The following is a 46,328-nucleotide window of genomic DNA, read 5'->3' as shown; positions in this document are numbered from 1 at the left end:
TTGCCCGTGTGAAAGTAGGTAATCGTCAGGCTCCCCCTCAGCTGAAAACATCAACCCCGCCCGCACAGGCGGGGTTGATGCGTTTACAGCCCGGCTAAAATTCAGCGAAGCGCCAGAAGCGAACTGAATTGAATTGAATTGAACTGAACTAATCATTCAACCTCACAGCCAGCGTAACGCGTCAAACTAACAAAGCATCACGCTTCACGCGCCAGAAACCGCTGCGCCAACCGCACCCAATACGTCGACCCCACCGGCAGCAACTCATCGTTGAAGTCATAGCTCGCGTTGTGCAGCATGCACGGCCCATCGCCGTGGCCCATCTCGCGATGTTCGCCATCGCCATTGCCGAGGAACGCGTAGCATCCCGGCTTCGCTTCCAGCATGAACGAGAAGTCTTCAGCGGTCATCGTCGGCTCGATCGGATCGACGACGTTTTCTGCCCCGACGATTTCCTTCATCACCATTGCCGCAAACCTCGTCTCTTCGCGAGTATTGACCGTCGGCGGATAATTGCGCCGAAACGTCAGCTTGGCCGAACACTCATACGCTTCGGCAATGCTCCCGACGATCTTCTGCATCCGCGACTCGATCATATCCAGCGTTTGCGTCGTGAATGTGCGCACGGTTCCGGCGAGCCACGCTTCGTTCGGCACCACGTTGACCGCATCTCCGGCATGAATCTGGGTGATCGACAGAACCCCCGTATCGATCGGCTTCTTGTTGCGCGTGATGATGCCCTGCAGGCCATTCGCAATCTGCACCGCGGTGAAGACGGGGTCGCGTCCGTTATGCGGCAAAGCCGCGTGCGCTCCGATCCCCTTCACCTCGATCCGGAATTCGTTGCTCGACGCCATGATCGGCCCCTCGGTCACGCCGAAGTGTCCGGCACCCAAGCCCGGCCAGTTGTGGATGCCGAACACCGCATCGACAGGAAATCGCGTGAAGAGCCCATCGTCGATCATTGCCTTCGCGCCCGCGCCGCCTTCTTCGGCCGGCTGAAAGATAAACACGATCGTGCCGTCGAAGTCGCCATGCTTTGCGAGGTAGCGCGCGGCGCCGAGCAGCATCGCCGTGTGCCCGTCGTGTCCACAGGCGTGCATTTTTCCGTCGTTGCGGGAACGGTGATCGAATGTATTGAGCTCGAGAATCGGCAACGCGTCCATATCGGCACGCAAGCCAATGGAGCGCGTGCCATTGCCGCGCTTCAACACGCCTACGACCCCGGTTTTACCGAGGCCACGATGGACTTCGATTCCCCAACCCGACAACGTCTTCGCCACGAGATCGGAGGTATGGGTCTCTTCATAGCGCAGTTCGGGATTGGCATGAATCGTTCGTCGAAGTGACTGAATTTCGCCATGCGCGGACTGGATTTCAGGGATAAGTTTCATGATGAAAGGTGCGCTAGCTGCCGGAAGTGATCTGAGCGAGCGGCGACGGTGCATCATCGGCGCCCGATAATGATTGGATTCTACGCCGATCGATATTCCCGACAGCGCGGCCGCCGACGACGCGAACCCGGCGGCCGACCTCGCGCGGACCCCTGTATCGCAGGCGGACATAATAAAATCGACCTTTCAGGCGCGTAGTACCGGCGCAACGTGCGAAAGCAAATGCATCAGCACGCGGGACCCGCATCCCGCACCACGAATCCCACGCATTCGAAAGAGAAGGCCCCCAATTCCATGAGCGCTCCTGCCGAATTCGCCCGCGCGGTCTGCCCGCACGATTGCCCGGATACCTGCGCCATGCGCGTGACCGTCGAAAACGGACGTGCGATCAAGGTAACCGGAGATCCCGACCATCCGCCGACGCAGGGCGTGCTGTGCACCAAGGTCAGCCGCTATGCGGACCGGGTCCACCATGCGAGCCGCCTGACCACGCCGATGAAGCGGGTCGGCAAAAAGGGCGAAGGGCGCTTCGAGCCGATCACATGGGACGAAGCATTTGCACTGGCAGCCGCGAAGCTGTCCGACATCGCGGCGCGCGCACCGGAGGCGATCGTTCCGTACAGCTATGCGGGCACGATGGGCCTCGTGCAGGGCGACAGCATTGCGCAACGGTTCTTCCACAAGCTCGGCGCGTCGCAGCTCGATCGCACGATTTGCGCGTCCGCAGGGTCCGCGGGTCTCAAATATACATACGGTGCAGGACTGGGCATGCTCACCGAGTTCTTCTCCGAAAGCGAACTGATCCTGATCTGGGGCTCCAATCCGATCGCGTCGAACCTGCATTTCTGGACACGCGCGCAAGAGGCCAAGCGCAACGGCGCGCGCCTGATCGCGATCGACCCGTACCGGTCGCTCACGGCTGAAAAATGCCATCAGCACATTGCGCTGAAGCCCGGCACCGACGGCGCACTCGCGCTCGGCATGATGCACGTGCTGATCACCGAAGATCTGCTCGACCACGCCTACATTGCCGATCACACGTTCGGCTTCGAGCAGTTGAAGGCCCGCGCGCTGACCTACACGCCCGAACGCGTCGCGCAGATTTGCGGCCTGGAAAAAACGGAGATCATCGAACTGGCACGCGTTTACGGCAACACTCGCAAAGCCGCGATCCGACTCAACTACGGCGTGCAACGTGTGCGCGGCGGCGGCAACGCGGTGCGCGCGATTGCGTGTCTGCCATCGCTGACCGGCGCATGGCGCGAGCGCGCGGGCGGCGCGCTGTTGTCGTCCTCGGGATGGGCGCCGGTCGATTCGTTCGCGCTGGCCCGGCCCGATCTGATGCCGGGCTGGCCGTCGGCGCCGTCGCGCGTCATCAATATGAATGCAATCGGTGACGCGTTGCTGCATCCGGGCGACGACAGCAACGCCGGCAAAACCAGCAAACCCGGCAACGCCCACGGCATTCCGCCATTCGGCGCGAAAGTGGAAGCAATCGTCGTCTACAACTCGAATCCGGTCGCGGTCGCGCCCGATTCGGAGCGCGTGGCCGCCGGTTTCGCACGCGAAGATCTCTTCACGATCGTCCTCGAGCATTTCCAGACCGACACCGCCGACTACGCCGACCTGCTGCTCCCCGCTACGACGCAGCTCGAGCATCTCGACGTTCACAAGTCGTACGGCCACACGCACGTGATGGCGAACCTGCCGGCGATTGCGCCGGTCGGCGACGCGAAGCCGAATACCGAGATTTTCCGCGGCATCGCGCGGGCCATGGGTCTTACCGAGCCGGCGCTCTTCGAAACCGATGAAGAAGTGGCCGCCGCGGCCTTTCACTGGAACGATGCCGCGCTCGCCGGAGTCGACTGGCCGACGCTCAAGCGCGCCGGCTGGGCGAAACTGCAGGTGCCGGACGCGCCGTTCGCGGCAGGCGGCTTTCGCACGCCGTCGGGCAAATGCGAGTTTTACAGCGAACGGCTCGCGCAACAGGGCCTCGATCCGCTGCCCGACTACTTGCCGCCGTACGAGTCCGCGGAAAACGCGCCTGACCTCGCGTCCCGCTTCCCGCTCGCGATGATTTCGCCGCCGGCGCGCAACTTCCTGAACAGCACTTTCGTCAACGTCGAAAGCCTGCGGTCGACCGAAGGCGAACCGCATCTCGACATCCATCCCGCCGACGCGAGGCGCCGCGGCATCGACGAAGGCGCGCGGGTGCGCATCTTCAACGATCGCGGCTCGATGCAGGCGCGCGCCCGCGTGACCGACAAGGCGCGCGAAGGACTCGTCGTCGGCCTGTCGATCTGGTGGAAGAAACTCGCGCCGGACGGCCGCAACGCGAATCAGGTAACGAGCCAGGCGCTGACAGACCTCGGCGGCTCGGCGACCTTCTACGACTGTCTGGTCGAGGTCGAACGCGCATAACGCATCGATCCGGGCGGCATCCGGACAACCTGCGCTGCGCCGGAAGCGATGAGGTCCGGCCCAGCGCATCAAACGCGCATGAGGCATACGGAACTGCCGCCCATCCGCCGTTCCTGTGCCTATATATATGCGTGCGCTCACGATCCTCACGGAATGACAGCCCGGGGCAGCGTGTTCTTCCGTTTCGAGGACATCGTCTAAACCGGTGGTTACCCGAAATAAAGTGCGGAAAAGCGCGTGCTACGATGCGCTGCCCTTCACACGATCAGTCAAAAAAAGCAGCAAAATCAAACCATTGCGCATGGGACCGGAGAAACACCGTATGCAGAAGATCTGGCTGAAATCGTATCCACCCGGAGTGCCGGCGGAAATTGATCCGACGCAGTATCAATCGGTGGCCGATCTTCTCGAGGAAAGCTTCCGCCTGTATCGCGACAAGCCCGCATTCGCGTGCATGGGCAAAGCGATCACCTACGGCGAACTCGATGAACTGTCGCGGCGCCTCGGTGCGTGGTTTCAGTCGAAGGGGCTCGAGCGCGGCGCGCGCATCGCGATCATGATGCCGAATGTGCTGCAGTATCCGATTGCGCTGGCCGGCATTCTGCGTGCGGGCTATGTCGTCGTGAACGTCAATCCGCTCTATACGCCGCGCGAGCTCGAATATCAGATGAAGGACAGCGGCGCGCAGGCGATCATCGTGCTCGAAAATTTCGCGGCGACCGTGCAGGCGGTGGTCCGCAACACGTCGATCAAGCACGTGATCGTTGCGGCGATGGGCGATCTGCTGGGCCCGAAAGGACACATCGTCAATTTCGTCGTGCGGCGCGTGAAGAAGCTGGTGCCGGCGTGGAGCCTGCCTGGCCATGTGCGCTTCAACGACGCGATCGCACAAGGCGCGCGCGCGACGTTCAAACCTGTTCAGCAAGGCCAGCACGACATCGCGTTTCTGCAATATACGGGCGGCACGACCGGCGTATCGAAGGGCGCGACGCTCACGCATCGCAATCTCATCGCGAACGTGCTGCAGTCCGCGGCCTGGCACGAGCCGGCCCGCGCCGCGCGGCCCGACGTCACGCAAACGGTCACGGTGGCCGCGCTGCCGCTTTACCACGTGTTCGCGCTGACGGTCTGCGGGCTCATGCCGATCCGTCAGGGCGGCCTTGTCGTGCTGATTCCGAACCCGCGCGATATCGGCGGCATGATCAAGTCCCTGCAGGGCTACCGCATCACGACACTGCCGGCCGTCAACACGCTCTACAACGCAATGCTCAATCATCCGGATTTCGACAAGCTCGACTTCTCGAACCTGATGGTCGCGAATGCGGGCGGCATGGCCGTGCAGAAAGCCGTCGCCGAACGCTGGTTCGAGCGGACGAAGACGCCGATCATCGAGGGCTACGGCTTGTCGGAGACATCGCCGACGGTGAGCTGCAACCCGGTGACGGCGACCGAATACAACGGCACGATCGGCTTGCCGGTGTCATCGACGGAAATCGCGATTCGCGACGACGACGGCAACGACGTCCCGCTCGGTCAGCCGGGCGAAGTCTGCATTCGCGGCCCGCAGGTGATGGCCGGCTACTGGAACCGTCCCGACGAAACCGCGAAGGTGATGACCGCGGACGGTTTTCTGCGCTCGGGCGACATCGGGCTCATGGACGAGCGCGGCTTCGTGAAGATCGTCGACCGCAAAAAGGACATGATTCTCGTGTCGGGCTTCAACGTCTATCCGAACGAAGTCGAGGATGTGGTCGCGAAGCATCCGGGCGTATTCGAAGTGGCGGCGGTCGGCGTGCCCGACGTGCAGTGCGGCGAAGCCGTGAAGCTCTTTGTCGTGAAGAAGGACGAAAAGCTCACCGATGCCGACATCATCGCGTTCTGCAAGGACCAGCTCACGCCTTATAAGCGGCCGCGCATCGTCGAGTTCCGCAAGGAATTGCCGAAGAGCAATGTCGGCAAGATCCTGCGGCGCGAACTGCGCGACGGTCGCGCCTAGGACGCCCGCGCGACCCGGCCGAACGAGGAGGCGCATTCGGAACAGGCGCCTCTTTCTGTTTCGCGGCGATCTCCAGGGAATGCGAAAGTTTTATACGCAAAGAAAAATCGCGGCACACACGAACCCGTTTGCACCGCTTCGCGCCGCGTGCGGCGGATTCCCGCGCTGTTTGCTGCTGTTTCCTTTAAGCAACATGGTCTAAAATCAGCACCTGGCTACCAAAACCCCTTGTTTTAAGGGCTCGAATGCACCGATCGCGGCGGCATTCGGGCGATCGGCTGACTGGAGGAGCAGGATGGTGCTTGACGACTGGATTACCGAGTTCGATCGCGGTCTGCGATCGATGACAGGCGTGTCGCGAATGAGCCGCCCGATGCCGCTGCCGGCTCGGCCGGCTGAGCCCGCCGAGGCAGCTGGCACGGCCGATTCCGCCGAACGCGTCGAGATGACCGCGCAGGAGCGCGCGCACGCGGCCGGGCTCATGCGCGTCAATCATGTCGGCGAAGTCTGCGCGCAGGCGCTGTATCAGGCGCAAAAGCTCGCAACGCGTTCGCCCGCGTTGAAGCAGGCTTTCGAAAACGCGGCGCGCGAAGAGGAAGATCACCTCGCGTGGACCTCGAAGCGCCTCGAAGCGCTCGATTCGCGCCCGAGTCTGCTGAACCCGCTGTGGTACGCAGGGGCGCTTGCGATCGGCTTTGCCGCAGGCCGTTTCGGCGATCGCGTGAGCCTCGGCTTCATGGCCGAGACCGAGCGTCAGGTCGAGCAACATCTGAACGGCCACATGGAAGCGCTGCCCGCCGCGGACCACGAATCGCGGGCCGTCGTCGAGCAGATGCGCGCCGACGAAGCGGCGCATGGTAAAGCCGCGATGGACGCAGGCGGTGTCGAACTGCCGTTTCCGGCACGCGCGCTGATGCGTGCGGCGTCGAAAATCATGACGACAACCGCATACCGCATTTAGTCTTTGCCTCTTCACCTTGAAATCGCCGTGAGGACGGCGTCTACCACGCCGTCCTTTCACGTTGCCTGAACCTCGCTCGACCTCCACCGCCCATATCCGCGTAGTTGTTCGCTTTGCACGCCGGATCGCACCGCATACGCCCCGCAAAACCGCGCTTTTTCACCCTACTTCTCAAGTACTACCTTCACAAGTTCCACTATCTGATTCATTTATAACGATTTTCCCGTTTACGTCTGACTTGAAGGACCGTCGCTAAGTCCTTGTTCTAGCAAACAAAATTCGTTAAAAATCGGCCCGCCTCCCTTGACCCATGGTGGGGGTTCCTCTAAAGTGGGAGACAGTGTGAGAAAGTGTATTTTTGTGTGATCTACCCGCGTATTTCGGGTAAGTTTTCGAAATGGGGCGGCGTCTTACAACGCCCTCACAAAGGGGAGTGAAGTGTTCCAAGGGGCGTCGGCGCTGACACTCGATGCGAAAGGGAGGATGTCCATCCCGGCTCGCTATCGGGATGCGCTGCAAGGACAGGCAGAAGGCCGGGTGACGATTACCAAGCACCCGGACGGCTGCCTGTTGCTGTTTCCGCGCCCCGAGTGGGAGGTCTTTCGCACGAAAATCGCCGCGCTGCCCATGGAAGCGAAGTGGTGGCAGCGGATCTTTCTCGGCAACGCGGCCGACGTCGAACTCGATACGGCCGGGCGCGTGCTCGTGTCGCCGGAGTTGCGTATCGCCGGCTCGCTCGAAAAAGACGTGATGTTGTTAGGAATGGGAAGTCACTTCGAGTTGTGGGACGCACAGACCTACAACGCGAAGGAACAGGCGGCGATGGCGCAGGGCATGCCCGAAGCGCTGAAGAACTTCACATTCTGACCGCGGGTGATCGACATGGCACCTGCGATGGGAAAGGAGTTGCAGCATCGCACGGTGCTGCTGGAGGAAGCGGTCGACGCGCTGGTTACGCGCACGGACGGCGTCTATGTGGACGGCACGTTCGGGCGCGGCGGCCACAGTCGGGCGGTGTTGGGCAGGCTCGGTGAGGCAGGCCGGCTGATCGCATTCGATAAAGACCCGCTTGCGATCGAAACGGCGCAAGGCATTACCGATCCGCGTTTCGAAATCGTGCATCAGAGTTTTGCATCACTGCGCGACGCGCTGGCGTCGCGCGGGGTAGGGCGTGTGTCGGGTGTATTGCTGGATTTGGGCGTGTCGTCGCCGCAAGTCGACGACCCCGAGCGCGGTTTCAGTTTTCGCGCCGACGGCCCGCTCGACATGCGAATGGACCCGACGCGCGGCGAATCCGCCGCGGATTGGCTCGCGCGGGCCACGTTGCAGGAACTGACGGAGGTGATCAGAGATTATGGGGAAGAACGGTTTGCTGTTCAGATTGCAAAGGCGCTTGTTGCTCGCCGGGCAGAGTCCGAACGTCTTGGGCCTCTCGCAAGCACGGGCGAGCTTGCCCAAATCGTGGCTAACGCCGTCAAAACCCGTGAGAAGGGTAAGGACCCGGCAACCCGCACCTTTCAGGCTATACGGATTCACGTCAATCAAGAGCTTGCGGAGCTGCAAGTCGTTCTAGAGGCAGCGTCGTCGCTGCTGGAGCAAGGGGGGCGGCTGGTCGTGATCAGCTTTCATTCGCTCGAAGATCGCATCGTCAAGCGATTCATGCAGGCGCAGTCCACTGCGCCTGCGGTCGACCGCCGCCTGCCGATTCGTGCCGTCGACCTGCCGAGCCCTCCATTCAAACTGCTAGGCCGTGTATTCGCGAGCGACGCCGAAGTCGCCGCCAATCCGCGCGCCCGTTCCGCCGTGATGCGCGTCGCGGAGCGGATCGCGCCATGAACCGCCTCAATATCTTCCTGCTGATCGTCGTCATGGGCTGTGCCCTTTCCGTCGTGAACGCGACGAACCAGCAGCGCCAGTTCTTTATCCAGCTGCAGCGTGCGCAGTCGCAGGAGCGTCAGCTGCAGCAGGATTATTCGCAGCTTCAATATCAGCAGAGCGCGCTGTCGAAAACGTCGCGTATCGAGCAGATCGCGACTGATTCCCTGAAGATGCAGCAGGCCACGACGGGCCGCACGCAATACGTGCAGCTCGACCCCGGCACAGCGACGGCCGAGGACACGCCGATTCCGACGTCGGCGCCGGCAGCGACGCCTGCGGACGCGAAAGCGGCGCGAGCCGACGGCTCACGCGGAGGCGCGCGATGATGAAGAAATCGTCGAATCGCAAGAGCGTCGCGTTTTCCGCGAATCCGATTCTCTCGGTGCGCCTGCCGATGTGGCGCTCGAAGCTCGTCGTGTTCATGCTTTTCATGGCGTTCGTTGCGCTCGCCGGGCGCGCGTTCTGGATCCAGGGCCCGGGCAACGCGTTCTATCAGAAGCAGGGCGAAAGCCGCTATCAGCGCACCATCGAACTGCCGGCAACGCGCGGCAAGATTCTCGACCGCAACGGCCTCGTGCTCGCCACGAGCCTGCCCGTGCGCGCGATCTGGGCGATTCCGGAGTCGGTGCCCGACGATCTCGGCGCGGACAAGCTGCATCAGCTCGGCAAGCTGCTCGATATGTCCGACAAAGAGCTGCGCACGAAACTGTCCGAAGACAAAACGTTTGTCTATGTGAAGCGCCAGGTGCCGGTCGACGTCGCCGCGCAAGTCGCGGCGCTCGACATTCCCGGCATTTACCAGCGCAACGAATACAAGCGCTTCTATCCGGAAGGCGAGATCACCGCGCACCTGATCGGCTTTACGAACGTCGAGGACGAAGGCCAGGAAGGCGTCGAGCTCGGCGATCAGAAACTGCTCGCGGGCATGTCGGGCAGCCGCCGCGTGATCAAGGACCGCATGGGTCATATCGTCGAAGACGTCGACGAAACCGTCGTGCCGCACAACGGCAAGGATGTCGAACTGTCGATCGACAGCAAGATTCAATACATCGCTTACGCGAACCTTAAAGCGGCGGTGCAGAAATTCAAGGCGAAAGCGGGCGCCGCGATGGTTGTCGACGTGCGCACGGGCGAAGTGCTCGCGCTCGTCAATTACCCGACCTACAACCCGAACGACCGCTCGCACCTGACGGGCGAACAGCTGCGCAACCGCATCCTCACCGACGTGTTCGAGCCGGGATCGATCATGAAGCCGTTCACGGTATCGCTTGCGCTCGATCTGCATCGCGTGTCGCCGACTACACTGGTGGATACGGGGCCGGGACGCTTTGTCCTCGACGGCGCAACGATCACTGACGACAGCGCGTTCGGCGTGCTGACGGTCGGTGGCGTGATCCAGAAGTCGAGCAACATCGGTGCGACGAAGATCGCGATGCAGCTCAAGCCCGAAGAGATGTGGAACATGTATACCAGCATCGGTCTCGGCCAGGCGCCGAAGGTCGGCTTTCCGGGCGCGGCGGCGGGCCGGTTGCGTCCATGGAAGAGCTGGCGCCGCATCGAGCAGGCGACGATGTCATACGGCTACGGCCTGTCGGCGTCGCTGTTCCAGCTTGCACGCGCGTACACCGCGATCGCGCACGACGGCCACCTCATGCCGATTTCGATTTTCCGCACGCCGGGCGACCAGCCTGCCCCCGGCACGCAGGTGTTTTCGCCGACTACCGCGCGCGAAGTGCGCACGATGCTCGAAGCGGTCGTGTCGCCGGCCGGCACGTCGCCGGACGCGGCAGTGCCCGGCTATCGCGTCGGCGGCAAGAGCGGCACCGCGTACAAACATTCGGGCCGGGGTTACGACAAATCGAAGTACCGCGCGTCGTTCGTCGGCATGGCGCCGATGCCGAATCCGCGCGTCGTGATTGCCGTGTCGGTGGACGAGCCGACCGCGGGCAGCCACTTCGGCGGCCAGGTATCGGGACCCGTGTTCTCGGCGATCGCCGGCGACACGCTGCGTTCGCTGAACGTGCCGCCCGACATGCCGATCAAGCAGATGGTCGTGTCGGACGACACGAACCAGACCGAGGACGTGGCGTCCGCCGGAAGCAATGGCGACGTGGCGGCCGGCGGCGCGAAGAATCCAGCGAAGGGCGTAACGAAGAACGTCGTCGCGTCGAGCCACGCAAAGAAGTTTGCCGCGAAAATCGCGACGCGCACCTCTGCGAAGAAGCTGACGATCTCGAGCAACGCGAAGGAACACCCGGGAGTCGTGCGATGAGCGCGCTGCGTTTCTCCGATCCGGCGCGCGCGCAGATCGACGACGCGCTCGCGTGGCTGCGCACGCACGTCAAGCCCGATGCGCAACTGCATGCCGATACGCGTTCGCTCGCGAGCGGCGATGCTTTTCTCGCTTATGCAGTCGAAGGCGCGGACAACCGGCCGTTTATCGACAAGGCGATCGAGCGCGGCGCCGCCGCGGTTCTGTACCAGCCGGAAGGCCTCGCGACGACGAAACCCGCTGCCGCCATCGCGCACGCGGTGCCCGCGCTGAACGAACTCGCGGGCGCGATCGCAAGCGCCTGGTATCACGACCCGAGCGACGCGATGCGCGTGATCGGCGTGACCGGCACGAACGGCAAGACATCGTGCACGCAATGGATTGCCACTGCGCTGTCGGTGCACGGTGTGCCGTGCGCCGTGATCGGCACGCTTGGCAGCGGCATGCCCGGGCATCTCGTTCACACCGGCTTTACGACGCCCGATGCGCCGCAGCTGCAGCGCAGCCTCGCGCAATTGCATCACGACGGCGCGCAGGCGATTGCGATGGAGGTGTCGTCGCACGCGCTGCATCAGGGGCGCGTGAACGGCACCAAATTCGACATCGCGGTGTTCACGAACCTGACGCAGGACCACCTCGATTATCACCGCACGTTCGCCGCTTACGAAGCGGCGAAGGCGCGTCTGTTCGAATGGCCCGAATTGCGCGTCGCCGTGATCAACGCCGACGACGACGCGGGCCGGCGCCTCATTGCCAGCACGAAAGGGCATGCGCGCACGATCGCGTATTCGCTCGAAGGCGGCATCGGTTCGCCCGACGTCAGCGCGCTGCTCGCTGATCAGGCGCTGATCGCAAGCGACGTGCGCGCTACCGCGATGGGCACCGCGTTCCATCTGGTCTCCGACTGGGGCAGCGCCGACGTCGAAGTCGGCACGCTCGGCGCGTTCAACGTCAGCAATCTGCTCGGCGTGCTCGGTGCGCTGCTTGCGGCCAATGTGCCATTCGACGCCGCGCTCGAGCAAATCGCGCAGCTCGAACCGGTGAACGGCCGCATGCAGCGCCTCGGCGGCCGTCTGCAGAACGACGAGCCGCTCGTCGTGATCGATTACGCGCACACGCCGGATGCGCTCGAAAAGACGCTTGCCGCCTTGCGCCCGATCGCGCAGGCGCGTGGCGGCGAACTCGTCTGCATGTTCGGCTGCGGCGGCGATCGCGATGCGACGAAACGCCCGCTGATGGGCGCGATCGCGGAACGCAGCGCCGACGCGCTCGTCGTGACGAGCGACAACCCACGCAGCGAAGATCCACAAGCGATCATCGATCAGATCGTGTCCGGCATGACGCAGCCGTCGAAGGCGCGCTGCATCGAAGACCGCGCGAGCGCGATCCTGCAGGCGATCCGCAGCGCCGCGCGCGAAGACGTGGTCGTGCTCGCGGGCAAGGGGCACGAAGCCACACAGGAAATCATGGGCAAGAAGCGCGAGTTTTCGGATCAGAATCATGCACGGCTCGCGCTTGCCGCGCGTGCAACGCAAGCGCGCGGAGGTGGCGAATGAGCGAGCGAGGTAAAGCGATGCTTTCGCTGCGTGAAGCCGCCGCGCTGATTCCGGGTGCGACCGTGCTCGGCGACGATTCGGTCACGTTCGACCGCGTGTCGACCGACAGCCGCACCGCGGGCCCCGGTGATCTGTTCGTCGCGCTCAAGGGCGAGCGCTTCGACGCACACGACTTCCTCGCCGACGTCGCGAACCGTCATGTGAACGCGGCGCTCGTCACGCGCAGTCCGGCCGACTGGCGCGTGCCCGCGCTACGCGTGGCCGATACGCGCGTCGCGCTCGGTGCGCTCGCGCGCGGCTGGCGCCGCCGCTTCGCGATGCCGCTCGTTGCGGTCACGGGCAGCAACGGCAAGACGACGGTCAAGGAAATGATCGCGTCGATCTTCGCGGCCGCGGTCGGCGAAGCCGCGCGCCTCGCGACCGCCGGCAACTTCAACAACGATATCGGCCTGCCGCTCACGCTGTTCCGCCTGAACGACGCGCACCGGCTCGCGGTCGTCGAACTCGGCATGAACCATCCCGGCGAAACCCAACTGCTCGCGAAGATCGCGGAGCCGACCGTCGCCGTGGTGAACAACGCGCAGCGCGAGCATCAGGAATTCATGGCAACCGTCGAAGCGGTCGCGCTCGAACATGCGAGCGTGATTCATGCGCTGACGCCCGACGGCATCGCCGTGTTCCCGGCCGACGATCCGTACTCGGGCATCTGGCGCGTTGCCGCGACCGGCAACGACGTCATCGATTTCGCGCTGAACACGGACGAATGCATGACCGAAGCCGCCGTCACCGGCCGCTTCGACGGGCGCACGCTGCGCATCGATACGCGGCAAGGCGCGATCGACGCGACGCTGCAGGTGCTCGGCGCACACAACGCGCGCAATGCGCTTGCCGCCACGGCCGCCGCGCTCGCGGCGGGCGTGGCGCTCGATGCGATCAAACGCGGGCTCGAATCGTTCGGCGCGGTGAAGGGCCGCCTGCAAGTCAAGCGCGCGGCGCTCGGCGCGCTCGCGGGCGCAACCGTCATCGACGACACGTACAACGCAAATCCCGATTCGATGCGTGCCGCGATCGACGTGCTCGCGACGCGGCCGTCGCCGCGTGTGCTCGTGATGGGCGATATGGGCGAAACCGGCGACGAAGGCCCCGCGTTTCATCGCGAGATCGGCGCCTACGCAAAAGAGTGCGGCATCGACGCGTTGTACGCGACCGGCGATGCGTCGCGCGACGCGTGTGCCGCGTACGGTCCGTCGGCACAGCATGCAGCCGATCCCGCCGCGCTCGTCGCGCAATTGCAGCAAGCGGGCTACACGGCAACCGCAACATTTCTGGTGAAAGGCTCGCGCTTCATGCAGATGGAGCGCGTGGTGGACGCCTTGACAAGTCCACAAACCAATGCGGCGGGCGAGACGCCCGCCGCGCATTGAAAAGAGAAGGAAGTCGGAGGCCAAGCGGTCTTAGGAAGACAAAACATTCTACCAACTCCTTGGCTCACAGAACGACATGGCTACGATCCGACTTGACGATTACCGCGCTGCTGATCGGGCTGGTGTGCGGTCCGTGGGTGATCCGCAAACTGACCGCGATGAAAGTCGGCCAGGCGGTGCGCACGAACGGCCCGCAAACGCACCTCGTCAAATCGGGCACGCCGACGATGGGCGGCGTGCTGATTCTGATCGGCATTGCGGTGTCGACCTTGCTGTGGGCCGATCTGACCAACCGCTTCATCTGGATCGTGATTCTCGTGACGTTCGGCTTCGGGCTGATCGGCTGGGTCGACGACTATCGCAAGGTGGTCTACAAGGATCCGCGCGGGATGTCGTCGCGCGAGAAGTATTTCTGGCAATCGGTGATCGGCCTGTTCGCCGCCGTGTATCTCGCGTTCAGCGTGTCCGAGGCGAGCAACGTGCGCGTGTTCGACCTGTTCATGGCCTGGGTGCGCAGCGGATTGTCGATGGGCCTGCCCGCGCGCGCCGACCTGATGCTGCCGTTCCTGAAGTCGATCAGCTATCCGCTCGGCGTCTGGGGCTTTATCGCGCTCACCTATCTCGTGATTGTCGGCGCGAGCAACGCGGTGAATCTCACCGACGGTCTCGACGGCCTCGTGATCATGCCCGTCGTGCTCGTCGGCGCGTCGCTCGGCGTGTTCGCGTACGTGATGGGCAGTTCGGTCTATTCGAAATATCTGCTGTTTCCGCATATACCGGGCGCCGGCGAGTTGCTGATTTTCTGTTCCGCGATCGGCGGGGCGGGCCTTGCGTTTCTCTGGTTCAACACGCATCCGGCGCAGGTGTTCATGGGCGACGTCGGCGCGCTCGCGCTTGGCGGCGCGCTCGGCACCGTCGCGGTGATCGTGCGCCAGGAGATCGTGCTTTTCATCATGGGCGGCATCTTCGTCGCCGAAACGCTTTCCGTGATGCTGCAAGTCACGTGGTTCAAATATACGAAACGCCGTTACGGCGAAGGCAGGCGCATCTTCAAGATGGCGCCGCTGCATCACCACTTCGAGTTATCGGGGTGGAAGGAAACGCAGGTGGTCGTGCGTTTCTGGATCATCACGTTGATGTTGTGCCTGTTCGGTTTGTCCACGCTCAAGTTGCGCTAGGCAGCACAAAGGAAAGCAAGCGATGTTCGGCGAGAAGTTTCGGGATCGGCAAAAGCCGATGGTGCTCGTGCTGGGGCTCGGTGAATCGGGCCTCGCGATGGCGCGCTGGTGCGCGCGGCATGGTTGCCGCCTGCGCATAGCCGACACGCGCGAAGTGCCGCCGAACCTGTCCGCGCTCGAGGCGCATCAGGTCGACGCCGATTTCGTCGGCGGCGCATTTTCGACGGCGTTGCTCGAGGGCGTCGAACTCGTTGCGATCAGCCCGGGGCTGTCGCCGCTCGCGGCCAATTTGCTGCCGTTGATCACGGCTGCGCGCGAACGCGACATTCCGGTGTGGGGCGAACTCGAATTTTTCGCCCAGGCGCTGCAGACGCTCGGCGAAAGCGGCTACGCGCCGAAGGTGCTCGCGATTACCGGCACGAACGGCAAGACCACGACGACGAGCCTCACCGGTTTGCTATGCGCGCGCGCGGGCAAGAAAGTCGCGGTGGCGGGCAACATCAGCCCGGCCGCACTCGACAAACTGAGCGAAGCGATCGACAACACCGCGCTGCCCGACATCTGGGTGCTCGAACTGTCGAGCTTCCAGCTCGAAACCGCACATACGTTCGCGCCGCACGCGGCCGCCGTGCTGAACATCACGCAGGACCATCTCGACTGGCACGGCGGCCTCGATGCGTATGCGGCCGCGAAGGGCCGCATCTTCGGTGCGAACACGGTGCGCGTGCTGAACCGCGACGATGCGCGCGTGATGGCGCTCGCGCCGGCGGCGGACAGCGCGGCGCAAGTGGTCACGTTCGGCCTGAACGAACCGGCGCGCGACGGCGACTATGGCTTGCTGCGCGATAACGGCATGTTGTGGCTCGTCCAAGGCGAAGACCGCGATGCCGCCGAGGAACCCGCGCCATCGCGCCGCCGCAAGGCTGAAAGCGCGACGCCGCCGAACGTCTCGCTGAAGCGCTTGATGCCGGCCGACGCGCTGCGCATCCGCGGCTTGCATAACGCGGCGAACGCGCTGGCCGCGTTCGCGCTGGCGCGCGCGATCGGTTTGCCGGGTGCGCCGCTGTTGCACGGCTTGCGCGAATACCGCGGCGAGCCGCATCGCGTCGAACTGATCGCGTCGCTGGACGGCGTCGATTACGTCGACGACAGCAAAGGCACGAACGTCGGTGCAACGGTCGCCGCGCTCGACGGCCTCGCACAGCGCGTCGTGCTGATCGCCGGCGGCGACGGCAAGGGTCAGGAATTCGAACCACTCGCCGCGCCCGTCACGCGCTGGTGCCGCGCAGTGATGCTGATTGGCCGCGACGCGCCGCGCATTCGCGAAGCGCTCGCCGATACCGGCATTGCGCTCGCCGATCATGCGACGCTCGAAGAAGCAACGCGCGCGGCGAGCGCCCTCGCGCAGCCGGGCGACGCGGTGTTGCTGTCGCCCGCCTGCGCGAGCTTCGATATGTTCAAGGGTTATGCGCATCGCGCCGAGGTGTTCCGCGGCACGGTCGAAGAAATTGCCGCCGAACGGGGGACGATGATATGAGCTGGTCGGAACGCTTCGGATCGCGCCTCTCGGGGCAGCGCGGCTCGGTCGCCGCCGGAAAAGCGGCGGGCGCCATGAGCGGCGCAACGAATAGCACGGCCTCCGGCCGCGGCATCGCGGGCGGGCTCGCCAGCGCCGTCAACGGTGTGCGGCCGCTGCGCTCGCGCATGCTCGACTACGACCATTCGCTGCTGTGGGTCGTCGTCGCGCTGCTCGGCCTCGGCGTCGTCATGGTGTATTCGGCGTCGATCGCGATGCCCGATTCGCCGAAATACGCGTCGTACCGCGACTACGCGTTTCTCGTGCGGCAGATCCTGTATGTGTTTCTTGGCGGCGTGATCGGCATCGTCACGTTTCGCATTCCGATCTCGACGTGGGACAAATACGCGCCGAAGCTTTTTCTGCTCGCGCTCGCGGCGCTCGTGATCGTGCTTATTCCGCATATCGGCAAAGGCGTGAACGGCGCGCGCCGCTGGATTCCGCTCGGCATCACGAATATGCAGCCGTCGGAAATCATGAAGCTTGCCGTGACGATTTACGCGGCGAACTACACGGTGCGCAAGCAGGAGTACATGCATAGCTTCGCGAAAGGCTTCTTGCCGATGGGCTTCGCGGTCGGCGTCGTCGGCATGCTGCTGCTGCTCGAGCCCGATATGGGCGCATTCATGGTGATCGCCGCGATCGCGATGGGCGTGCTGTTTCTCGGCGGCGTGAACGGCAAGATCTTTGGCGGACTGGTGGCCACCGCGCTCGGTACATTCACGCTGCTCGTATGGGCGTCGCCGTGGCGCCGCGAGCGGATTTTCGCGTACCTCGATCCGTGGGACGACCGCTACGCGCAGGGCAAGGCGTATCAGTTGACGCACTCGCTGATTGCGTTCGGCCGCGGCGAGTGGTTCGGCGTGGGCCTCGGCGGCAGCGTCGAGAAGCTCAACTATCTGCCCGAAGCGCATACCGACTTCATTCTCGCCGTGATCGGCGAGGAACTTGGCTTTGTCGGCGTGATGGTCGTGATCCTGCTGTTCTACTGGATCGTGCGGCGCGCGTTCGAGATCGGCCGTCAGGCGCTCGCGCTCGACCGCACGTTCGCGGGCCTGGTAGCAAAAGGCATCGGCATCTGGTTCGGTGCGCAGACGTTCATCAATATGGGCGTCAATCTCGGCCTGCTGCCGACCAAGGGCCTGACGTTGCCGCTCGTCAGCTACGGCGGCTCCGGCATTCTGCTCAACTGCCTTGCGATTGCCGTGCTGCTGCGCGTCGATTACGAAAACCGGGTGCTGATGCGCGGAGGGAAGGTATGACGCGACTCGCGACCGATCCGCGCACGCTGATGGTGATGGCCGGCGGCACCGGGGGACACGTGTTCCCGGGGCTCGCGGTCGCGCACCTGATGCAGGCGTGGGGGTGGCGCGTCGTGTGGCTCGGCAACCCGGCCGGAATGGAAGCGACGCTCGTGCCGAAGCATGGCATCCCGATGGAATTCGTGCGCTTCGGCGGCGTGCGCGGCAAAGGCATCAAAACGAAGCTGATGCTGCCCGTGAACCTGTTGCGCGCATGTTCGGAAAGCCTCGCCGTGCTGCGTCGCGTGAAGCCCGATGTCGTGCTCGGCATGGGCGGCTACATCACGTTTCCCGCGGGCGTGATGACGTGGCTGTCGGGCCGCTCGCTCGTGCTGCACGAACAGAATTCGATTGCGGGTCTTGCAAACAAGGTGCTCGCGAAGCTCGCCAAACGCGTGCTCGTCGCGTTTCCGGATGCGCTGCCGGATGCGGAATGGACCGGTAATCCGATTCGTGAGGAACTTGCGCGCGTGCCGGCACCCGAAGCACGGTACGCATCGCGAAGCGGTCCTCTGAATGTGCTCGTGGTCGGCGGCAGTCTCGGCGCTGCGGGCCTCAACGAAGTCGTGCCGAATGCGCTGGCGCGCCTCGCTGCGCACGAACGGCCGCGCATCGTGCATCAGGCGGGCGCGAAACATATCGACGCAGCGCGCGCGAACTATGCAGCAGCAGGTATTCAGGTCGGAAGCACAAGCGCAGACGACGTGCAGGTGCTGCCGTTTATCGACGACATGACAAGCGCGTATGCGAACGCGGACCTCGTGATCTGCCGTTCGGGCGCGATGACGGTCGCCGAAATCGCGGCGGTCGGCGTCGCCGCGTTTTTCGTGCCGTTTCCGTTTGCCGTCGACGATCACCAGACTACGAACGCGGCGTTTCTTGCCGGGAACGGCGCCGCTGTCGTCGTGCAGCAGCGCGATCTGACGGCAGAGCAGCTGGCCGACTGGTTGCGCGGCCAGTCGCGCGCGACGCTCGCGGAAATGGCAAAGCGTTCACGGTCGCTCGCGAAGCCCGATGCGACCGAACAGGTTGCGCAGATTTGCGCGACCGTAGCGGGGTTCGCGCAGAGCGCGCTCCCGGAAGGAAGTCAGCAATGAAACATATCGTCAAACATATTCACTTCGTCGGGATCGGCGGCGCCGGCATGAGCGGCATCGCCGAGGTGCTCGTCAATCTCGGCTACCAGGTGAGCGGCTCGGACCTCGCGCGCAATGCGGTGACCGAGCGCCTCGCCGCGCTCGGCGCGCGTATCGCGATCGGGCACGATGCGCAAAACATCGAAGGCGCAAATGCGGTCGTCGTGTCGACGGCCGTGCGCGGCGACAACCCCGAAGTGCTCGCGGCGCGTCATCGCCGCATCCCGATCGTGCCGCGCGCGGTGATGCTCGCGGAGCTGATGCGCCTGAAGCAGGGCATCGCGATCGCGGGCACGCACGGCAAGACCACCACCACTTCGCTCGTCGCAAGCGTGCTCGCCGCGGGCGGCCTCGACCCGACCTTCGTGATCGGCGGGCGGCTGATCAGCGCGGGCGCGAATGCGCGCCTCGGCACCGGCGACTTTATCGTGGCCGAAGCGGACGAATCGGATGCGTCGTTTCTCAATCTGTTTCCGGTGATCGAAGTGATCACGAACATCGACGCCGATCACATGGACACCTACGGCCACGACTTCGCGCGGCTCAAGCAGGCGTTCATCGAATTCACGCATCGGCTGCCGTTCTACGGCATCGCGGTGCTGTGCGTCGACGATCCGAACGTGAAGGAGATTCTGCCGTTCGTGTCGAAGCCGATCATCCGCTACGGCTTCGCGGCCGATGCGCAAGTGCGCGCGGTCAACGTGGTCGCGCGCGAAGGCCAGATGCATTTCACCGCGATGCGCGAAGACGCGGCGCCGCTCGACATCGTGCTGAACCTGCCCGGCACGCACAACGTGCAGAACGCGCTCGCGGCGATCGCGATTGCGACTGAACTCGAAGTGAAAGATGCCGATATCCAGCGAGCGCTTGCGGAATTCAATGGCGTGGGCCGGCGTTTTCAACGGTATGGCGAGGTGCCGGTTACCCACGGCGGCGCGTACACGCTCGTCGACGACTACGGACATCACCCGGTCGAAATGGCCGCGACGATCGCGGCCGCGCGCGGCGCGTTTCCCGACAAGCGGCTCGTGCTCGCATTTCAGCCGCATCGCTTTACGCGCACACGCGATTGCTTCGAAGACTTCGTGAAGGTGCTGTCGACCGTCGATGCGCTCGTGCTGACCGAAGTCTATGCGGCCGGCGAAGCGCCGATCGTCGCGGCGGACGGACGTGCGCTCACGCGCGCGATCCGCGTTGCAGGGAAGATCGAACCGGTGTTCGTCGAAACGGTCGATGAAGTGCCGGAAGCGCTCGCCGCCGTCGTGCGCGCGGGCGATGTGGTGATCACGATGGGTGCGGGATCGATCGGCGGTGTGCCGGGCCGGTTGGCCGCAGCAAATGAAGGTGTGAAATGAGCAGCAGTTTCGATCCGAAAGACTTCGGAAAAGTGGCCGTGCTGCTCGGCGGTGAGTCCGCCGAGCGCGAAGTGTCGCTGAACTCCGGCCGTCTCGTGTTGCAGGGCCTGCGCGAAGCGGGCATCGACGCGCATCCGTTCGACCCGTCCGAACGGCCGCTCGCGGCGCTGAAAGACGAAGGCTTCGTGCGCGCATTCAATGCGCTGCATGGCGGCTACGGCGAGAACGGCCAGATTCAGGGCGCGCTCGATTTTTACGGCATCCGTTACACCGGCAGCGGCGTGCTCGGCTCGGCGCTCGGGCTCGACAAGTTCCGCACGAAGCTCGTCTGGCAGCAGCTCGGCGTGCCGACGCCGCCGTTCGAAGCGGTGCTGCGCGGCGATGACTACGCCGCGCGCGCGCAAGACATCATCGCGAAGCTCGGCTTGCCGCTCTTCGTGAAGCCGGCAAGCGAAGGCTCGAGCGTGGCCGTGATCAAGGTGAAGGCGGCCGATGCGCTCGTCGCCGCGCTCGAGGAAGCGGCGAAGTACGACAGGATCGTCGTCGTGGAAAAAAGCATCGAAGGCGGCGGCGAATACACGGCGTGCGTGTGCGGCGATCTCGATCTGCCGATCATCCGCATCGTGCCGGCCGGCGAGTTCTACGACTACCACGCGAAGTACATCGCCGACACCACGCAGTACCTGATTCCGTGCGGTCTCGACGCGGCCGAAGAAAAGCGGCTCAAGGCGCTGTCGCGCCGTGCGTTCGACGTGCTCGGCTGCACCGATTGGGGCCGCGCCGATTTCATGATGGACGCCGAAGGCAATCCGTATTTCCTGGAAGTGAACACGGCGCCGGGCATGACCGATCACTCGCTGCCGCCGAAAGCGGCGCGCGCGGTCGGCATCAGCTATTCGGAGCTGGTCGTGAAGATTCTGTCGCTGACGCTGAAAGACTGAACGGGCAAACATGTGGAACAACGTTCGCCAGCTGAACCTCGCCGCCAACGCGCTCAATGCGTTGCTGGTGCTCGTGCTGCTGGCGGCGGGCGCGTACTGGCTGATCCAGCGCCCGAACTTCGCGCTGCGCGAGATCCGCATCGACGGCGATACCGAGCACATCAATTCGCCGACGGTGCGCGCAACCGTCGTCGGCCGGCTGAAGGGCAATTTCTTCACCGTCGATCTCGATGCCGCGCGGCAGTCGTTCGAGCAGATGCCATGGGTGCGTCATGCGAGCGTGCGGCGCGTGTGGCCGAATGCGCTCGCGGTGACGCTCGAAGAGTACAAGCCGCTCGGCACATGGGGCAGCGATCAGCTCGTGAGCGTCGACGGCGATCTCTTTACCGCGAATCAGGGCGAGCTCGATCAGGAGTTGCCGGCGTTCGACGGGCCGGACGGGTCGGCGAAGGAAGTCGTCGCGCGTTATCACGACTTCCAGAAGTGGTTTGCGTCGATCGGCGCGACGCCGGACGAAGTCACGCTGTCGCCGCGCTATGCGTGGACGGTCAAGCTGTCGAACGGCATGCAGGTCGAACTGGGCCGCGAACGCAATCAGGACACGCTGTACGACCGCTGCCGGCGTTTGACGGCGGCCTGGTCCGCGGTGACGCAGCGCTGGGGAAAGGACATCGAGTATGCGGACTTGCGTTATCCGAACGGTTTTGCGATTCGAGCAACTGGCATGCGCTTCATTACGGAGCCCGACAAGGGCAAGAAGTAACAGGACATCACTCGCAATGAGCACGCTATGAGTAAAGACTATAAAGATCTGCTGGTGGCCCTCGACATCGGGACGGCGAAAGTCGTGGCGATCGTCGCCGAGCTGAAAGGCGAAGGTCACTACGAAGTGATCGGCCTTGGCCAGAGCGAGTCGAAGGGGCTCAAGAAAGGCGTGGTGGTGAACATCGAGGCCACCGTGCAGTCGATCCAGCGCGCGCTCGAAGAAGCGGAGCTGATGGCCGACTGCAAGATAACAAATGTGTTCACCGGCATTGCCGGCAGCCATATCCGCAGCTTCAATTCGAGCGGAATGGTCGCGATCAAGGAGAAGGAAGTCACGCAAACCGATGTGGCGCGCGTGATCGAAACGGCGAAGGCGATCAACATTCCGACCGACCAGCAGGTGCTGCACATCCTCACGCAGGAATTCATCATCGACGGCCAGGAAGATGTGCGCGAGCCGATCGGGATGAGCGGCATCCGGCTCGAAGTGAAGGTGCATATCGTGACCGGCGCCGTGAGCGCGGCGCAGAACATCGTGAAGTGCGTGCGCCGCTGCGGCCTCGAAGTGAACGATCTGATCCTGCAGCCGCTCGCGTCGTCGCTCGCGGTGCTGACGGACGACGAAAAGGAACTGGGCGTGGTGCTCGTCGACATCGGCGGCGGCACGACCGATATCGCGATCTTCAGCGAAGGTGCGATCCGCCACACGGCGGTGATTCCGATCGCCGGCGACCAGGTGACGAGCGACATCGCGATGGCGCTGCGCACGCCGACGCCGGACGCGGAAGACATCAAGGTCGGCTACGGCATCGCCAAGCAGGCGCTGGCCGATCCGGACGAAATGATCGAAGTGCCGGGGCTCGGCGAGCGCGGTCCGCGCACGCTGTCGCGCCAGGCGCTCGCGGCTGTCATCGAGCCGCGCGTCGAAGAACTGTTTTCGCTCGTGCAGCAGGTCGTGCGCGAGTCGGGTTACGAGGAACTGCTGAGCTCCGGCGTGGTGCTGACCGGCGGCGCATCGATGATGCCCGGCATGGTCGAGCTCGGTGAAGACATTTTCCTGAAGCCGGTGCGTATCGGTGTGCCCGAATACGCGGGCGGTCTCGCGGACGTGGTGCGCAACCCGCGCTATTCGACTGCGATGGGCCTGCTCGTCGAAGGGCGCTCGCAGCGCATGCGCGGCCGCAAGGTTGCGGTGCAGTCCGGCTCGATGGGACAGGTGTTCACGCGCATGAAGGACTGGTTCCTCGGCAACTTTTAACGAACCGAATTCGCGCTGGTGCCGGCGGCTGGCGCGCGACAGGGGGTTGCCCGATCTCCTGCCGGATAACGGCCGAATGAGACTTTTTTCTTGACGGAGGCAATATGGAATTCGAGATGCTGGAAACGGAAACCAACGGCACCATCATCAAGGTGATCGGTGTAGGTGGTGCGGGCGGCAATGCCGTGCAGCACATGATCAACCGCGGTGTGCAGGGTGTCGATTTCATCGTAATGAACACCGATGCCCAGGTGTTGTCGCGTTCGAAGGCAAGCACCGTGCTGCAACTCGGCAAGACGGGGCTCGGTGCGGGTGCCAAGCCGGAAATGGGTCGCGCGGCCGCTGAAGAAGCGCGCGAGCGCATCGCCGACTCGATGCGCGGCGCGCACATGGTGTTCATCACCGCGGGTATGGGGGGCGGCACCGGCACCGGTGCGGCGCCGGTCGTCGCGCAGATCGCGAAGGAAATGGGAATTCTGACGGTCGGCGTGGTGAGCAAGCCGTTCGAATTCGAAGGCGGCAAGCGCATGCGCGTCGCTGAAGCAGGTTCGCAGCAACTGGAGGATCACGTCGACTCGCTGATCGTCGTTCTGAACGACAAGCTGTTCGAGGTGATGGGCGATGACGCCGAGATGGACAAATGCTTCCAGTGCGCTGACGACGTGTTGAACAACGCGGTTGCCGGCATCGCGGAAATCATCAACGTCGACGGTCTCGTGAACGTCGACTTCGAAGACGTGAAGACGGTGATGGGCGAGCAGGGCAAGGCGATGATGGGCACGGCGACGGTGGCCGGCGTCGATCGCGCGCGTCTGGCGGCCGAGCAGGCGGTTGCGAGTCCGCTGCTCGAAGGCGTCGATCTGTCGGGTGCGCGCGGCGTGCTCGTCAACATCACGTCGAGCCGTTCGCTGCGTCTGTCGGAAACGCGCGAAGTGATGAACACGATCAAGAGCTATGCTGCGGATGACGCAACGGTGATTTTCGGCGCCGTGTACGATGACGCGATGGGCGACGCGTTGCGCGTGACCGTCGTGGCGACGGGCCTCGGCCGCACTGCGAAGAAGCAGCAATCGGCGCCGATGACGCTGCTGCGTACCGGTACCGACAACGCGCCGGTCAATAATCACGCGATGCAGCACGGCTACGCGACACAACCGGCACAGACGGCGGACTACGGTTCGCTCGATACGCCGGCCGTGTGGCGCACGTCGCGCGACACCGCGGCTTCGCACGTGCAGGCGCTGCAGGAAAAGGGCGTCGACACGTACGACATTCCGGCTTTCCTGCGCAAGCAGGCTGACTGACACGCGAGGAGCGGGCTTTCGTCGCGGCGCACGCTGCATTGGCATTTGCTGCATTGCATTTCGCGCCCTCCGAATGCACGAGCGTGACGGATGGAACGGCATACAGACCGCGTCTCGCAAGACGCGCGGCAAGGACGGTTGCCCTCTTCGAGTTTTCGAAGCGGCCGGACCGGTTTTGCCATCCTCATTAATGAAATGAGATCGGATGAAATGCCGCTTTCCAGTTGTTTACGTGCGAGCAGCTCCCGCATCATCGAGTGAAGGAACGAGCATGATCAAGACTGGTGAAAAACTGCCCGACGCGACCGTCTTCGAAATGATCGACGAGCCGCGCGAGGGCTGCACGATCGGAGCGAACAGCTTCAGCGTGAGTCACGAAACGGCGGGCAAGCGTGTGGTGATCTTCGGATTGCCGGGCGCGTTCACGCCGACCTGTTCGGCCAAACATGTGCCGGGTTACGTCGAAGCGGCCGATAAGCTGCGCGCCGCGGGCATCGACGAGATCTGGTGCGTGTCCGTCAACGACGCGTTCGTGATGGGCGCGTGGGGACGCGATCAGCGCACCGCGGGCAAGGTGCGCATGATGGCGGACGGTAGTGCGGCTTTTACCAGAGCGCTCGGTCTGGATCAGGATTTGTCGGCGCGTGGCATGGGCATTCGCTCGCAGCGCTACGCGATGGTGGTCGACGATGGCGTGGTCAAGACGCTCAACGTCGAAGCACCCGGCAAGTTCGAAGTTAGCGATGCGCAGAGCGTTCTCGCAACGTTGAAGTAGTCGCAATGTGCGCGGCGCGCGATTGGCCACGTGTTGCACGCTGGCAACGCCATGCGTGACGCCATTGTGACAGGCCGTAACCTGGCCTCGCGGGTGATCCGCTCGGGCCGATGACCGGAAACGCCTCCATTCCGGGCATCGGCCCCATCTTTGTTTAAACAGGTATCGCGGCATTCGCGCCCGGCGTAATGTCGCGAAACAGATTGATACGACCAGACGGCAGTGCCTCAAAGGCGGATGGGGTATAATCCGCTCTATGGGTTAAAAAGTCCCGATTGGCGATTTCAATCGACTCCGAGTCGCTAATCCTCAACCCCGCGCGTGCTTGCAATCTTCGGGCGCAGGGCTGGTCGGGATGCTGAATGGAATAGAAGACCATCATGTTGAAGCAGCGCACCATCAAATCGATCGTCAAGACGGTCGGCATCGGCTTGCATTCGGGACGCAAGGTCGATCTCACACTTCGGCCCGCGGCGCCGGATACGGGCATCGTGTTTGCGCGCGTGGATCTGCCCACGCCGGTGGACATCCCTGCGTCGGCAATGTCGATCGGCGATACGCGGCTCGCATCGGTGTTGCAGAAGGACGGCGCACGCGTGTCGACGGTCGAGCACCTGATGTCCGCCTGTGCGGGCCTCGGCATCGACAACCTGTATGTCGACGTCACTGCTGAAGAGATTCCGATCATGGACGGCAGCGCCGCCTCGTTCGTGTTTCTGATCCAGTCGGCCGGCATCGAAGAACAGAACGCCGCGAAGAAGTTCATCCAGGTAAAGAAGCCGGTCGAGATTCGCGACGGCGACAAGTACGCGCGCCTCGATCCGTATTTCGGCTTCAAGCTCAAATTCACGATCGATTTCCGCCATCCTGCCGTCGATAAGACGGGCCAGGCGCTCGAAGTGGACTTCGCGAATACGTCGTATGTGCGCGAGATCGCGCGGGCGCGTACGTTCGGCTTCGCGCATGAAGTAGAAACCATGCGTGAACTGGGCCTCGCACGCGGCGGCAGCATGGACAATGCAATCGTGCTGGACGAGTACCGCATTCTGAACAACGATGGGCTGCGTTACGACGACGAGTTCGTCAAGCACAAGATGCTCGATGCGATCGGCGACCTTTACGTGGTCGGCCATCCGTTGCTCGCGTCGTACGATGCGTACAAGTCGGGCCATGGTCTGAACAATGCGCTGCTGCGCGAGTTGCTCGCGCATGAGGACGCGTACGAAATCGTCACGTTCGACGATCCGCAGAAGGCGCCGCGCGGGTTTGCCTACGATACGCAGACGGCATTCGCGTAAGCGCGGCGTGCGCGGTGGTTTGTCTCGCGCACTACGCTCCAACATGTGAACAAAAAAGCGACCGAACCGGTCGCTTTTTTGTTTTGCCGTGCTCGGGAGCGCACCGGTGCGAGGATTCACCTGCGATGCCGTGCAGCCATGCGCGCGAGTGCCGCCTGTAGCGGCGAAGGCTCGAGCGATTCGCTTAGTTCATGCAGCGCATCGGCACCGACACGAGTCATGCGGGCCTGCTTGATCGGCGGCGGCGGCTCGACCGCCTTAGGCCGCACGCGAATTTTCAGCGATTCGACTGCCCAGCCGCGCTGCTGCAAATCGGCCACGAGCCGTGGCTCGAGATGCCGCAAACGCGCGGCGAGCGCATTGTGCGCGGCAAAGATCGCCAGCACGCCGTCCTTGATGAAGCCGGGCTCGACGCTCGTCGCCAGATAGTCGGGCAGGAGCGCGGCAAGGTCGCGTTCCAGTGCTGCAATCTGCTCGACGCCCGCGCGCAACGCGGAAAAGGGGTCGGTGCGCGCCAGCACATCGGCGAGCCGTTGCGGGCGCCGCACGTCGTACGACGGCGAAAATCTCGCTGACGGCGACTGTGCGGTCGGCTTCGGAAACGGCGGCCTTGAATTCGACGAAGAGCGGCTCATGTTTGACAGTGGTGGCGCTGGAGAACCGCAAGGAGCGGCAATTCCGCATATTCCGCATAGACAGACCATTGTACCGTGCGGCGTTTGCCGGCCCCCTTGCGGAATCAAACACGATGCGCAATCGGGGAGCATGCACGCATGATGACGGGCGCACTGGCACGCGTCACAATGCCGGTCGGGAAGAGCCGACAGCGATCTGAGGTTCGACACAGGCGCGCGTTGGGGCGCGTGCTAAAATCCCCGATTCGAATTCACTTCTTGACAAGCCGCCGAGGCACTTCCGACAACGGGTAAGCGAGGGCACGACCCCGGCCGCGCTTTCTCGCTTTCCTCGCCGAAGCCGCGACGCAGAGACACCGACCCGATGATCACCGGTTTTCTACAAAAGATTTTTGGCAGTCGCAACCAGCGCCTCGTCAAGCAATATCAAAAGACCGTCGTGTCGATCAATGCGCTCGAGCCGCAGATCGAGAAACTGACGGACGATCAGTTACGCGCGAAAACCGGCGAATTCCGTCAGCGGGTGGCGGGCGGAGAGTCGCTCGACAAGCTGTTGCCCGAAGCATTCGCGGTTTGCCGGGAGGCGAGCAAGCGCGTGCTGAAGATGCGCCACTTCGACGTGCAGTTGATCGGCGGCATGGTGCTGCACTACGGCAAGATCGCCGAAATGCGCACCGGCGAGGGCAAAACGCTCGTCGCGACGCTCGCCGCGTACCTGAATGCGCTGTCGGGCCGCGGCGTGCACGTCGTGACCGTCAACGACTACCTCGCGCAGCGCGATGCCGAGTGGATGGGCCGGCTGTATAACTTCCTCGGCTTGTCGGTCGGCGTGAATCTGTCGCAGATGGATCACAGCTTCAAACAGGAAGCCTATGCCGCGGACATCACGTACGGCACGAACAACGAATTCGGTTTCGACTACCTGCGCGACAACATGGTCTACGAGACCGAGGCGCGCGTGCAGCGGGCGCTCAACTTTGCAATCGTCGACGAAGTGGATTCGATCCTGATCGACGAGGCGCGCACGCCGCTCATCATCTCGGGCCAGGCCGAAGACCATACCGATCTGTACGTGCGCATGAATGCGCTGCCGCCGCTGCTCGAGCGGCAGATCGGCGAAGAAAAGGCCGATGGTACGGGTGTCGAAAAGCCGGGCGACTACACGCTCGATGAAAAAGCGCGCCAGGTGTTCCTCACGGAGTCGGGTCACGAGAAAGCCGAGCGGCTGCTCGCCGAGTGGGGTCTGATCGGCGACGGCGAAAGCTTGTACGCGCCGCAGAACATCACGTTGATGCACCACGTGTACGCGGCGCTACGCGCGCACACGCTGTTCCACCGCGATCAGCATTACGTCGTGCAGAACGGCGAAGTCGTCATCGTCGACGAGTTCACCGGCCGTCTGATGGCCGGCCGCCGCTGGTCCGACGGCCTGCATCAGGCGGTCGAGGCGAAGGAGCACGTGAAGATCCAGAGCGAAAATCAGACGCTCGCTTCGATCACGTTCCAGAACTATTTCCGTATGTACGGCAAGCTGTCCGGCATGACCGGCACGGCCGACACCGAAGCGTACGAATTCAACGAGATCTACGGTCTCGAGACAGTCGTGATTCCGACGAACCGGCCGCCGAAGCGGATCGATCGCCAGGATCAGATCTACAAGACCGCGCGCGAACGCTACGATGCGGTGATCCGCGATATCCACGAATGCTACGAGCGCGGCCAGCCGGTGCTCGTCGGCACGACGTCGATCGAAAACTCGGAACTGCTGTCGCATCTGCTGAAAAAAGCGGGCTTGCCGCACGAAGTGCTCAATGCGAAACAGCACGAGCGCGAAGCAGCGATCGTCGCCGAAGCCGGACGGCCGCAGCGCATCACGATCGCGACCAACATGGCCGGCCGCGGTACCGACATCGTGCTCGGCGGCAATGCCGAGAAGCAGGCGGCATTCCTCGAAGTGGACGAATCGATTCCCGCCGACGAAAAGCAGCGCCGCATCGCGCAACTGCATGGCGAATGGCAAACGCTGCACGATCAGGTGAAGGCCGCAGGCGGCCTGCACATTATCGGCACCGAGCGCCACGAGTCGCGCCGGATCGACAATCAGCTGCGTGGCCGTGCGGGCCGCCAGGGCGATCCGGGTTCGTCGCGTTTCTATCTGTCGCTCGAAGATCCGCTGCTGCGCATTTTCGCCGGCGACCGCGTGCGCGCGATCATGGACCGGCTCAAGATGCCTGAAGGCGAGGCGATCGAAGCGGGCATCGTCACGCGTTCGATAGAATCGGCGCAGCGCAAGGTCGAGGCGCGCAACTTCGATATCCGCAAGCAGCTGCTCGAATACGACGACGTCGCGAACGATCAGCGCAAGGTGATCTACCAGCAGCGCAACGAACTGCTCGAAGCGCACGACATCGCCGAGACGATCGGCGCGATGCGCCACGGCGTGATCGGCGACATCGTGCGCCAGTTCGTGGCACCGGGCAGCATCGAAGAGCAGTGGGACGTGCCCGAGCTCGAAGAAGTGCTGCGCAACGACTGGCAGCTCGATCTCGCGATTCAGGAAATGATCAACGAATCGCAGTCGATCGACGCGGACGAGATTCTCGAAGCCGTAACCGCGGCTGCGGACGAAGCATACGAAGCGAAAGTCACGCTCGTCGGCCGCGAATCGTTCAGCGCCTTCGAGCGCTCGATCATGCTGCAGACGCTCGATCGCAGCTGGCGCGAACATCTCGCGGCGCTCGACCATCTGCGCCAGGGCATTCACCTGCGCGGCTATGCGCAGAAGAACCCGAAGCAGGAATACAAGCGCGAGGCATTCGAACTGTTCGCCGCGATGCTCGATGCGGTGAAGCTCGATGTCACGCGCATCGTGATGAATGTGCAGATCCAGTCGCCCGAGCAGCTCGAGCAGGCGGCCGAGCAGTACGAGGAACAGGGCAGCCATCTCGAGAACGTCGAGTTCCGGCATGCCGACTACTCCGATTCGAACGCGGCGACGGCCGTGGCCGCGGCGCCCGTGGCTGCCGATGCGGCCGCGACGATGATCGGCGATGCGATGAGCCATGCGCCGCGCGGCACCGCCGCGGCTGCGGCTGGCGTGCCGCGCGCGAGCGACGGCATTCCGAAGGTCGGCCGCAACGATCCGTGCCCGTGCGGCAGCGGCAAGAAGTACAAGCAGTGCCACGGCAAGATCGCCTGACGCTGCAGACAGGCTGAAAGGCGGCGCGCTCAATGCGCGCCGCGTCGTTTCCACGGTCGCATTCCGTTGTTCCTGGCGGTGCGTTCGCCGTTATTTTTGCGGTAGTGTGTGCGTCAGTTCCGACGTCGTTTTTACGGTACGTCGCCACTGAATTCGCGGCTATCCGGCGCCGTGCCGGATAGCCAGTCATGTTCCGATGCCGGCGGCTGCCTGCTAGCGCGCGCCGGCATTTTCAGCTCCGACAGGTCGCCACCCATGGCTGTCAATTTCCCTTCGATCGAACCCGCTCAACTTCATCCGGTACCCGGCGTCACGCTCGGCTGGGCCGAAGCGAATATTCGCAAACCGAATCGCAAGGACGTGCTCGTGATTTCCGTCGACGAAGGCGCGACGGTTGCGGGCGTGTTCACGTCGAACCGGTTCTGCGCGGCGCCGGTCACGGTGTGCCGCGAGCATCTGGAGCGCGCGCGCAGCGGCGGTAGCGGCAAGGGCATCCGCGCGCTCGTCATCAATACCGGCAACGCGAATGCGGGCACGGGCGAACCTGGCCTCGCGCACGCGCGTGAAACTTGCAACGAGCTTGCGCGGCTCGCGGGTATTGAGCCCGAGCAGGTGCTGCCGTTTTCGACCGGGGTCATTCTCGAACCGCTGCCGATCGACCGGCTCAAGGCCGGCCTGCCCGCCGCGCTTGCGAACCGCGCGGCCGCGCATTGGTACGATGCCGCGCAGTCGATCATGACCACCGACACGCTGCCGAAAGCCGCGTCGCGCCAGGTGAAAATCGACGGCCATACGATCACGCTGACCGGCATCAGCAAGGGCGCCGGCATGATCAAGCCGAACATGGCGACGATGCTCGGCTTTCTCGCGTTCGATGCGGCCGTCTCGCAGCCGGTGCTCGACGCGCTCGTCAAACATGTCGCGGACCGCTCGTTCAACTGCATTACGATCGACGGCGATACGTCGACGAACGACTCGTTCATCGTGATTGCGTCGGGCAAGTCGAGCCTGCCGGCGATCACGTCGACCGGTTCGGCGGCTTATGCCGAGCTCTGCGACGCGGTGACCGACGTGGCGCAGACGCTCGCGCAGCTGATCGTGCGCGACGGCGAGGGCGCGACGAAGTTCATGACGGTGCAGGTCGAAGGCGGCACGAGCGTCGCCGAATGCCGGCAGATCGCCTACGCGATCGGTCATTCGCCGCTTGTGAAGACGGCGTTCTACGCGTCGGATCCGAATCTGGGCCGCATTCTTGCCGCGATCGGCTATGCGGGCGTCAACGATCTCGACGTCGGCAAGATCGATCTGTATCTCGACGACGTGCTCGTCGCGAAGGCAGGCGGACGCAATCCGGCGTATCGTGAGGAAGACGGCCAGCGGGTGATGAAGAAGAGCGAGATCCTGATTCGCGTGCTGCTAGGCCGTGGCGATGCGCAAGCCACGATCTGGACTTGCGACCTGTCGCACGAATACGTAAGCATCAACGCCGATTACCGTTCCTGATCGGGCGCTGCGCTGCCTGAATCGGCACGCGCGGCAAGAATCCCGACCGCCTCTCTCTTTAGCCATGGATAAACTCGAACAACTGTTGACCCGCGCCGAAGCGGTGCTGGGCCGTCTCGAAGCAATGCTGCCGCCTGCGGCGCCCGACGTCGACTGGTCGGCCGCGGTCGCATTTCGCTGGCGCAAGCGCCAGGGGCGCGGCTTTCTGCAACCGGTGCCGTCCATTTCCCTGATTTCGCTTGCGGACCTGCAGAACATCGACCGCCAGAAGGAGCTGATCGAGCAGAACACGCGCCAGTTCGTCCACAAGCAGCCGGCGAACAACGTGCTGCTCACCGGTGCGCGCGGCACGGGGAAGTCTTCGCTGATCAAGGCCTGCCTCAATGCGTATGCGAAGGACGGTTTGCGTCTCATCGAAGTCGACAAGGACGACCTGCACGATCTCGGCGACATCGTCGATCTGATCTCGATGCGGCCCGAGCGCTTTGTCGTGTTCTGCGACGATCTGTCGTTCGAGGACGGCGAGTCCGGCTACAAGGCGCTGAAGGTTGCGCTCGACGGCTCGGTGGCCGCGCAATCGGACAACGTGCTGATCTACGCGACGTCGAATCGCCGCCATCTGTTGCCCGAATACATGAGCGACAACGAGACGTACAAGCACACGGCCGACGGTGAGATTCATCCGGGCGAAGTGGTCGAGGAAAAGATCTCGCTGTCCGAGCGCTTCGGGCTGTGGGTCAGCTTCTATCCGTTCAAGCAGGACGATTACCTCACGATCGTCGCGCACTGGCTGCGCCATTTCGGCTGCGACGACGCGGGCGTCGAAGCCGCGCGCGGCGATGCGCTCGTGTGGGCGCTCGAACGCGGCTCGCGCTCGGGGCGCGTTGCGTGGCAGTTCGCGCGTGACTGGTCGGGTCGCCGGGCGCCGGCATGACTGCTGCTGCGGACAATGCGCCGCAAGCCGCGGCGGCGCCGCGGCCGGTGACCGAGGTCGCGGTCGGCGTGCTGGTGCAGCCGGACGGGCGCTATCTGCTCGCGCAGCGGCCGGCAGGCAAGCCGTATGAAGGTTACTGGGAGTTTCCGGGCGGCAAGCTCGAACCCGGCGAGACCGTCGAGGCGGCGCTCGCGCGCGAACTGCACGAAGAGCTCGGCATCGACGTGAAGGCCTGCCACCGCTGGCATACGCTCGAACACGACTATCCGCATGCGTATGTGCGGCTCTATTTCTGCAAGGTGACCGAATGGGCCGGCGAGCCGCACGGCCGCGAAGGCCAGGCTTTCGTCTGGCAGACGTTGCCCGCTGACGTCACACCGCTGCTGCCCGCTACGATACCGGTGCTCGAATGGCTCGCGGCTGAGTAACCGGTGGGTGCGCGCTTTACGGCGAACTTCAATGATGTGCGTTTTCGCCGGGCATCTCGTCTGACGGCGGCTCTTCATCGTTGCTGCCGATCCTGTATTTCTCGGCGGCCCAGGCGCCGAGATCCATCTGCTTGCACCGTTCGGAGCAGAACGGGCGGAAGCGGCTTTCCGGGGTCCAACGGACATCCTTGCCGCAAGTTGGGCATTTGACGACGGTTGTCATTCTGTCTGGTTTGTGGCGATGGTTCGATCGAAATGTAACGAACGTCGAATCTGGGGGCGCCGGCTGCGGATTAAAGCGCGTCGCGCGTTGCGCATCGCGCGTGCCTGGTCTGCCGTCCCGCGCCGCCGGTGCCAGGCGACGACCGGCGACCGTCGATCGGCGACTTACGCCTACAGACTACACAGCGTGAGCTGAAAAGGCACGTCGACATCGACCGAGCGCGGACGAAGATCGCCGTCCTGCACCGTGAAGCGGACCCACAGCATATATTTGTTGGCGCTCGCTTCGGGGATCACGCGCAATTCCGGCGCCACGCGCACCTGCATCAGCTGGTACGTGCGGCCCGACAGCATCTGCTGGTAGCTGCCCTGCATCGCCATGACCTTCGACGCCTGGCCCGATTCGCGCGCCAGACGCAGCACGATGGCGGCCGCATCGCGCAAAGGCAACAGCGGCATGACCCACTTCGCGATATCCTGGCGGCGCTGGTCCGCATGCGTCTGCTGCCATGCGTAGTACGACGGAAGATCGAACTTGCAGGTGCCGCCTGGAATGATCGCGCGGCTGCGGATGCTCGAGAGCCACTCGTTGTCGGCCAGATGCTGGCCCGTTTTGCCTTGCATTTGAGCAAGGCCGGCAAGCGTTTGCTCGATTTCACCGAGCACGGCTTCGAGCGCATTCTGCTCGATGCCCGGATTGCCGCGGAATGGTGCGAGCGTTTGACGCTGCCGCTCGAGCTCCTTCATCAGGTCCGACTTCAGATCCGCGCGGCCGGCGACTTCGGAGATCTCGAACAGCGTGGTCAGCGCGACATGATGTTCCCTCGGATCTTCCTGAGTCAAAAAGAACGTAAAGCGCTCGAACAGGTCTTCGAGGCGCAACAGCGTCCTGATTCGCTCGTTGAAGGGATACTCGTAAAGAATCAAGCGGGATCGCCTCGCGCGTGGTCGGTAACTGAATTGCAGGACATTCTAATGCCGTGGCTCTACCCTAGCAATGAAACACTGGATCCGTCCAGTTCGCAAATTTTTCGCTCGTGTTTCGCTCACGTTTCGCGCCGGTTACTGCGAAATCGCGGCGCGCTGCCCGATTTTCCGCCGACCTTCAGATTATCGGGGGCGCTCGAGGGACATTTTCGCAACCGGAATGACTTGAGCACGGGTGCCGCATCAGCACTTGTATACGGGCTTATGGCGCGCCGGCGGATGATTCGGAGATATACAGGCGGTGCAATTCTTCGACGCGCGCATCGAGTGCTTCGACCGTTGACTGGTCGTGGTTGACGATCACATCGTCGGCAGCTGCGAGGCGCGCCTCACGCGTCGCCTGGCGGGCGATGATCGCAAGCACCTGTTCGCGCGTGAACGCGTTGCGGCGCATGACGCGCCCGATCTGCGTCTCGACGCTGCAGTCGACGACGAGCACGCGATTCACACGCGTCTTCCAGCTTCCCGATTCGACGAGCAGCGGCACCACGATCATTGCATAGGGGCCGCGCGCTTCGCGCCGCTCACGTTCGGTCTCCGCACGGATCAACGGGTGAGTGATCGCTTCGAGGCGGCGCCTCGCGTTTTCGTCGCTAAAGACAAGCGCTCGCATGCGTGCGCGATCGAGCGAACCGTCGGGGGCGACGAACAAAGCGCCGAATTCGCTCGCGATCGCGGGCATCGCAAGGCCGTGCGGCGCCGTGATGCGATGCGCGATCGCGTCGGTGTCGATGATTGGCACGCCGCGCGCCGCAAAGCGGTCGGCGACGAAGGACTTGCCGCTGCCGATGCCGCCCGTCAACCCAACAGCAAACATGCGTCAGCCTCCGAGAGCGAAATAAAGCGGCGTACCGAGAAACAGCGTAAGCGCGCCGCCGGCCGCGAGAAACGGGCCGAACGGCAGCGGTTCTTCGAAGCGCATCCGGCCGCGCCAGGTGGCAACGAGACCGACGAGCGCGCCGGCGACCGCGGCGATCAGAATGATTTGCGGCAGCGCGGCCCAACCAAGCCAGGCGCCCAGTGCGGCGAGCAGCTTGAAGTCGCCGTAGCCCATGCCTTCGATGCCGCGCACGAGCTTGAACGCCCAGTGTACGCACCATAGCGCGAGATAACCGGCAATCGCGCCGAGCACGGCATCGGACAGACTCGCGAAGAGGCCGCCGAAGTTGAGGATCAGGCCCGTCCACAGCAAAGGCAGCGTTAGCGAATCGGGCAGCAGGTGCGTGTCGATATCGATAGCGCTCGTCGCGAGCAGCGTGGCACAGAGGCCAAACGCGGCGAGCGCGGTGCCGCTCGGACCGAACAGCACGAGCGACGCGACCGCACAGACGGCGCTTGCCATTTCGATCAATGGATAACGGAGGCTCACGCGCGTTTTGCATTGCGAGCAGCGGCCGCGGAGCAGCAGATAGCTGAGGATGGGCACGTTTTCCCACGCGCGCAGCAAGTGGCCGCAATGCGGGCATGCGCTGCGCGGCAGCCACAGGTTATAACGCGGCGGCAGGCCGTCGTTTTCGACTTGCTGACCGGTGACATCGGCGACTTCGGCACGCCATGCGCGTTCGAGCATGATCGGCAGCCGGTGCACGACGACGTTCAGGAAACTGCCGACCACGAGCCCGAACGCGACCGCGAAGACGATCTGCAGCGCGAGCGGCAGCATCGCGAAGGCCGCGCCGGCCGCAGCCGACAGATTGTCGAGCCAGGCAACGACCGACGCGACAGGCGAGCCGATTTGCGACCCGATCGGCAACCCCATGGGCGACACGACGAGCGACCCCGAAGACAACCCTGAAGGCGACGGATACGACATGTTGTAGAGGTGGTCTGACACGGTTCTGAACGCGGCCGGCATGGTTGAGGTTCTCGATTCGGCTGGATGCTACACCACGTTGCCTAGTTGAATGATGGGAAGATACATTGCAATGACGAGCCCACCCACAAGCAGCCCGAGCACCGCGATCACGAGCGGTTCGCACAGGCTCGCGAGCGAGCCGGTCTGTTCGTCTACCTGACGATCGCACAGCGATGCGACATCGAGCAGCATCGTATCGAGGGTGCCCGACTCCTCCGCGACCGCGACGGGTTGCACGACCTCGGGCGGAAAGCATTGGGTGGCCTGCATCGCAGCCGCAAGCCGCTCGCCGTCGCGCAGTCTCGCGGCGATGCCGGCGGTCGCGCGGTCGAAGTACGCATTGCCGGTTGCGTGATCGAGCGACGTGAAAGCATCGGCGAGCGGCGTGCCGGCCGAGAGCAGCGTGCCCAGCGCGCGGCTCCAGCGTGCCGCGCAGAGTATGGTCAGCAGCGGTCCGATAATGGGCGCGCGCAATGATAACCGCGCGCAGTGGAGCCGAGCCGCCTCCGACGTGCGCAGCAATTTCGCGAAGCTGGTTCCCGCGGCGACTCCGAACACGACGATCGGCAAGCTCCATTTCGCGGCGCCCGCGGAAAGCGCAAGTACCGCTTGCGTCGGCGCAGGCAGCGCGGCGCCGAAGCCGTCGAAGATCTGCTTGAAGGTCGGAACGACCCATATCAGCAGCGCCGCGGTGATCGCCACCGCGAGTACGAGGATAGCGGTCGGGTACGTGAGCGCCGCGCGTACTTTCGCACGCTGTGCGGTGGAACGCTCACGGTCGTCTGCGATACGCGCGAGCACTTGTGCAAGCGAACCCGACGTTTCGCCCACCGCAACCAGTTGCGCGTACAACGGACCGAACTGATCGGCCCGCGAGCGCAGCGCTTGCGAAAAGCTGACGCCCGCGACGATGTCGCGCGCAAGCGCACCGACGATGCGCGACATGCCATGCGTTTTGCCGGAGGACGCCGGCGCGTCGGCCAGCAATTCGAGCGACGGCGCAAGCGGCAAGCCGGCGCGCAACAGGCTCGCGAGTTGGCGCGTGAAGCGCGTGACGTCGGCGGAACGCGCCTGCGCGCGGGGCGCGGGGCCTTGCGCGGCGAGTTCGACAATAAAGAGGCCGTCGCGCCTGATCTTCGCGCGCGCCGCGACGACGTCGGCCGCGATGACCGAGCCGCTCCTGTGCCTCCCGTCGGCCTCGATGCCACGCCATCTGAAGCGCAGTTCCTGCGATAACGAATCCGTCACCATTGCAGCGGCCCTTATGCGATCTCGGTCGCGCAGAGCGCTTCGGCGAGGCTCGTCGTGCCGTCGACGACGCGCGCGAGCGCGGCGTCGCGCAATGTGCCGACCGCTTCGGCGCGTGCCTGTTGCGTGAGCGTCTGCGTGCTCGCGCCCACGACGATCAACTCGCGCATCGCGTCGGAAACCGGCATCACCTGATGGACGCCGATACGTCCGCGGTAGCCGATGCCGTGACATGCATTGCAGCCTGCTGCCGCGTATGGAAGCGTGCCTTCGAGACTGGCTTCGCAGCTGCCTGCCGCGTGCATTGCGGCGCGTAACGCGGCGGCGGATTGAACGTCCGGCGTTTTGCACTCGGCGCAGAGTTTGCGCACGAGACGCTGCGCGGTCACCATGCGAAGCGCGCCCGCGAGGTTGTACGGTGCGACGCCGATGTCGATAAGCCGCGCGATGGCGGCGGGCGCGTCGTTCGTGTGCAACGTCGACAGCACGAGGTGGCCGGTTTGCGCCGCCTTGACAGCGACGTCCGCGGTTTCTTCGTCGCGAATTTCGCCGACCATGATCACATCGGGATCCTGCCGCAGAAACGCGCGCAACGCGGTGGCGAACGTGAGGCCGGCCTTTTCGCGCACACTGACCTGATTGATACCCGCAAGCTGGATTTCCGCCGGGTCTTCGACCGAGCACAGGTTACGCGAGACGGCATTGAGCATTTGCAGGAAGCAGTACAGCGAGAGCGTCTTGCCGCTTCCCGTTGGACCGGTGACGAGCATGAGGCCGTGCGGCGCGCGGATCGCCTGTTCGACGCTCGCGCGCTGTTCGACCGTAAGGCCGAGCGAGGCGAGCGAAAGACCGGCCGGCAGCGACTCGAGCCGGCGCAGCACGAGCTTTTCACCATACAGCGTGGGTAGCGAATTCACGCGATAGTCTTCGACGCGCCCTGCGCCGCTCGCGAGTCGCAGCCGGCCGTCCTGCGGCACGCGGCGCTCCGCTATATCCATGCGCGCGAGCACCTTCACGCGCGTGATGAAGGCGTCGCGCAGATGGGCTGGCGGTTGCGCGACTTCGTGCAGCACGCCGTCGATGCGCAAGCGGATGCGCCAGCCGTGCTCCGACGGTTCGATATGCAGATCCGACGCGTTGCGGCGCGCCGCTTCGTGCAGCGTTTCGGTGAGCAGGCGAACGGCGGGCGGGGCGTCGGCTTCGTCTGCGACGGTTCGAAAAACCGCGCCGGGCGTCGCGTTGTGCTCGCCAGCGAAGTCTGATGCGTGCGCTGCGAAGGAAGGAAGAGGAGTCATCGGGTACCGGCCGAAAGCCGCCTGTGCAACTGGACGGCGTCATCATCCGGTATCGCGGCTGTGGCCGCCATTAGGCCGTTCGGCTAGCTGTGCGCCGCTTTCATTTGCAGTACGATGCGCTACCCCGCGTGCTGCGTCCGCGGCCCGCGCCATGGCAAGAGTGATGACAAGAGTGATGACAACAATCGCGGAAGGTCGGCGCGCGGCGCGCCGCGCCCGCCCACCTACTGACATCAGCGGCCTAGCAACCTCGCGACCTTCGCGCCGGCTTTCTGCCCCGGGCGGAACAGCTTCACGGTGCGAATCGCCTGATCGTCGCTGCGCATCACTTCGAGCTTGACGTCGGCGATCTGCACGCAGACATCGCCCTCGGGAATCTCTTCGAGAATCTCGAGGATGAGGCCGTTGAGCGTCTTCGGGCCGTCGGTCGGCAGTTTCAGTTGCAGCCAGCGGTTGAGCTCGCGCAGCGGCATGCTGCCGGCCACGATGCACTCGCCTTTGTCGTCCCAGCCACCGCGAGAACTCGCGCTACGCGGCACCGACGTCGTGAATTCGCCGATCAGTTCTTCGATGATGTCCTCGGGTGTGACAAGACCCTGCAATTCGCCGTATTCATTGACGACGAGGGCGGTGCGATGGCGGCTTTCCTGGAAGTACTGCAACTGCTGGAAGACGGGCGTACCGGACGGCACGAAGTACGGCTCGGCAAGCAGTTCGCGCAGCGTTTCGCGTTCGAGCTCCTGGTTGTGGAGCGCGGCGAGCGTCTTGCGCACATGCAGCACGCCGAGCACGCGATCGATATCGCCTTGATAGACGATCAGCTTGTTGTGATAGCAGGTTTCGAGTTGATGCAGGATCTGATCGAACGGCGCGTCGAAATCGAGCGCCTCGATGCGGCGGCGCGGAATCATGACGTCGTCGACCGAAATGTTCTCGAGATCGAACAGGTTGAGCAGGATGCTGCGGTGCTTGGTCGGCATGAAGCTGCCGGACTCGAGCACGATGGTGCGCAACTCTTCGGTCGACAGGCGCTGATCGCGCGTGCCGCCGGTATTGATGTGCAACAGGCGCAAAAAACCGTTGGCGAACAGATTCACGAACCAGATCAGCGGTTTTGCGATGCGCATTAGTGGCGCAATCAGAAAACTCGCAGGCAGAGCGATCTTTTCGGGGTACGTCGCACCAACGATCTTCGGTGCAATTTCCGCGAACACGATAATCAGAAACGCGACGATGCCCGTCGACACCGACAGCACGACGCTGTTGCTGCCGAACGTGCGCAGTGCAATCGATGTCGTGAGCACCGGGATGATCGTATTGAAGAGGTTGTTGCCGATCAGGATCACGCTTAGCAACTGGTCCGTGCGTGAAAGCAGGCCCTGCGTCTTTTTTGCTCCGAGCACACCTTTGTTGGTCAGATGCTTGAGGCGATGACGGTTGAGCGCCATCATCGCCGTTTCGGAAATGGAGAAGAAACTCGAACAGATCAGCAGGACCAGGACGGCGCCTATCTGCGCCCATAAGGGAAGTTGTTCCACGCGTCGTGAAGTAAGGGGAAGGGGATGGGGAGAATATAGCAGAGGGGTTCGGCGCACCCCATCGGCCAAAAGACAGAGGCTGTGAGTGGCGAGGCGGGCCAAAACCGTGGGCGAAAAAAAACCGCGCTACGTTGCGCGGTTTTTCAAAAATTCTGGTCGGGGTGAGAGGATTCGAACCTCCGGCCTCTACGTCCCGAACGTAGCGCTCTACCAGGCTAAGCTACACCCCGATTTATCCTGCATTGTACTGCGTGACTCTTGCTGGACTCGTTGCGCGAATCGGTCTTATTTAAGACTGTCTCGTCGTCGAGTAAGAACATAATTCTAGCAGGCTTTCCTTGTAAATGGAATCGGGAAACAAAGAAATCGCGGCGGCCGCCGCTTGTGCTTCCTGCTTTGCGCACTGCAGCGTGTGGTCCAGCGCGCCCGAATGCGTGATCGCTTCGAAGATCGTCTCGAAGCGATCCGTGCCGCCCTGCACGATCGCTTCGCGCGCAAGCGCGCCCTGTTCGGGCGTGCCGCGTTCGATCAGGTAAATCAGCGGCAGCGTGGGCTTGCCTTCGCGCAAGTCGTCACCGGCATTCTTGCCCATCGATTCCGGTGTACCGGTGTAATCGAGCCAGTCGTCCATGATCTGGAATGCGGTGCCGATGCGCCGGCCGAATTCCGCTGCGGCTGCCTCGGTCGTTTCGTCCGCGTCGGACAGCACGGCGCCCAACTGCGCGGCCGCTTCGAACAGTTTCGCTGTCTTGTAGCGGATCACCTGCATGTAGCGCGCTTCGTCGACGTCTGCGTCGTGCATGTTGAGCAGTTGCAGCACCTCGCCTTCGGAAATGATGTTCGTCGCTTCCGACAGGATTTCCATCACGCGCATCTTGCCGACGCCGACCATCATCTGGAACGACCGCGAATAGAGAAAGTCGCCGACGAGCACGCTAGCCGCATTGCCGAAAAGCGCATTCGCGGTTTGCCGGCCGCGACGCAGATCGGATTCGTCGACGACGTCGTCGTGCAGCAGCGTGGCCGTATGGATGAACTCGATCACCGCAGCCAGTTCGTGACGCTGCCCGGTGGTATCGCCGAGCGCGCCCGCGACGAGCAGCAGCAACGCCGGACGCAGGCGCTTGCCGCCGGCACTGATGATGTACTCGGAGATCTGATTGATCAGCATCACCTCGGACGCCAGACGGTGCCGGATGACACGATTGACCTGCTGCATGTCTTCGGCGATGGGTGCGAGCAGGCTGGCGGCGTTGGGTGCGGGAGTGGCGGTCGACGACATGGTGGCGATTTGGGGTAATGCCGCGAATTATAAGGCGAATCGTGCAATTTCCGCGCCGCCGGGTCGGGATGCGCGGCCTTTCTGGCCATTCGGCCTATCTTCAGGGTACGAGGCGCACACCGGGCGAGCGCCGGACCGGCATGGGGCGGGTGTCACGCGTGCCCGCGCCGGCTCCGCGCGACGCGACGACGATTGACTTTGACCGTGCAGCTAACTCTATGTATAATCACGGGTTTCCGCGCGCGGTGCGTCGGGAAAAATGATTCACGATGAATCACGAATAAAGAGTGAGGTTTTCAATGTACGCGGTCATAAAAACCGGCGGCAAGCAGTACAAGGTTGCTGTCGGCGAAAAACTTAAAGTAGAACAGATACCGGCAGACATTGACGCAGAAATCACGCTCGACCAGGTTCTCGCAGTAGGCGAAGGCGAATCGATTAAATTCGGTACGCCGCTGGTCAGTGGGGCTTCCGTCAAGGCTACCGTTGTCTCTCACGGTCGTCACGCCAAAGTGACCATCTTCAAGATGCGTCGCCGGAAGCACTACCAGAAGCACGGCGGCCACCGCCAGAACTACACCGAACTGCGCATCGACGCGATCAACGCGTAAGCGCATCGGGCAAGGAGCTATCAGATGGCACACAAAAAGGCAGGCGGCTCGTCCCGGAACGGCCGCGACTCCGAGTCGAAACGCCTCGGCGTGAAGGTTTTTGGCGGTCAGGCAATCCTCGCCGGCGGCATCATCGTCCGTCAGCGCGGCACGCGTCTGCACCCGGGCCTGAACGTCGGTATCGGCAAGGATCACACGTTGTTCGCGCTGGTCGACGGCCACGTCAAGTTCACGACGAAAGGCGCCGACAAGAAGCACACGGTCAACGTTGTCCCGGCAGCGGCCTGAATTCCCAGGTAATTCATTTGCCAGGTTAAGCAGGTCGGGCTTCAGCGCCGGAAAAAAGGCCCCGCGAAGTTAGCGGGGCTTTTTTATTGGTTTTTCTTCGATGCGGCAAGCACGCTTCACGTGCGCACCGCAACTGGCCGATTGGCAGATTGTTGAACCGTTGCGGCGCGGGGCAAAATAGCGGCAGTACGGCTGGTTCGCGACGCATCGAATCGCATCAAACAGCAAGAGCAACAGCAGCAACAACGCAGCAACAACGCAGCAACAACGCAGCAACAACGCAGCAACAACGCAGCAACAAACGGTACGAACGGGACGGAGCGACTCATGAAGTTCATTGACGAAGCGAAAATCGAAGTCATCGCCGGCGACGGAGGCGATGGCAGTGCGTCGATGCGCCGCGAGAAGTTCGTCCCGTTCGGCGGCCCGGATGGCGGCGACGGCGGGCGTGGCGGCAGTGTCTATGCGGTCGCGGATCGCAACATCAACACACTGATCGACTACCGTTATTCGAAAAAGCATCAGGCGCGCAACGGTGAAAACGGGCGAGGCTCCGACTGCTACGGCAAGGGCGGCGACGACATCACGCTGCGCATGCCGGTCGGCACCGTGATTACCGATCTCGACACCGGCGAACTGATCGCGGACCTGACCGAGCACAATCAGGTCGTGCAGGTCGCGAAGGGCGGCGCCGGTGGCCTGGGCAACCTGCATTTCAAGTCGAGCACGAATCGCGCACCGCGCCAGAAGACGGACGGCAAGCCCGGCGAGCGCCGCATGGTGCGTCTCGAACTGAAAGTGCTCGCTGATGTCGGGCTGCTCGGTATGCCGAACGCGGGCAAGTCGACGTTCATTTCATCGGTATCGAACGCGCGGCCGAAAATTGCCGACTATCCGTTCACCACGCTTGCGCCGAATCTGGGCGTCGTGCGTGTGGGGCCGAGCCGTAGCTTCGTGATTGCCGACATTCCGGGCCTGATCGAAGGCGCGGCTGAAGGTGCGGGCCTCGGTCATCAATTTCTGCGACATCTGCAGCGCACGGGCTTGCTGTTGCACATCGTCGATCTCGCTCCGTTCGATGAAGCGGTCGATCCGGTCGCCGAAGCAAAGGCGATCGTCAACGAACTGCGCAAATACGACGAGTTGCTGTTTGCGAAGCCGCGCTGGCTCGTGTTGAACAAGCTCGACATGATTCCCGAAGACGAGCGCGAAGCGCGTGTCGCCGCGTTCCTGAAGGGATTCGAATGGGATGGGCCGGTTTATCAGATCTCCGCGTTGACGGGCCAAGGGTGCGAGAGCCTCTGTTACGCGGTGTACGACTATCTCGCCGAACACTCCGATGCGCATCGCGCCGCTGAGGCCGAAGATCTCGCCGCCGACGTGCGTTTCCGCGCGGAGTCCGGAAGCGGCAACAATGGGGCATCGGCCTTGCCGCCGCAAGACTGATCGCTGCGTCGTTGCCGGTCGACGGCCTGACTCATCACCCATGAACCCTGTTGGAGATCGCGCACAAATGCGTTCCGTCATCGCAGATTCCCGCCGGCTCGTTGTGAAAGTCGGATCGAGCCTCGTCACGAACGACGGGCGCGGTCTCGACCATACGGCAATCGGCCGTTGGGCTGCGCAGATCGCCGCGCTGCGTGAGCAAGGCAAGGAGGTCGTGCTCGTCAGTTCCGGTGCGATTGCCGAGGGCATGCAGCGCCTCGGCTGGACGAGGCGGCCGCGCGAGATCGACGAATTGCAGGCTGCGGCCGCCGTCGGGCAAATGGGGCTCGCGCAGGTTTATGAAAGCCGCTTCGCCGAGCACTCGATCCGCACCGCGCAGATTCTGCTCACACACGCGGACCTCGCCGACCGCGAGCGCTATCTGAACGCGCGCTCGACGCTGCTTACGCTGCTGCGCCTGGGCGTCGTGCCGATCATCAACGAAAACGACACGGTCGTCACCGACGAAATCAAGTTCGGCGACAACGATACGCTCGGCGCGCTGGTCGCCAATCTGATCGAAGGCGATGCGCTGATTATCCTCACGGATCAGCAAGGCCTTTTCACCGCCGATCCGCGCAAGGATCCGACCGCGACGCTCGTGCAGCAGGCCGACGCGGGCTCACCCGAACTCGAGGCGATGGCAGGCGGCGCGGGCTCGAGTATCGGACGCGGCGGCATGCTGACCAAGATTCTCGCGGCGAAGCGCGCGGCGCACAGCGGCGCGAACACCGTCATTGCGAGCGGTCGAGAGGCGGATGTGCTCGCGCGGCTTGCGTGCGGCGAAGCGATCGGCACGCAGCTGATTGCGCGTACCGCGCGCATGGCGGCGCGCAAGCAATGGATGGCGGACCACTTGCAGGTGCGTGGCCACGTGGTGATCGATGATGGTGCGGTGGAGAAGCTCACCGCGGGCGGCAAGAGCCTGCTGCCGATCGGGGTCGTCGACGTGCAGGGTGCGTTCGCGCGCGGCGAGGTGATTGCGTGCGTGAACGCGGCAGGGCGCGAAGTCGCGCGTGGTCTCACGAATTACAGCAGTTCCGAGACGAAGCTGATTCAACGTCGTCCGAGCGGCGAGATCGAATCGGTGCTCGGGTATATGCTCGAACCCGAACTGATTCACCGCGACAACCTGGTGCTCGTTTAGCGTTCACGCGGCGGCGCGCACAGGGCTCGCCCCGCATTTGCGCTGCTCGCGACCCGCGTTCGACACCACGCCTTGCTCGTCGAAGCCACGCGCCGCGAGAACGACGCGTTCAGTCAATCACCGGGTCTGCAAGTCGCCCTGGGTCCGGTTGTACCGGATGTTGTTGACGATCGTCTTCGCCGAGCCCACGGGCAGGCGGTTCGCGCAGAAAAAGTCCTGATACAGCGAAGCGCGGTACGCGTTGAGGTCGCCGTTCTCAATGCGCGTCCAGTCGTTGGCGACGGTGCGATCCCAGTCGTCGTGGTCCTCGTTGAGGCCCGCATACAGACGCCACGTGTAGTTGTCGCAGTGAATGCCTTCGTAATTGATGTTGCGTGCACCGCCCGGGCTCGTCACGACGACCGTGTAGCGCACGACGCCGTCCGACCCCACCGATATCGACTTCGCGTCGACAAAGAAACTGAGCGGCGTGTTCTGCGAGACTTCGAACGGTAGCAGGTCGGCCTGGTTGGGCAGCGGCGGCAGCGTATCGACCTTGTTCTCGGTCCAGTTGGTAGGCATGTCCAGCAGGTAGTGGAAGTCCGCGTCCTTTTGCGGTGTCGGCTGCTTGTTACTTGAGCAGCCGGCCAGCAAGGCGCCGGTGGCCACACACGCCACCGCGAGAGCAAACAATTTCAAGTGAAATTCCCCGAAACGCCGGTATGGCGGCGGATGTGCCGCCCCGGCTAACGCGGCACAAGGCGCCGCAACGCGCTGCACGATATCAGTCTTGCGGCGCTTCGCGCAAACCCGGCACGCGAACAATCACGCTCCCGGCGGCCGAACAGTCGGATTCCAGCGGAGCGGGCAGCGCCGCTTCCACGGCAACAGCCGACGTATTGC

General features: G+C 63.6%; 40 protein-coding genes and 1 tRNA gene (1 of these 41 cut by a window edge). 28 read left to right on the top strand and 13 right to left on the bottom strand.

The annotated features are described in order from the left end of the window. Positions 1-197: 197 nt before the first annotated feature. Positions 198-1,394 (bottom strand): M20 aminoacylase family protein, encoded by a 1,197-nt coding sequence (locus QYH69_RS05280; RefSeq protein ID WP_308830829.1) that lies wholly within the window; start codon positions 1,392-1,394, stop codon positions 198-200. Between the two features lie 294 nt (positions 1,395-1,688). On the opposite strand from QYH69_RS05280, the gene QYH69_RS05275 reads away from it, so the two are divergent. From QYH69_RS05275 to lpxC, 20 genes are all read left to right on the top strand, one after another. Further along, positions 1,689-3,815, top strand: coding sequence for a molybdopterin oxidoreductase family protein (locus QYH69_RS05275; RefSeq protein ID WP_308830828.1), 2,127 nt, complete (start codon positions 1,689-1,691; stop codon positions 3,813-3,815). A 322-nt stretch (positions 3,816-4,137) separates the two neighbouring features. Beyond that, the gene (locus QYH69_RS05270; RefSeq protein WP_308830827.1) at positions 4,138-5,811 is read left to right on the top strand and encodes a long-chain fatty acid--CoA ligase; all 1,674 of its coding nucleotides are present in this window, start codon (positions 4,138-4,140) and stop codon (positions 5,809-5,811) included. 295 nt (positions 5,812-6,106) lie between these two features. After that, positions 6,107-6,772 (top strand): 2-polyprenyl-3-methyl-6-methoxy-1,4-benzoquinone monooxygenase, encoded by a 666-nt coding sequence (gene coq7 / locus QYH69_RS05265; protein WP_308830826.1) that lies wholly within the window; start codon positions 6,107-6,109, stop codon positions 6,770-6,772. A gap of 438 nt (positions 6,773-7,210) precedes the next feature. Then, on the top strand, positions 7,211-7,639 hold the full coding sequence (gene mraZ / locus QYH69_RS05260) for a division/cell wall cluster transcriptional repressor MraZ (RefSeq protein ID WP_075158241.1): 429 nt from the start codon (positions 7,211-7,213) through the stop codon (positions 7,637-7,639). Between the two features lie 15 nt (positions 7,640-7,654). Next, positions 7,655-8,608: a 16S rRNA (cytosine(1402)-N(4))-methyltransferase RsmH gene (gene rsmH, locus QYH69_RS05255; RefSeq protein WP_308830825.1), complete on the top strand. Its 954-nt coding sequence runs from the start codon at positions 7,655-7,657 to the stop codon at positions 8,606-8,608. Continuing rightward, positions 8,605-8,976, top strand: a complete 372-nt coding sequence (gene ftsL / locus QYH69_RS05250) for a cell division protein FtsL (protein ID WP_308830824.1) — start codon at positions 8,605-8,607, stop codon at positions 8,974-8,976. The genes rsmH and ftsL overlap by 4 nt, the downstream gene beginning before the upstream one ends. Then, a complete protein-coding gene (locus tag QYH69_RS05245) occupies positions 8,976-10,922 on the top strand; it encodes a penicillin-binding protein 2 (protein ID WP_308830841.1) in 1,947 nt (648 codons plus the stop codon). Before ftsL ends, QYH69_RS05245 begins: the two co-directional genes overlap by 1 nt. Continuing rightward, on the top strand, positions 10,919-12,478 hold the full coding sequence (locus QYH69_RS05240) for a UDP-N-acetylmuramoyl-L-alanyl-D-glutamate--2,6-diaminopimelate ligase (protein ID WP_308830823.1): 1,560 nt from the start codon (positions 10,919-10,921) through the stop codon (positions 12,476-12,478). Before QYH69_RS05245 ends, QYH69_RS05240 begins: the two co-directional genes overlap by 4 nt. Beyond that, positions 12,475-13,902: a UDP-N-acetylmuramoyl-tripeptide--D-alanyl-D-alanine ligase gene (murF, locus tag QYH69_RS05235; protein WP_308830822.1), complete on the top strand. Its 1,428-nt coding sequence runs from the start codon at positions 12,475-12,477 to the stop codon at positions 13,900-13,902. The genes QYH69_RS05240 and murF overlap by 4 nt, the downstream gene beginning before the upstream one ends. A gap of 92 nt (positions 13,903-13,994) precedes the next feature. Beyond that, positions 13,995-15,080, top strand: coding sequence for a phospho-N-acetylmuramoyl-pentapeptide-transferase (gene mraY, locus QYH69_RS05230; RefSeq protein WP_308830821.1), 1,086 nt, complete (start codon positions 13,995-13,997; stop codon positions 15,078-15,080). 22 nt (positions 15,081-15,102) lie between these two features. Continuing rightward, complete coding sequence (gene murD, locus QYH69_RS05225; protein WP_308830820.1) at positions 15,103-16,617, top strand: UDP-N-acetylmuramoyl-L-alanine--D-glutamate ligase; 1,515 nt, start codon at positions 15,103-15,105, stop codon at positions 16,615-16,617. Beyond that, positions 16,614-17,918: a putative lipid II flippase FtsW gene (gene ftsW / locus QYH69_RS05220; RefSeq protein ID WP_308830819.1), complete on the top strand. Its 1,305-nt coding sequence runs from the start codon at positions 16,614-16,616 to the stop codon at positions 17,916-17,918. The genes murD and ftsW overlap by 4 nt, the downstream gene beginning before the upstream one ends. Beyond that, positions 17,915-19,054, top strand: a complete 1,140-nt coding sequence (murG, locus tag QYH69_RS05215) for an undecaprenyldiphospho-muramoylpentapeptide beta-N-acetylglucosaminyltransferase (RefSeq protein ID WP_308830818.1) — start codon at positions 17,915-17,917, stop codon at positions 19,052-19,054. The genes ftsW and murG overlap by 4 nt, the downstream gene beginning before the upstream one ends. After that, positions 19,051-20,448, top strand: a complete 1,398-nt coding sequence (murC, locus tag QYH69_RS05210) for a UDP-N-acetylmuramate--L-alanine ligase (protein WP_308830817.1) — start codon at positions 19,051-19,053, stop codon at positions 20,446-20,448. The genes murG and murC overlap by 4 nt, the downstream gene beginning before the upstream one ends. Then, positions 20,445-21,389, top strand: coding sequence for a D-alanine--D-alanine ligase (locus QYH69_RS05205; protein ID WP_308830816.1), 945 nt, complete (start codon positions 20,445-20,447; stop codon positions 21,387-21,389). Before murC ends, QYH69_RS05205 begins: the two co-directional genes overlap by 4 nt. 10 nt (positions 21,390-21,399) lie before the next feature. Beyond that, positions 21,400-22,152: a cell division protein FtsQ/DivIB gene (locus QYH69_RS05200; protein WP_308830815.1), complete on the top strand. Its 753-nt coding sequence runs from the start codon at positions 21,400-21,402 to the stop codon at positions 22,150-22,152. Between the two features lie 27 nt (positions 22,153-22,179). After that, a complete protein-coding gene (gene ftsA / locus QYH69_RS05195) occupies positions 22,180-23,412 on the top strand; it encodes a cell division protein FtsA (protein ID WP_075158229.1) in 1,233 nt (410 codons plus the stop codon). A 104-nt stretch (positions 23,413-23,516) separates the two neighbouring features. Next, positions 23,517-24,716 carry a cell division protein FtsZ gene (gene ftsZ, locus QYH69_RS05190; RefSeq protein WP_308830814.1) on the top strand — a complete coding sequence of 400 codons (1,200 nt, stop codon included), beginning with the start codon at positions 23,517-23,519 and terminating at the stop codon, positions 24,714-24,716. A gap of 271 nt (positions 24,717-24,987) precedes the next feature. Further along, positions 24,988-25,491: a peroxiredoxin gene (locus QYH69_RS05185; protein ID WP_308830813.1), complete on the top strand. Its 504-nt coding sequence runs from the start codon at positions 24,988-24,990 to the stop codon at positions 25,489-25,491. Positions 25,492-25,871: 380 nt separating this feature from the next. Next, complete coding sequence (lpxC, locus tag QYH69_RS05180) at positions 25,872-26,789, top strand: UDP-3-O-acyl-N-acetylglucosamine deacetylase (protein WP_308830812.1); 918 nt, start codon at positions 25,872-25,874, stop codon at positions 26,787-26,789. Positions 26,790-26,905: 116 nt separating this feature from the next. Here the strand turns inward: lpxC and QYH69_RS05175 are convergent, their stop codons facing one another. Next, positions 26,906-27,424, bottom strand: coding sequence for a DciA family protein (locus QYH69_RS05175; RefSeq protein WP_308830811.1), 519 nt, complete (start codon positions 27,422-27,424; stop codon positions 26,906-26,908). A gap of 364 nt (positions 27,425-27,788) precedes the next feature. Between QYH69_RS05175 and secA the strand changes: the two genes are divergently transcribed. The 4 genes from secA (at position 27,789) to QYH69_RS05155 (ending at position 33,488) form a co-directional block, all read left to right on the top strand. Beyond that, on the top strand, positions 27,789-30,623 hold the full coding sequence (gene secA / locus QYH69_RS05170) for a preprotein translocase subunit SecA (RefSeq protein ID WP_308830810.1): 2,835 nt from the start codon (positions 27,789-27,791) through the stop codon (positions 30,621-30,623). Between the two features lie 255 nt (positions 30,624-30,878). Further along, positions 30,879-32,126, top strand: coding sequence for a bifunctional glutamate N-acetyltransferase/amino-acid acetyltransferase ArgJ (gene argJ, locus QYH69_RS05165; protein WP_308830809.1), 1,248 nt, complete (start codon positions 30,879-30,881; stop codon positions 32,124-32,126). A gap of 64 nt (positions 32,127-32,190) precedes the next feature. Beyond that, the gene (locus QYH69_RS05160; protein WP_075158221.1) at positions 32,191-33,060 is read left to right on the top strand and encodes an ATP-binding protein; all 870 of its coding nucleotides are present in this window, start codon (positions 32,191-32,193) and stop codon (positions 33,058-33,060) included. Further along, positions 33,057-33,488, top strand: coding sequence for an NUDIX domain-containing protein (locus tag QYH69_RS05155; protein ID WP_308830808.1), 432 nt, complete (start codon positions 33,057-33,059; stop codon positions 33,486-33,488). The genes QYH69_RS05160 and QYH69_RS05155 overlap by 4 nt, the downstream gene beginning before the upstream one ends. 28 nt (positions 33,489-33,516) lie before the next feature. Here the strand turns inward: QYH69_RS05155 and yacG are convergent, their stop codons facing one another. The 9 genes from yacG to QYH69_RS05110 form a co-directional block, all read right to left on the bottom strand. Continuing rightward, positions 33,517-33,711, bottom strand: a complete 195-nt coding sequence (gene yacG / locus QYH69_RS05150) for a DNA gyrase inhibitor YacG (protein ID WP_308830807.1) — start codon at positions 33,709-33,711, stop codon at positions 33,517-33,519. A 170-nt stretch (positions 33,712-33,881) separates the two neighbouring features. Further along, positions 33,882-34,637 (bottom strand): cell division protein ZapD, encoded by a 756-nt coding sequence (gene zapD / locus QYH69_RS05145; protein WP_075158218.1) that lies wholly within the window; start codon positions 34,635-34,637, stop codon positions 33,882-33,884. Between the two features lie 262 nt (positions 34,638-34,899). Then, entirely contained in the window at positions 34,900-35,514 is a 615-nt protein-coding gene (gene coaE, locus QYH69_RS05140) for a dephospho-CoA kinase (protein ID WP_308830806.1), read from the bottom strand. Between the two features lie 3 nt (positions 35,515-35,517). Further along, entirely contained in the window at positions 35,518-36,360 is an 843-nt protein-coding gene (locus QYH69_RS05135) for a prepilin peptidase (protein WP_374992351.1), read from the bottom strand. Between the two features lie 219 nt (positions 36,361-36,579). Then, positions 36,580-37,803, bottom strand: a complete 1,224-nt coding sequence (locus tag QYH69_RS05130) for a type II secretion system F family protein (protein ID WP_308830805.1) — start codon at positions 37,801-37,803, stop codon at positions 36,580-36,582. Positions 37,804-37,814: 11 nt separating this feature from the next. Then, positions 37,815-39,095, bottom strand: a complete 1,281-nt coding sequence (locus tag QYH69_RS05125; protein WP_308830804.1) for an ATPase, T2SS/T4P/T4SS family — start codon at positions 39,093-39,095, stop codon at positions 37,815-37,817. Positions 39,096-39,328: 233 nt separating this feature from the next. Next, entirely contained in the window at positions 39,329-40,633 is a 1,305-nt protein-coding gene (locus tag QYH69_RS05120; protein ID WP_308830803.1) for an HlyC/CorC family transporter, read from the bottom strand. Between the two features lie 153 nt (positions 40,634-40,786). Further along, positions 40,787-40,863, bottom strand: a tRNA-Pro gene (locus QYH69_RS05115). A gap of 59 nt (positions 40,864-40,922) precedes the next feature. Then, a complete protein-coding gene (locus QYH69_RS05110) occupies positions 40,923-41,915 on the bottom strand; it encodes a polyprenyl synthetase family protein (RefSeq protein ID WP_308830802.1) in 993 nt (330 codons plus the stop codon). 299 nt (positions 41,916-42,214) lie between these two features. On the opposite strand from QYH69_RS05110, the gene rplU reads away from it, so the two are divergent. The 4 genes from rplU to proB all read left to right on the top strand — a co-directional run bounded on the left by rplU (position 42,215) and on the right by proB (position 45,446). Beyond that, positions 42,215-42,526, top strand: coding sequence for a 50S ribosomal protein L21 (gene rplU / locus QYH69_RS05105; protein WP_006025184.1), 312 nt, complete (start codon positions 42,215-42,217; stop codon positions 42,524-42,526). A 24-nt stretch (positions 42,527-42,550) separates the two neighbouring features. Next, the gene (rpmA, locus tag QYH69_RS05100) at positions 42,551-42,814 is read left to right on the top strand and encodes a 50S ribosomal protein L27 (RefSeq protein WP_075158212.1); all 264 of its coding nucleotides are present in this window, start codon (positions 42,551-42,553) and stop codon (positions 42,812-42,814) included. Positions 42,815-43,141: 327 nt separating this feature from the next. Next, positions 43,142-44,260: an Obg family GTPase CgtA gene (cgtA, locus tag QYH69_RS05095; protein ID WP_308830801.1), complete on the top strand. Its 1,119-nt coding sequence runs from the start codon at positions 43,142-43,144 to the stop codon at positions 44,258-44,260. A gap of 67 nt (positions 44,261-44,327) precedes the next feature. Beyond that, a complete protein-coding gene (gene proB / locus QYH69_RS05090; RefSeq protein ID WP_308830800.1) occupies positions 44,328-45,446 on the top strand; it encodes a glutamate 5-kinase in 1,119 nt (372 codons plus the stop codon). 117 nt (positions 45,447-45,563) lie between these two features. On the opposite strand, the gene QYH69_RS05085 is transcribed toward proB, so the two are convergent. Continuing rightward, entirely contained in the window at positions 45,564-46,124 is a 561-nt protein-coding gene (locus tag QYH69_RS05085; protein WP_308830799.1) for a CNP1-like family protein, read from the bottom strand. A gap of 85 nt (positions 46,125-46,209) precedes the next feature. Further along, a protein-coding gene (locus QYH69_RS05080; protein ID WP_308830798.1) for an RNA pyrophosphohydrolase crosses the window boundary here: on the bottom strand, positions 46,210-46,328 show its final stretch. Its footprint extends 619 nt past the window's final position; 119 of the gene's 738 nt are visible here — the last part of the coding sequence; the start codon falls outside the window, past its right edge; its stop codon occupies positions 46,210-46,212.

The organism is Paraburkholderia sp. SARCC-3016, from assembly GCF_031119615.1.
Taxonomy (GTDB): domain Bacteria; phylum Pseudomonadota; class Gammaproteobacteria; order Burkholderiales; family Burkholderiaceae; genus Paraburkholderia.
This window is presented reverse-complemented; position numbering and strand designations above follow the sequence as displayed.

Bases quoted from the DNA above. Each gene is read 5' to 3' on its own strand.
- QYH69_RS05205 (WP_308830816.1), top strand. From the start codon at position 20,445: ATGAGCAGCAGTTTCGATCCGAAAGACTTCGGAAAAGTGGCCGTGCTG.
- coaE (WP_308830806.1), bottom strand. From the start codon at position 35,514: ATGTTTGCTGTTGGGTTGACGGGCGGCATCGGCAGCGGCAAGTCCTTC.
- murC (WP_308830817.1), top strand. From the start codon at position 19,051: ATGAAACATATCGTCAAACATATTCACTTCGTCGGGATCGGCGGCGCC.
- QYH69_RS05270 (WP_308830827.1), top strand. From the start codon at position 4,138: ATGCAGAAGATCTGGCTGAAATCGTATCCACCCGGAGTGCCGGCGGAA.
- QYH69_RS05110 (WP_308830802.1), bottom strand. From the start codon at position 41,915: ATGTCGTCGACCGCCACTCCCGCACCCAACGCCGCCAGCCTGCTCGCA.
- QYH69_RS05155 (WP_308830808.1), top strand. From the start codon at position 33,057: ATGACTGCTGCTGCGGACAATGCGCCGCAAGCCGCGGCGGCGCCGCGG.
- QYH69_RS05135 (WP_374992351.1), bottom strand. From the start codon at position 36,360: ATGCTGCCGCTCGCGCTGCAGATCGTCTTCGCGGTCGCGTTCGGGCTC.
- ftsL (WP_308830824.1), top strand. From the start codon at position 8,605: ATGAACCGCCTCAATATCTTCCTGCTGATCGTCGTCATGGGCTGTGCC.
- QYH69_RS05240 (WP_308830823.1), top strand. From the start codon at position 10,919: ATGAGCGCGCTGCGTTTCTCCGATCCGGCGCGCGCGCAGATCGACGAC.
- cgtA (WP_308830801.1), top strand. From the start codon at position 43,142: ATGAAGTTCATTGACGAAGCGAAAATCGAAGTCATCGCCGGCGACGGA.
- murD (WP_308830820.1), top strand. From the start codon at position 15,103: ATGTTCGGCGAGAAGTTTCGGGATCGGCAAAAGCCGATGGTGCTCGTG.
- ftsZ (WP_308830814.1), top strand. From the start codon at position 23,517: ATGGAATTCGAGATGCTGGAAACGGAAACCAACGGCACCATCATCAAG.
- proB (WP_308830800.1), top strand. From the start codon at position 44,328: ATGCGTTCCGTCATCGCAGATTCCCGCCGGCTCGTTGTGAAAGTCGGA.
- argJ (WP_308830809.1), top strand. From the start codon at position 30,879: ATGGCTGTCAATTTCCCTTCGATCGAACCCGCTCAACTTCATCCGGTA.
- murF (WP_308830822.1), top strand. From the start codon at position 12,475: ATGAGCGAGCGAGGTAAAGCGATGCTTTCGCTGCGTGAAGCCGCCGCG.
- lpxC (WP_308830812.1), top strand. From the start codon at position 25,872: ATGTTGAAGCAGCGCACCATCAAATCGATCGTCAAGACGGTCGGCATC.
- coq7 (WP_308830826.1), top strand. From the start codon at position 6,107: ATGGTGCTTGACGACTGGATTACCGAGTTCGATCGCGGTCTGCGATCG.
- QYH69_RS05125 (WP_308830804.1), bottom strand. From the start codon at position 39,095: ATGACTCCTCTTCCTTCCTTCGCAGCGCACGCATCAGACTTCGCTGGC.
- QYH69_RS05200 (WP_308830815.1), top strand. From the start codon at position 21,400: ATGTGGAACAACGTTCGCCAGCTGAACCTCGCCGCCAACGCGCTCAAT.
- rsmH (WP_308830825.1), top strand. From the start codon at position 7,655: ATGGCACCTGCGATGGGAAAGGAGTTGCAGCATCGCACGGTGCTGCTG.
- QYH69_RS05130 (WP_308830805.1), bottom strand. From the start codon at position 37,803: ATGGTGACGGATTCGTTATCGCAGGAACTGCGCTTCAGATGGCGTGGC.
- yacG (WP_308830807.1), bottom strand. From the start codon at position 33,711: ATGACAACCGTCGTCAAATGCCCAACTTGCGGCAAGGATGTCCGTTGG.
- QYH69_RS05175 (WP_308830811.1), bottom strand. From the start codon at position 27,424: ATGAGCCGCTCTTCGTCGAATTCAAGGCCGCCGTTTCCGAAGCCGACC.
- QYH69_RS05160 (WP_075158221.1), top strand. From the start codon at position 32,191: ATGGATAAACTCGAACAACTGTTGACCCGCGCCGAAGCGGTGCTGGGC.
- secA (WP_308830810.1), top strand. From the start codon at position 27,789: ATGATCACCGGTTTTCTACAAAAGATTTTTGGCAGTCGCAACCAGCGC.
- QYH69_RS05185 (WP_308830813.1), top strand. From the start codon at position 24,988: ATGATCAAGACTGGTGAAAAACTGCCCGACGCGACCGTCTTCGAAATG.
- QYH69_RS05245 (WP_308830841.1), top strand. From the start codon at position 8,976: ATGAAGAAATCGTCGAATCGCAAGAGCGTCGCGTTTTCCGCGAATCCG.
- ftsW (WP_308830819.1), top strand. From the start codon at position 16,614: ATGAGCTGGTCGGAACGCTTCGGATCGCGCCTCTCGGGGCAGCGCGGC.
- QYH69_RS05275 (WP_308830828.1), top strand. From the start codon at position 1,689: ATGAGCGCTCCTGCCGAATTCGCCCGCGCGGTCTGCCCGCACGATTGC.
- murG (WP_308830818.1), top strand. From the start codon at position 17,915: ATGACGCGACTCGCGACCGATCCGCGCACGCTGATGGTGATGGCCGGC.
- QYH69_RS05280 (WP_308830829.1), bottom strand. From the start codon at position 1,394: ATGAAACTTATCCCTGAAATCCAGTCCGCGCATGGCGAAATTCAGTCA.
- rpmA (WP_075158212.1), top strand. From the start codon at position 42,551: ATGGCACACAAAAAGGCAGGCGGCTCGTCCCGGAACGGCCGCGACTCC.
- rplU (WP_006025184.1), top strand. From the start codon at position 42,215: ATGTACGCGGTCATAAAAACCGGCGGCAAGCAGTACAAGGTTGCTGTC.
- ftsA (WP_075158229.1), top strand. From the start codon at position 22,180: ATGAGTAAAGACTATAAAGATCTGCTGGTGGCCCTCGACATCGGGACG.